Source organism: Phenylobacterium sp., assembly GCF_004297125.1.
Lineage (GTDB): Bacteria > Pseudomonadota > Alphaproteobacteria > Caulobacterales > Caulobacteraceae > Phenylobacterium.
In genome coordinates this window covers 166832-215060 of the sequence record NZ_SCVD01000012.1, presented here as the reverse complement: position 1 = coordinate 215060, position 48229 = coordinate 166832, and the positions used below count along the sequence as shown (strand labels likewise).

The window sequence follows — 48229 nt, the reverse complement described above, 5'->3', positions numbered from 1 at the left end:
GGGGAGAGGAGGATGACCCGCCCCCCGATCGAGTCCTACGTCGAACTGGATTCCACCAACGCCGAGGCGCGCCGCCGCGCCGAGGCGGGGGAGGCGGGACCGGTCTGGATCACCGCCGGCGTACAGACGGCCGGGCGTGGCCGCCGGGGGCGGGCCTGGTCGACCGAGACGGGCAACCTGGCGGCGACGCTGCTGACCCTCACCGACCGGCCGCCGGCCGAGGCCGCACAGCTTTCCTTCGTGGCGGCCCTGGCGGCCTGCGACCTGGCCGAGACCTGCCTGGGGCCCGGCGCGGCGCGGCTGAAGTGGCCGAACGACGTGCTGGTGCATGGCAGGAAGGCGGTTGGCATCCTGGTGGAGTCCGGTTCGCGCCCCGACGGGCGGCTGTGGCTGGCCGTGGGCGTGGGGATCAACCTGAAGCACGCGCCGCAGGACGTGGAGCGGCCGGCGACGGCCTTCGCCGACCACATGGCCAGGCCGCCGCCCGATCCCATGGTGGCGCTGGACGTCCTGGCGACGGCGTTCGAGCGCTGGCGGACGGCCTGGGCGACGCAGGGGTTTCCGCCCATCGCCGCCGGCTGGTCCGAGCGGGCCACCGGCCTGGGCCAGCGCTGCGAGGCCCGGCTGCCGAACCGCACGCTGAGCGGCGTGGCCGAGGGCCTGGACCTCGACGGCGCGCTCAGGCTCAGGCTGGACGACGGCGCCCTTGAGCGCATAACGGCGGGCGACGTATTCTTCGGAGGGGCGTGAATGCTGCTGGCCATCGAACAGGGCAACACCAACACTCTCTTCGCGGTGCACGACGGCCAGACGTGGATCGCCCAGTGGCGCGCCGCGACCCATTCCACCCGCACGGCCGACGAGTATGCCGTCTGGCTATCCCAGTTGCTGGGCATGGCCGGGCTCGCCATGGGCGCGTTCGACGGCTGCATCATCTCGAGCGTGGTGCCGCAGTCGATCTTCAATCTTCGCAATCTGGCCCGGCGATACCTACATGTGGAACCGCTGGTGATCGGCGAGAACGTCGAGCTGGGTATTCCCATCCGCATCGACAAGCCTTCCGAGGCCGGCGCGGACCGCCTGGTCAACGCCATCGGCGCGCACATCGTCTATCCGGGCGCGCTGATCGTCATCGACTCCGGCACCGCGACCACCTTCGACGTGATCGCCGCGGACGGGGGGTTCGAGGGCGGGGTGATCGCGCCGGGGATCAACCTGTCGATGGAGGCCTTGCACAACGCGGCGGCGAAACTGCCTCGCGTCGCGATCCAGAAGCCGCAGCGGATCATCGGCAAGGACACGGTCGGCGCCATGCAGTCCGGCGTCTTCTGGGGTTACATCGGCCTGATCGAAGGGCTGGTCGCGCGCATCAAATCGGAGTGGGACCGCCCGATGACCGTCATCGGCACGGGCGGGGTCGCTTCACTGTTCCACGGAGCGACGATGGCGATCGACCATTTCGACTCCGACCTCACCATTCGCGGCATGCTGGAAATCTGGCGCCGCCATTCAACGAAGGCCTGATGGCAAAAACCCAAAACGACGAACTCGTCTTCCTGCCGCTCGGCGGGTCGAACGAGATCGGCATGAACTTCAATCTGTACGGCTTCGGGCCGGCGCACGACCGCAAGTGGATCGTCGTCGACCTGGGCGTGACGTTCGGCGATCAGACGACGCCCGGCGTCGAGGTGATCCTGCCGGATCCCGCGTTCATGGAAGAGAACGCCCACCGCCTGCTGGGCATCGTGCTGACCCACGCTCACGAGGATCACATCGGCGCGGTGGCGCACCTGTGGCCGCGCTTCAAGGCGCCGATCTTCGCGACCCCCTTCACCGCCTTCATCCTGCGCGAGAAGCTGCGCGAGGCGGATCTGCTGGACGAGGCCCAGATCACCGAGGTGCCCCTGGGCGGGACCATCGAGCTGGGCCCGTTCAAGCTGGAGCTGATCACGCTCACCCACTCGATCCCCGAGCCGAACGGCCTGGCGATCCGCACCCCGCTGGGGACGATCCTCCACACCGGCGACTGGAAGATCGACCCCGACCCGCTGCTGGGCGGACCCACCGACATCGACGCCATCCGCAAGCTGGGCGACGAGGGCGTGCTGGCGATGGTCTGCGACAGCACCAACGTCTTCGTGGACGGGCACGCCGGCTCCGAGGCCGACGTCCGCAAGGCCATGATCAACCTGATCGGGAGCCTGAAGGGCAAGGTGGCCGTCGCGTGCTTCGCGTCGAATGTGGCGCGGATGGACAGCGTGATCCGGGCCGCCGAAGCCAACGGCCGGCGCGTCTGCCTGGCGGGCCGTTCTATGCACCGGATGGCGGCGGCGGCGAAGTCGGTCGGCCTGATGCAGGACATCAAGCCGTTCCTCGACGACACCGAGGCCAAGCACCTGCCCGAGAACGCGGTGCTGTACCTCTGCACCGGCAGCCAGGGCGAGGCGCGGGCGGCGTTGGCCCGGATCGCCGAGGGCACCCATCCGCATGTGAACCTGAACTCAGGCGACAGCGTCGTGTTCTCGTCCCGGGTGATCCCGGGCAATGAGATCCCGATCCGCAACGTGCAGAACAAGCTGACCGAGCGTGGCGTGCGGCTCTACACCGAGCGCGACCATCCGGGCATCCACGTCTCGGGCCACCCTTGCCGCGACGAACTGGCCGAGATGTACGCCTGGGCGCGGCCTACGATCGCGGTGCCGACGCACGGCGAGCGGCGCCACCTGATGGAGCACGCCGCCTTCGCCCGCGACCTGCAGGTGCCGCAGCAGGTGACGCCGCGCAACGGCGACATGGTTCGCCTGGCGCCCGGCCGCGCCGAGATCATCGACGAGGTCCAGGCGGGCCGCCTCTATGTCGACGCCGGCGTGGTCACGCCCGAGAACGGCGACGCGCTCCGGGAACGCCGGCACGCGGCCTTCAACGGCGTGCTGGCGGTGTCAGTGGTCCTGGACGAGCGCGGACGGATCGTCAGTGGGCCGCAGGTCCGCGCGCTGGGCCTGCCGACCGAGGACGAGGACCATCTGGACCAGGTGCTGAACGAGCTGGCCGACGAGGCCGAGCGCGCGCTGAAGCGCCTGAAGGGCGACGAAGCCGAATTCGACGAGAGCATCGAGAAGGCCATCTCCCGCGGCGTGAAGAAGGCCAGCCAGCGGATCTGGGGCCGCCGGCCGGTCGTCGAGACGACGGTGCTGCGAATCTAACGCTGGAGCCCTTCCCGACGTGATTCCTGACTACGATCAGCAGCTCTTGTCCCCCGTGACGGACCAGGTCGTGGTCTTTGTGAAGCGGCACGCCTCGGGCCCGATCATCGAGATTGGGGCGGGCGATGGCCGATGGGTCCGGGCGCTCCGGGACGCCGGCCTCACCATTCGGGGCTTTGATCCATGGTCGTCAGGCGACGGCGTTGAAACGGGCGACCACCTGGAAGCCGCCAAGGCCGATGGAACGACACTGCTCGCCATCTGGCCGCCGGACGGCCCGCTGGTCCAGGCGTGGATCGGTTCGAAGGTTTGGGACCGGATCATTCTGGGCTACCAGCGGGGCCGCTTGAATTTCGACCACGCGTTGGACAGCTACGAAATGGTCGACGACCTCCTGGAAGGTGGCGGCAAGAAGGGCCCATACCGTATCCAGGCCTGGCGCCGGGTCCCGAGTTAGGCTGCGACCCGGCTCGTTGCGGTGCGCCATCACCGCGGGGCCTTCGCCCCGGCGGGCGCAGTGTGGCCGTTCCTATGTCCGTCCCGCCCATTTTCAGCAGGCTGGCATGTTGCCGCGCGTCCGAACGCCGGGTTTGATGGACGGGAGCGAGACGCGGGAAGCGCGCCGCCGGCTCGGCTGGGAGGCCGCCTCACATGTCCGCATACCGGGGCGTTCGGATCGCCGATTTCAGCCAGGGCGTCGCCGGGCCGATGGCCGCCATGCTGCTGGCTGACCTCGAGGCCGAGGTGGTCAAGGTGGAGCCGCCGGGCGGCGACCGGCTGAAGGACCATCCCGGCTACCTGGCCTGGAACCGCAACAAGCAGGTCGTGACCCTGGACCTGGAGACGGCAGAGGGGCTCGCGGCCGCGAAGACGCTGGTCGCGGGCGCGGACGTGGCGCTGTTCGACCATGCGCCGGGGCGGCTCGAGGCCCTGGGGCTGGACGGACCGACGCTGACGGCGGCCCATCCCGGCCTGATCCACGCCTGGATGCCGCCGTACGGGACGACGGGCGCGTGGAGCGACCTGCCGCCGCAGCACAGCCTGCTGGCGGGCCTGACCGGCGTGGCGTTCCGGCAAGGGGCGTGGGGCGACCACCCCATCCACCTGGTGATCCCGATCGCCTGGTACGCGCAAGGCGTCCTGGGCGCCGGCGCGATCGGCGCGGCGCTGTACGAGCGGACCCGCAGCGGCCTGGGCCAGGCGCTGACCGTGAGCGGCCTGCATGGGTCTCTGGAGGCGGCTCCGCCGTCCTGGATCCTGGGCGAGCCGTCGCTGCCCCGTGGCACGCCGCCGGGGGCCAATCCGCGTTACCGGCTCTATCAGTGCGCCGACGGGGAGTGGTTCTTCCTGGGGACCCTGTTCACCAATTTCTATCGCAAGGTCTTCCAGGTGCTGGGGCTGGAGGACGCCTTCGACGCCCTGGAGGCCGACATGCTGGCGGCCCGTGACCTGCTGGAGGGCATGTTCCTCAGCCGCACCCGCGACGAGTGGCTGGAAGCCCTCAGGGCCAACGACGTGCCGTGCGCGCCGGTCGGCCGGCGGGAGGACTGGTTCGCCGGGGCCGCGGTGGCCGAGGGCGGACTTCGGGTCTCGTTGCAGCACCCCACGCTGGGCGAGGTGGCGATGCCGGGGCCATCGACCAAGTTCAGCCGCACGCCGGCCAGCGTCCGCGGCCTGCCACAGGCCGTCGCCGCGCCACCGGCCTGGACGGCCAAGGGGGCGGCGGGAACCCCCGCGGACGCGCCGCCGCTGGCCGGGGTGAAGGTGCTGAACCTGGGGACGGTGATCGCCGGGGCGTACGCCGGGACGATCCTGGCCCAGCTCGGCGCCGACGTCGCCAAGATCGAGTCGCGTGAAGCCGACCCGTTCCGCTCGGACGGCGCTCAGTTCCTGGCCTACAATCGCGGCGTCCGCGGCCTGGGCCTGGACCTCAAGCGACCGGAAGCCCGCGAGCTGTTCCTGGAGCTGGTGAGAAGCGCCGACGTGGTGATCGACAACTATCGCCTGGGCGTGCGCGGGCGGCTCGGCATAGCCTACGCGACGCTGAAGGCGGTGAACCCGAGGATCATCTCGTGCTCGATCAACGCCTATGGCGAGACGGGCGCGCGGGCGGCGCTGCCGGGGTTCGATCCCCTGCTGCAGGCCGAGGGCGGGATGATGGCCGCGCAGGGCGGCGAGGGCGATCCGATCCTGCACACCATCGCCGTCAACGATATCGCCACCGCGGCCACCGTGGCCGGGGCGGTGATCGCGGCGCTGAACGCCCGCGAGCGGACGGGCGAGGGGCAGGAGGTGCTGACCAGCCTGATGGCCCAGAGCCTGTTGTTCCAGCTGGGCGAGACGGTGACCTACGAGGGGCGGCCGGCGAACGACCTGGGCGGCGCGGACTGCCTCGGGACGGCGGCGTTGCATCGCTACTACGCCTGCGCGGACGGCTGGATCGGCCTCGTCGCGGAGACGGAGGTCCAGGCGCAGGCGCTCGCCCACCTGCTCGCCGTGGAGCTGGGCGCCTCGCCGCTGGCCGAGGCGCGCGACGGCGAGCTGGCCGGCCGGATCGAGGCGGCGCTGGCGGACTGGCGGCGGGACGAGGCGCTGTCGGCTCTGCGGGCCGCGGGCGTCGCGGCGGCGCCGGTGATGCGTGGCGACGAGGCGCTGGAAGACCCCTGGCTGGCCGAGAACGGCTTCGTCGAGGGCTGGCAGCACCCGCGCCTGGGGCCGATGGTGACGGCAAAGGCCTTCTCGCGGTTCTCGCGGACGCCGAGCGGATTCCTGTGGCCAACGCCCGAACTGGCGGAGCATTCGGCGGAGATCCTGGCCGAGTACGGGATCGCGCCCGAGCGGATCACGGCGCTGATGGCGGCGGGCGCCGTGTTCTAAGGTCGCACTTCGTGCCGCAAGGTGATCTCGCGCCCAGCGATCTCCCGGCGTATACCGCCCTCATGATCGGGAAACTGAACCACGTGGGCGTCGCGACGCCCTCCATCGAGCAGTCGGTCGCGATGTACCGTGACATGCTGGGGGCCACGAAGATCGGCGAGAAGTTCGCCATGCCGGAGCAGGGCGTGTGGGTCTGTTTCGTGGACCTGCCCAACAGCCAGATCGAACTGATCGAGCCGCACGGCGAGGCCTCGCCCCTGAAGGGCTTCCTGGAGAAGAACCCGGCCGGCGGCCAGCATCACATCTGCTTCGAGGTCGAGAACATCGAGGCGGCGCGGGACGACATGGTCGCCAAGGGCGCCACGGTGCTCAACGGCGGCAAGCCGCGGATCGGCGCGCACGGCACGCCGGTGATCTTCGTCCACCCGAAGAATATGGGCGGCGTCCTGGTCGAGCTGATGGAAACTCCGAAAGGCGGCCACTGATGGGTCCGTTCACGTCGGTCGCGATCTTCCTGACCATCTGGTGGACCGTGCTGTTCGCCGTCCTGCCGATCGGCGTGACCAGCCATGCCGAGGCCGGCATCGACAAGGGCGACGGCGGCGATCCCGGCGCCCCGGTGGATCCGAAATTGAAGAAGAAGTTCATCACCACGACCCTGATCGCGATCGTGCTGTTCGCCGTCCTGTGGCTGGTGATCAAGTTCGGCCTGATCAAGCTGCCGGACCTTCCCGCGACCTACTGAGGAACCGCCGGGTCCGCCTCATCGTTGCCAAGGTTCTCCCGGCAAGGCTATCAGGGCGCCTTCGCCTGATCTGACGGGATTCCAATGCGCCTATCGCGATACTTCATGCCGACCCTTCGCGAGGCGCCCGCCGACGCCCAGATCGTCTCGCACCAGCTGATGCTGCGCGCCGGCCTGATCCGCCAGGAGGCGGCGGGCATCTACGCCTGGCTGCCGCTGGGCCTGAAGGTGCTGAAGAAGATCGAGCAGGTGGTGCGCGAGGAGATGAACCGCGCCGGCGCGGTCGAGATCCTAATGCCGACCCTGCAGCTCGCCGACCTGTGGCGCGAGAGCGGCCGCTACGACGCCTATGGCGACGAGATGCTGCGCATCAAGGATCGGCACGACCGCGACCTGCTGTACGGGCCCACGGCCGAGGAGGTCGTGACCGACATCTTCCGCAGCTATATCAAGTCGTACAAGGACTTGCCGAAGAATCTTTACAACATCCAGTGGAAGTTCCGCGACGAGCGCCGGCCCCGGTTCGGGGTGATGCGCGGCCGCGAGTTCCTGATGAAGGACGCCTATTCCTTCGACGTCGATGAGGCGGCGGCGCGCAAGTCATACAACCGGATGTTCCTGGCCTACCTCAACGTCTATGCGCGGCTGGGGCTGAAGGCGATCCCGGTGAAGGCCGACCCCGGCCCGATCGGCGGCGACATGAGCCACGAGTTCATGATCCTGGCCGACACCGGGGAGAGCGAAGTGTTCGCCCACCGTGACCTGGTGGAGATGGGCGCGCCCGGCCCGGACGTGGACTGGGAGGGCGACCTGGAGCCCGAGGTCGCCCGGCGGACCAGCCTCTACTCGGCTTCGGACGAGATGCACGACGCCGCGCGCTTCGACGCGATGCCCGAGGACAAGCGGATGACCGCCCGCGGCATCGAGGTCGGCCACATCTTCTATTTCGGCGAGAAGTACTCGAAGCCCATGAAGGCCCACGTCACCGGGCCCGACGGCAAGGACGTGCCGGTGCATATGGGCTCGTACGGCGTCGGCGTCTCGCGCCTGGTGGCCGCGATCATCGAGGCCAGCCACGACGAGGCCGGGATCGTCTGGCCACAGGTGGTGGCCCCGTTCGGCGCGGCGGTGCTCAACCTGCGGGCCGGCGACGCCGGCTGCGACGCGGCGTGCGAGCAGGCCTACAAGGCGCTGGCCGACGCCGGGCTCGATCCCCTGTACGACGACCGCGACGAGCGGCCGGGCGCGAAGTTCGCGGCCATCGACCTGGTGGGCATCCCGCAGCAACTGATCATCGGGCCCAAGGGCCTGGCCGACGGGGTGGTCGAACTGAAGACCCGCGCGACGGGCGAACGCCAGACCCTGCCGCTGGACGCCGCGCTCAAGGCCGTCATCGGGTGAGCGAAAACCCCGCCGTCACCGGCGGCCGCGCGCCGCCGTTCGGCCTCTGGGAGCGGATGCTCGCCGGCCGCTACCTGCGCGCCAAGAAGCACCAGGGCGGCGTGGCGCTGATCTCGATCATCTCGTTCGTCGGCATCATGCTGGCGGTGGCGACGCTGATCATCGTGATGTCGGTGATGAACGGGTTCCGCAGCGAGCTGCTGGGCCGGATCCTGGGCTTCCAGGGCCATGTGTTCGTCACCGGCGGCGTGCTGGACGGCGCCGAGCGCGACCGCGCCGCCGCGCGGATCCTGAAGGTGCCCGGCGTGACCCAGGCCGCGCCGATCGTCGAGGCGCAGGCGATCGCCATCGGCCCCAGCCAGATCACGGGGGCCCTGGTGAGGGGCATCGGCCCGGCGGACCTGCGCACCACCAAACTGGTGGCGGACAACATCACCCACGGGTCGCTGAAGGGCTTCGGCGACGGCGAGTTCGGCGGCGACACGATCGTGGTCGGCGAGCGGCTGGCCCAGTCGCTGGGCGTGCGGCCGGGCGACACCCTGACCCTGATCTCGCCGTCTGGCGGGGCCACCGCGTTCGGCGGCACGCCGATGCAGAAGGCCTACACCGTGGGCGCCACCTTCAGCGTCGGCATGAGCCAGTACGACCAAGCCTACATCTACATGCCGCTGGCCCAGGCCCAGCTCTTCTTCGGGCGCGAGGACACCGCCGACGCCATCGAGGTGCGGGTCGTCGATCCGGACCATGCCGCGAAGATGAAGGCCGCGATTAGCAAGGCGGCCGGGCCGGGCGCCATCGTCAACGACTGGACCCAGCGCGACAGCTCGTTCTGGGGGGCGCTGAAGGTCGAGCGCAACGTGATGCGGCTGATCCTGATGCTGCTGGTGGCCATCGCGGCGATGAACATCATCTCGGGCCTTGTGATGCTGGTGAAGAACAAGGGCCGCGACATCGCCATCCTGCGCACCATGGGGGCGGGGCAGGGCTCCATCCTGCGGATCTTCTTCATGGCGGGCGCGGGCGTCGGCGCGCTGGGGACCCTGGCCGGCCTGGTGATCGGCACCCTGTTCTGCGTCTACATAGGGCCGATCCAGAGCCTCGTGGAATATGTGACGGGCCAGGCGGTGTTCGCCTCGGACGTCTACTACCTGTCGCGGATCCCCGCGAAGGTGGACTGGGCGGAGGTCACGCTGATCGCCTCCTGGTCGCTGGGGATGAGCTTCCTCGCCACCCTGCCGCCGTCGTGGCGGGCCTCGCGCCTCGATCCTGTGGAAGCGCTTCGCTATGAGTGAGCCCGTGCTGTCCATCCGCGGGCTGGAGCGGACCTATGTCACCGCGGCGGGGTCGCTGACCGTGCTGCGCGGCGTCGACCTGGATGTGCGGCCGGGCGAGATCGTCGGGCTGATCGGACCCTCGGGGTCGGGCAAGTCCAGCCTGCTGCACGCGGCCGGCCTGCTGGAGCACGCCAACGGCGGGCGTATCTCGATCCTGGGCCGCGACTGCACCGACCTGACCGACCGCGAGCGCAGCCGGGTGCGGCTGGCCACCGTGGGCTTCGTCTATCAGTTCCACCACCTGCTGCCGGAGTTCTCGGCGCTGGACAACGTGGCCCTGCCGATGATGATCGCCGGCGTCTCGCGCAAGGCGGCCACCGCGCGTGCAGCCGTTATCCTGGGCGACCTGGGCCTGAAGGACCGGGTCCAGCACCAGCCGGCCCAGCTCTCGGGCGGGGAACAGCAGCGGGTCGCCATCGCCCGGGCGCTCGCCAACTCGCCGCGCCTGCTGCTGGCCGACGAGCCCACCGGCAACCTCGACCCGACGACATCGGGCGCGGTGTTCGAGAACCTCTACGAGCTGGCGCGCAGCCAGGGGGTCGCGGCCGTCGTGGCCACCCACAACCTCGAACTCGCCAGCCACATGGACCGGGTGTTCGCCCTGAAGGACGGCCATCTGGAGGAACAGGCGCCGAGGACCGCGTGAGCTTGACAAGGGTGGGCCCGAACGGGCGTGCTCGCACCTTGGCCGCAACGCCGGGGATCGCGCGATGGATGTGACGGACGATCCGCCGGCGACCCCCGGCCGGCCGCGCCCGTTGCTGGTGATCGTCGCCGAGCTGATCTCGATCTTCACCCTGCTGGGTTTCCTGATCGCGCTGAATATCTGCATCGACGAGTTCGCAGGCTATGGCCTCGACTTCCTCAAGGTCGCGACGACCTCGGACGTGATCACCACGGCGCTGGCGCGGTCATGGTGGCTGATCACCGTTGGAACGCTGGCCAGCCTGATCTGCATGGCGGTCTCCCATTTCGCGGTCAGCGCGCGGCGCGACCTGGGCCTGTTGGCGGTCTCCCTGGCTTTCCTCGTGATCCCGCTCTTCTGGGTCGGCAGGATCGATATCCGCCTCAATCTTGCGATCATGCTGTCGGCCCTGGCCTGTGTGATCTCGCTGGCCGTGACGCTGGCGTTCCGGGTGGGCAAGTTCGAAGCGGGCGTGAGGATCGGGCGCCACCTGTCCATGCCGATCGTCATCCTGCTGATGGCGAGCGTCTATGCGTTCCTGCCGCACGTCTACGGGCGGATAAATCGGCTGCAGGACGCCAATCCGATGCATGCGGTCCAGGACACGCGGTGCGGTGAGGTCGAGATCATCTGGATCGGCGAGCGAGTCACGCTCGCCCGCTGCGGGGTCACGCGGGAGAATGTGATCATCCCCACCAGCCGCTTGCCGACGATCGTCCTGGGCTCGGACGAGCCCTACGAGGTCGTCACCAAGAACGGCCAGCCGTCCCTGCGTCGGAAGGCGCATGGGCTGCTCCAGGATCCGGCGCAGTCCTGGGTGATGGGCTCCGGCAAGGCTGAATGAGCTTCCGGCAACCCTCATGCGCCTGATCATCGACACAGACACCGCCGGCGACGACGTCTTCTCGCTGATGATCGCCCTGACGCGGCCGGGGGTGAGCGTCGAGGCCATCACCATAGCGCACGGCAACGTGGGCTTCGCGCAGCATGCCGAGAACGCGCTGAAGACGCTCGCGGTCTGCGGCCGGGCCGGCGAGGTCCCCGTCTACCTGGGCGCCCAACGGCCGCTGAGCCGCAGCCCCCTGGCGGCGAGCTATGTGTTCGGCGCGGACGGGATGAGCGACAGCGGGTTCGCGGCCACGGCGCAACGGCCTGCGCCGGGCGATGCGCCCGACGAGATCGTGCGGCGGATCATGGCCGCGCCCGGCGAGATCACCCTGCTGGCCCAGGCGCCGCTGACCAACCTGGCGCTGGCGGTGATGATGGAGCCGCGGATCGCCCGAGCGTGCCGCCACCTCTGGATCATGGGCGGGACGGACAACGGCGTGGGCAACGTCACCCCGGCGGCCGAGTACAACTTCTACGTCGATCCGGAGGCGGCGAAGATCGTGCTGGCGGCCGGCTTCGACGTCACCATCGTCACCTGGACGGCGACCCTGCGCGACGGGCTGTTCAGCCTGGAGCAACTGGCCGAACTGGCGGCGCTGGACACGCTGCGGTCGCGGTTCTTCACGGCGGTGAACCGCTCGTCCCTGGCCTTCGCGCAGGCGACCCAGGGCCTGGCCGGCAGTTTGCACCCCGACGCCTTGACCTGCGCCCTGGCGCTGGACGAGGACCTGATCCTGGACAGCGACCGCTGCGCCATCGACGTGGAGACCAAGGGCGAGCTGACCCGCGGCTACCTCAGCGTCTCCCACGAGATCCTGCCGGACGTCGCGCTGGCCGATCCGGACCTGGCTCAGAAAGCGCCCAACGCGCGGGTGATCAAGGCGATCGACCGGGCAGGGTTCTTCGCGGCGATGAAGGCGGCGCTGGCTTAGTCGCTCCCGAAGGTGGTCGAGCCGTCGGGGTGGATGACGCAGCCCGGGTTCCAGGCCACTTCCCAGGCGTGGCCGTCGGGGTCGGCGAAGTAGCCGGAATAGCCACCCCAGGGCGCGTCCTCGGCGGTCTTCGTCACCTGGCCGCCGGCGGCGACGGCCTGGGCGATGGTGCGATCGACGTCGGCCTTCGAACGCTGGTTGATGGCGATGGCGAGGCCGCTGAAGGCGCCGTCGATCGGCCGGCCGGCGTCGACCTCCAGGGCGCCTCTCTCGAACAGCGCAAAGCCGATCCCGGGCAGCTGGTAGAAGGCCACCTCGTCCAGGGCGCTGAGCGGCGTCCAGCCCAGGCCCTCCTCGTAGAACCGGCGTGCGCGGGCCAGGTCGGCGACGCCCAGGGTGATCAGCGAGATGCGTTGGTCCAAGCGGGGCCTCCTGTGGATGGTCGCCAAACTAGCGGCTTGACGATGAGAACAAAAGAAGAATAAGAACGAATACGGAACGCGCCAACAGGTTCTCCACAGGCGCTCAACAAGAGGATGCCGAAGATGGTTCGTCTGGCCCGGGAATCGCTGGCCTTTGCGTCGGTGGCGAGCTTTGTCTGGATGGTCTGTTCGGTGGCCGGTCTGATGGGCTGACCGCCATGCGAATGGGGGAGGCGGCTCAGGTGCAGGACGACGGTAACGGCTTCGTCCACCTCAGGGTTCGCTCGGCCTATTCGCTGCTGGAAGGCGCCATCAAGGCCGACAAGCTGGGCGGCCTGGCCAAGGCCGACGGCATGCCCGCGGTGGCGATCGCCGACCGCGCCAACCTGTTCGGAGCCCTGGAATTCTCGGTCGCCACCAAGGGCGACGGCGTGCAGCCGATCATCGGCTGCGCCCTGCCGGTCCAGGGGATCGGGGAGGCGCTTCCGGAGCGCTGGGCCAAGACGCCCACGGTCGTGCTGCTGGCCCAGAACGAGCAGGGCTACCTCAACCTCTGCGAACTCTCCTCGTTCGCCTATCTGGACATCGAGCCCACCGACGAGCCGCACGTGCCCTGGGCGCGGGTCTGCGAGCATGCCGAGGGGCTGATCCTGCTGTCCGGCGGGCCGGACGGGCCGGTCGACCACCTGTTCGCCGCGGGCAAGGTCAAGGAAGGGCGCGCCGCGCTGGCCGAGATGAAGCGCGCGTTCGGCGACCGCTTCTACGTGGAGCTGCAGCGCCACGGCGCGCCGGGCGAGGCCGCCGCCGAGGGCGAGCTGGTGGCCTTCGCCTACGACGAGGACGTCCCCCTCGTCGCCACCAACGACGTCTATTTCAAGCACGCGAAGGCCTACACGGCGCACGACGTTCTGCTGTGCATCGCCGACGGCAGCTTCGTAGGCCAGGACGAGCGGCGGCGGGTGACCGCGGAGCATTGCTTCAAGTCGCAGGCGGAGATGCGGGCGCTGTTCGCCGACCTGCCGGAGGCCTGCGACAACACCCTGGATATCGCCCGGCGCTGCGCCTTCATGGTGGCCAAGCGCGACCCGCTGCTGCCGCGTTTCCCCGGCAGCGACGGCCGCACCGAGGCCGAGGAACTGGCCCACCAGGCCCGCGAGGGCCTGAGGCTGCGGATGGCGGCGGGCCGGGCCAACGTCCACCCCGCCGCAGACTACGAGGCCCGCCTGGAGCGCGAGATCCAGGTGATCACCCAGATGGGGTTCCCGGGCTACTTCCTGATCGTGTCGGACTTCATCAAATGGGCGAAGGCCCGCGGCATCCCGGTGGGCCCAGGACGCGGTTCCGGCGCGGGGTCGCTGGTGGCCTATTCCCTGACCATCACCGACCTGGACCCGCTGCAGTACGGCCTGCTGTTCGAGCGCTTCCTCAACCCGGAGCGGGTGTCGATGCCCGACTTCGACATCGATTTCTGCCAGGAGCGGCGGGAGGAGGTGATCTCCTACGTCCAGCAGCGCTACGGCCGCGACAAGGTCGCCCAGATCATCACCTTCGGCACCCTGCAGGCCCGCGCCGTGCTGCGCGACGTGGGGCGCGTGCTGCAACTTCCGCTGGGCCAGGTGGATCGGCTGGCCAAGATGGTGCCGGCCAACCCCGCCAACCCGGTGACCCTGGCCCAGGCGATCGAGATCGAGCCCCGGCTGCAGGAGGAGCGCAAGCGCGACGAGGCGGTGGCGCGGCTGTTGGAAATCTCGCTGGAGCTGGAAGGCCTCTACCGCAACGCCTCGACCCACGCCGCCGGGGTGGTGATCGGCGACCGGCCGCTGACCCACCTGACCCCGCTCTACCGCGATCCGCGCTCGGACCTGCCGGCCACCCAGTTCAACATGAAGTGGGTCGAGAGCGCCGGCCTGGTGAAGTTCGACTTCCTGGGCCTGAAGACGCTCACCGTCATCGACCGGGCGGTGAAGTACCTGGAGAAGCGCGGGGCCGGCGTGGATATGGCGGCCCTGCCGCTGGACGACGGGCCGTCCTACGAACTGATGAGCAACGCCCAGACCATCGGCGTCTTCCAGCTTGAAGGGCAGGGGATGCGCGACACCCTGCGCCAGCTGCGGCCGGGGTCGATCGAGGACGTCACCGCCATCGTGTCGCTGTACCGGCCGGGCCCGATGGACAACATCCCGGCCTTCGTGGACTGCAAGTTCGGCCGCAAGCCGATCGACTACCTGCACCCGACGCTCGAGGGTGTGCTGAAGGAGACCTACGGCATCATCGTCTACCAGGAACAGGTGATGCAGATCGCCCAGATCCTGGCGGGCTACAGCCTGGGTGAAGCCGACCTGCTGCGCCGCGCCATGGGCAAGAAGAAGAAGGAGGAGATGGAGCTCCAGCGGGCGCGCTTCGTCTCGGGCGCCGAGGCCAAGGGCGTCAAGGGCGCCCAGGCCGGCTCGATCTTCGACCTCGTCGACAAGTTCGCCGGCTACGGCTTCAACAAGTCCCACGCCGCCGCCTACGCCGTGGTCAGTTACCAGACGGCCTGGCTGAAGGCGAACGCGCCGGTCGAGTTCTTCGCGGCCTCGATGAGCCTCGATATCGCCAATACCGACAAGCTTTCGGTCTTCTACCAGGACGCCAAACGCTTCGGCGTGAAGATCCGCCCGCCCTGCGTGAACCGCTCGATGGCCGACTACGACGTGCTGGACGGCGAGGTGCTCTATGCGCTGGGCGCCATCCGCAACGTCGGTATGCAGGCGATGGAGCATGTGGTGCGCGTTCGCGAGGAAGGCGGGAAGTTCCGGGACATCTTCGACTTCGTTGAGCGCATCGATCCCAAGCAGGTGAACAAGCGGACGTTCGAGACGCTGGTCCGCGCCGGCGCCTTCGACGAGATCCACGCCAACCGCGCCGAATTGCTGGCCTCGGCCGACGCCCTGGTGGGGCATGGCCAGGCGCTGGCCGCGGACCGCGCCGAGGGCAAGATCAGCCTGTTCGGCGACGACCTGAGCGGCGGCCACCGGCCCCGGATGACTCGGGCCGACCCCTGGACGCCGACCGAACGGCTGGACGAGGAGCTGGCGGCGGTGGGCTTCTACCTGTCGGGCCACCCACTGGACGACATGGTGGATGCGTTGCGCCGCAAGAGGACCGACCTCTTGACCGACGCCATCGCCAAGGCGAACGCCGGGGCCGAGGCGCTGCGGATGGCGGGCGTGATCCGCCGCAAGCAGGAGCGGCCGTCGCGCTCGGGCGAGAAGTTCGCCTTCGTCACCTTCTCGGACCCTACGGGCGAATACGAGGTGCTCTTCCCGCCGGAGTCGCTGAAGAAGTGCCGCGACCAGCTGGAGCCCGGCAAGGCGGTGTCGATCCGCGTGCGCTGCAAGGCCAGCGACGGCGAGGTGCGGTTCTTCGGCGAGAGCGTCGAGCCGGTGGAGAAGACGATCGAGAACGCGGCGGCGGGCCTGCGCGTCCACATCGCCCCGCAGAGCGCCGAGATCGAGGCGATCAAGAAGCGCCTGGGCGTGAGCAACGGCCGCGGCGGCGAGGTCGTGCTGACGGCGCAGCTGGGCGGCGGGCGCGAGGTGGAGCTGAAGCTGCCCGGCCGGTTCACCCTGGACGGGGCGGTGCGCGGCGCGATCAAGACCGCGCCCGGCGTGGTGTTCGTCGAGGACCTCTGATGACCGTGGTGGCTCGGGTCTTGCAACCTGGGCGATCTTTCAATGGACGCCACGGCCAAGCTTGGCCCAATGGCGCAAAGTCGAGGGGATGCGTGCGATGAAGCTGGCGATCGGAGTGATTGCGGTCCTGGCCCTGGCGGCGGGGCCGACCTGGGCCCAGCAGGCGAGCTGGGGCTCCAAGCCGCACAACAGCTGGACGCCCGGGGGCGCGCCGAAGCCCTCGGCGCCCAAGAGCTACGGTGTGCCTTCCGCCACGCCGGCGCCAGCCTACAGCGGCCGCACGACGGCGAAGATCTACGGGCCGCCTGCCACGCCGAAGGCGGAGCCCTTCAAGCCGTATCAGCCCTACAAGCCCTCCAGCGTCTTCGGGCCGGACGGCAAGAAGACGCGCTGAGGCGCGACGCCGCCTACGGGGCGCGGGCAGGCGGCTTGATTTTCCGGGCTTTTGGCCCTACATGCGCCGCTCCAATCCACACGCAGGTGTTCGGCTTGGTCGGGGAGACATCCCGTCCCAGTCCGTTCCGGTCCTCTTCGGAGGGTTTACCTGCGGCGGTCCAACCGGAAGAAAGACGAGACACAGACTATGGCTCTGCCCGAATTCTCCATGCGCCAGCTCCTGGAAGCCGGCGCCCACTTCGGCCACCAGACGCACCGGTGGAACCCGAAGATGGACAAGTACATCTTCGGCTCGCGTTCCAACATCCACATCATCGACCTGTCGCAGTCGATTCCGCTGTTGCACCAGGCCCTGGTGAAGGTGCGCGAAGTCGCCGCCGGCGGCGGCCGCATCCTGTTCGTCGGCACCAAGCGCCAGGCGTCGGATCCGATCGCCGTGGCCGCCAAGCGCTGCGCCCAGTACTATGTGAACCACCGTTGGCTGGGCGGCACGCTCACCAACTGGCGCACCGTGTCGGGCTCGATCGCGCGGCTGCGCGAAGTCGACGGCCTGCTGGCCGGCGAAGGCCAGGGCCGGACCAAGAAGGAACTGCTGCAGCTGACGCGCGAGCGCGATAAGCTGGAACTGTCCCTGGGCGGCATCAAGGACATGGGCGGCATCCCCGACCTGATGTTCGTGATCGACACCAACAAGGAAGCGATCGCGATCCAGGAAGCCCGCAAGCTGAACATCCCGGTGATCGCCATCCTGGACACCAACTCGAACCCGGACGGGATCACCTATCCGATCCCCGGCAACGACGACGCGGCCCGCGCGATCCAGCTGTACTGCGACCTGCTGGCCGACGCCGTGCTGGACGGCCTGGCCGCCGGCCAGTCGGCCTCGGGCATCGACCTGGGCGCCTCGGAAGCTCCGATGGAGCCGACGCTGGCCCGCGAGCTGACGCCGAAGGCCGTCGCCGAACCTGAAGTCTCCGCTCCCGAGGCCGCGGCCCTGGAAGCCGAGATGACCGGCGCGGCCGCCGAGCCCGAGACCACCGCCGCGGAGGCCAAAGTGGAGGCCCCTGGGGCCGAAGATGGCGCTGCCGCGGCGAGCGAAGAACAGGCCGGCTGAGGCGTTCCCACGCCTTCGCTGACACAAAACCCTGACGGCGGGCCCTCATATGGGGGTCCGTCGTGATTCAAAGACCTAAGAGGAGCTGACCATGGCGGAAATCACCGCTGCGCTGGTCAAAGACCTGCGCGAAAAATCCGGCGCCGGCATGATGGACTGCAAGAAGGCCCTGCAGGAGAACGGCGGCGATGTCGAAGCTTCGATGGACTGGCTGCGGACCAAGGGCATGGCGAAGGCGGCGAAGAAGGCCGACCGCGCCGCGGCCGAAGGCCTCGTCGCCGGCAAGATCTCGGCGGACGGCAAGACCGGCGCGCTGATCGAGTTCAACGCCGAAACCGACTTCGTCTCCAAGAACGAGACGTTCCAGACTGCGGCTCGCGACTTCGCGGACGTCGCGCTGACGATCGACGGCGACGTGGAAGCGATCCGCAACGCCAAGACGGCGAAGGGCGAAGTCGTCCAGGACACGGTCACCAACCTGATCGCGACCATCGGCGAGAACATGCAACTGCGCCGCGCGGTGAAGCTGACCGTGGGCCAGGGCGCCGTGGCGCTGTACCTGCACAATGCGCAGGGCGACGGCGTCGCCCGCATGGGCGTGCTGGTGGCCATGGAAGGCGGCGGCGACGCGGCCAAGCTGCAGGACGTCGGCAAGAAGATCGCGATGCACGTGGCGGCGACGGCGCCGCTGGCGCTGTCGACGGACGAGCTCGACCCGGCGGTCGTGGCGAAGGAACGCGAGATCCAGACCCAGACGGCGATGGAATCGGGCAAGCCCCGCGAGATCGCCGAGAAGATGGTCGAGGGCCGGATCCGCAAGTGGCAGGAAGAAGTCGTGCTGCTGAAGCAACCCTTCGTCATGAACCCGGACCAGACCATCGAGCAGCTGGTGGCCGAGACCGCCAAGGAAGCCGGCGCGCCGGTGTTCCTGAAGGCCTTCGTCCGCTTCGCGCTCGGCGAGGGCGTGGAGAAGAAGGCCGACGACTTCGCCGCCGAAGTCGCTTCGATGACCGGCCAGTCCTAAGTCGGACTCGCTGACTTTCAGGGGCGCGGCGCGTTCGACGCGCCGCGCCCCTACTGTATGTTCCTCCCGCCGCAGATCAGGACTCACCGATGGCTGACGCCGCTCCCCGCTACAAACGCATCCTCCTGAAGCTCTCGGGCGAGGCGGGTGTCGGGGGCGACAGCTTCGGGATCGACCCCAAGACGCTGGCCGCGGTCTCCGAGGAGATCGCCCAGGTCGTGAAGGCCGGCGTGCAGGTGTGCGTCGTGGTCGGCGGCGGCAATATCTTCCGCGGCGCGGCCCTGGCCGAGGCCGGTATGGAGCGCGCGAGCGCCGACTACATGGGCATGCTGGCCACGGTGATGAACGCCCTGGCCCTGCAGGCGTCGCTGGAGAAGGCGGGCGTCTACACCCGCGTGCAGTCGGCCATCCCGATGGAAGCGGTCTGCGAGCCCTACATCCGCCGCCGCGCCCTGCGGCACCTGGAAAAGGGCAGGGTGGTGATCTTCGCCGCCGGCCTGGGCGCGCCGTTCTTCACCACCGACACCCCCGCGGCCCTGCGCTCGGCCGAGATGGGCTGCGACGCGCTGTTCAAGGGCACCAGCGTCGACGGCGTCTATTCGGCGGACCCGAAGAAGGACGCCGACGCGAAGCGCTACGACACCCTGAGCTACCAGGAAGTGCTGGCGAAGAACCTGCGCGTCATGGACGCCTCGGCCGTCAGCCTGATGCGCGACAACCATATCCCCATCGTGGTGTTCAACATCCGCGAACGGGGCAACCTCCTGAAGGTGCTGAACGGCGAAGGGGTCTTCACGACCATCGCCTAAGCCTTACAGTCCCTCGCGAAAATACGAAGACGGAGACGCCGCCATGGCCACCACCGAGAAGCCCGTGCTTTCGAAGTACAAGGACCGTATGGAAAAGGCGGTCGCGGCGCTGCAGGAAGAGTTCGGCTCGCTGCGCACCGGCCGCGCCTCGGCCAGCCTGCTCGACCAGATCCGGGTCGACGCCTACGGGTCGATGACCCCGCTGAACCAGGTGGGGGCCATCAGCGTCCCGGAACCGCGGATGATCACCATCAACGTCTGGGATCGCGCCCTGGTCGTCTCCGTGGAAAAGGCGATCCGCTCGTCGGACCTGGGCCTGAACCCCGTGGTGGACGGCACGACGCTTCGTCTGCCGATCCCGCCGCTGACGGAAGATCGGCGCAAGGACCTGGTGAAGCTGGCCGGGAAGTATGCCGAACAGCAGCGGGTGGCTGTGCGCAACATTCGCCGCGACGCCAACGAAGACTGCCGCAAGGCGCAGAAGGATGGCGTGGTCAGCCAGGACGAAGAGAAGCGTTTCGAGGCGGATGTGCAGAAGATCACCGACGAAGCGATCAAGCGCGTGGACGAAGCCTTGAAAACAAAAGAACAAGAGATCATGCACGTTTGACGCCCGCGTAAGGACCCGCGTTCCCTCATGGCCGCCGCCGAGAAGCCACCGTCCGCGGACGCCCCAAGGGTCGACCAGCAGGGCGCGCCCGTGTTGCACGTGGCCATCGTCATGGATGGCAACGGCCGCTGGGCCAAGCAGCGCGGGTTGCCGCGCTCGCTGGGCCATCGGGCCGGCGTCGAGGCGCTGAAGCGCACGGTATCGGCGGCCGCGAAGCTGGGCGTGAATTCGCTGACCGTGTTCGGCTTCTCCACCGAGAACTGGAGCCGGCCAGCCGCCGAGGTGGCCGAGCTGATGGCGCTGCCGAAGCGCTATTTCGAGACCGACCTGGCCCGGCTGCATCGTGAGGGCGTGCGGGTGCGGGTGATCGGCCGCCGCGAGGGCCTCTCGTCCGAACTGTTGAAGCTGATCGACGACGCGCACGCGCGGACCGAGAACAACGACACCTTCAACCTGAATATCGCCTTCAACTACGGCGGCCAGGCCGACATCGCCGATGCGGCGCGCCGATTCGCGGAGGACGTGGCCGCCGGTCGCCGGAGGCCGGAGGACCTGGACGAGACCCTGTTCGCCGGCCTGCTGGCCACCGCCGGCGCTCCGCCGCCGGACCTGATCGTGCGCCCCTCCGGCGAGCAGCGGCTGTCGAATTTCCTGCTGTGGGAAGCGGCCTACGCGGAGCTGGTCTTCCAGGACGTGCTTTGGCCCGACTACGGCGAAGAGCACCTCAGAGCAGCGCTGGCGGAATTCGCCGCGCGGGATCGGCGCTATGGCGCAATCGTTGCCGATGACGTCCTCGCCGCAGGTTAAGCGGTTCGACTGGTCCAACCTCGGCCTGCGCGTTGCGTCGGCCGTGGTGCTGGTCCCGGCTGCCTTGGCCGCCGCATGGTTCGGCGGCTGGCCCTATCTGGTGCTGATCGCGATCGGCGTGGCGCTGCTGGCCATCGAGTGGGGCGGAATGAGCGCGCCCGTGTCGCCGACCCGGGTGGCGGCAGCCGTGGCGGCGGCGGTTTTAATCGCTGTTTTCGTGGGTTACCGCGGTGACTTCATCTGGGCCTGGGGCGCGATCCTGCTGACCGCCGCCGGCGCTGCGGTCGTCGCCCGTGGCGTTGCGGAGCGGCCGGCCGACGCGGCGTTCGGGGTGCTCTACATCGCGCCCGCGGCCCTGTGCCTGGTATGGCTGCGCTCGACCAACCAGGGGGCCTGGTGGACGATGATGCTGTTCGCGGCCACGTGGGCGGCCGACATCGGCGCATTCGCCGTGGGCAGCACGCTCAAGGGCCCGAAGCTGTGGCCCCGCTTCTCGCCCAACAAGACCTGGTCCGGCTTCATCGGCGGCCTGGCCGCGGCGATGGGGGCGGGCAGCCTGATGGCCTGGATCTCGGCCTTCGAGTTGAACATCTGGGCCGCGGCGCTGATCGGCCTGACCGTCGGCCTGGCGACCATGGCGGGCGACCTCTGGGAATCCGCCATCAAGCGCCGGTTCGGTGTAAAGGACTCCGGCGACCTGATCCCCGGGCATGGCGGATTGCTCGACCGGGTGGATGGCTTGATGTTTGCAGTTGTGGTGATGGCCGCGCTCCGGCTGGCCAACCATTGGGGATGGGGACATTGAGCCTGCCGCGAAAGGTCAGCGTCCTGGGTTCCACCGGCTCGATCGGTGTCTCGACCCTGGACCTCTTCGAACAGGCCGGCGTCGAGGTTGAGATCGTGGGCCTGACCGCCGGGCGCAACGTCGCGCGGCTGGCCGAGCAGGCGCTGCGCTGGCGGCCCGAGGTCGCGGTCATCGACGACGAGACGCTGCTGCCCGAGCTGCGCGAGCGGCTGAAGGGCTCCGGGATCGCCACGGCGGCCGGCGCCCAGGCGGTGATCGACGTGGCCGCGGCCGACGCCCAGTGGGTCATGTCGGCCATCGTGGGCTTCGCCGGCCTCGCGCCAACCCTGGCCGCGGCAAGGTCCGGGGCGGTGATCGCGCTCGCCAACAAGGAGAGCCTGGTCTGCGCGGGGCCTTCGCTGCTCCGCATCGCAAAGCTGGCCGGCGGGGCCGTGGTGCCGGTGGATTCCGAGCATTCCGCGATCTTCCAGGTGCTGGACCCGCTGGCCGCCGCCCAGGTGTCGCGGCTGATCCTGACGTCGTCGGGCGGCCCGTTCCGCGACGCGAGCCGCGAGCAAATGGCGGCCGCCACGCTGGAGCAGGCGCTGGCGCATCCCAATTTCTCGATGGGCGCCAAGATTTCGATCGATTCCGCGACCATGATGAACAAGGGCCTCGAGGTGATCGAGGCGGCCTACCTGTTCTCAATGCCGCCGGAGCGGATCGAAGTCCTGGTCCACCCGCAGCAGATCATCCACAGCCTCGTCGAATATGCCGACGGCTCGACGCTGGCCCAGCTTGGCCCGCCGGACATGCGGCCGCCGATCGCCTGCGCGTTCGCCTGGCCCGACCGGCTGCCGTGGCCTGCGCCGAAACTGGACCTGGTGACGGCCGGCCCGCTGACGTTCCAGCATCCCGATCCGCTGAAGTTCCCCGCGCTCTCCATCGCCAAGCAGGCGTTGGCCGCGGGCGGCCAGGCGCCGGCCGCGATGAATGCGGCGAACGAGCGCGCGGTCTCGGCGTTCCTTGACCGGCGCATCCGCTTTCTGGATATCCCGGACGTCGTGGCGGAAACTCTCGAGCGCATGGACCGGACCGAATCGGTCACCGCGCTGGATGGCGACGCCGTGGAACGCGCCCGCAACACCGACGCCGCGGCCCGGCGTGTCGCAGACGAGGTCGTTGGCGGCCTCGTCGCGGCCTGATGGAGTAGAAGCGCCTGATGCAGCTCCTGCAGACCCTGTTCCTGGCCATCATCCCGTTCCTGCTTGTGCTGGGCCTGGTGGTGACCGTCCACGAGCTGGGCCACTTCCTGGCCGCCAAGGCGCTGGGGACCAAGATCGACCGGTTCTCGATCGGCTTCGGCAAGGCCCTCACGTCGTGGACGGACAAGTCGGGCGTGGAATGGCGGCTCGGCTGGCTGCCGATCGGCGGCTATGTGCGCTTCGCGGGCGACGAGAACGCCGCCAGCATCCCGGACGCCGAGGATCTGGCGGCCATGCGGCGCGACCTGGTCTCCCAGGGTCGCGCGGGCGAGATCGGCCGGTATTTCCATTTCAAGCCGATCTGGCAGCGGGCGATCATCGTGGCCGCGGGGCCGTTCGCCAACTTCGCCCTGGCCATCACGATCTTTGCGGCGCTGCTGATGAGCTTCGGCGAGATGGTGCTGCCGTTCCGGGTGGCCGGCGTGTCGCCGGACAGCGCCGCGGCGGCGGCCGGCTTCCGGGTCGGCGACCGCGTCGTGGCCGTGAACGGGCGCGAGATGACCAGCTTCAACGAGGTCCAGCAGCTGATTCGCGTGCGCGGCGGCGTGCCGACGAGCTTCGTCGTCCTGCGCGACGGCCAGCGGACCGCGCTGACCGCCACGCCGCAGTGGCAGGTGCAGGACGACCCCGTCGCCGGCAAGCAGCGCGTGGGCGTGCTGGGCCTGCGCCCCGCCCAGTCGGCCAACGACTATATCCGCATCCGCTACGGCTTCTTCGAAGCGGTGGGCGAGGGGACCGCGCGGACCTGGGACGTACTGCGCACGACGGTCTACTACCTGGGCCGCATGCTGACCGGCCAGGTCAGCACCGACCAGCTCCGCGGGCCGCTGGGCATCGCCGACGTGACCAAGAACGTCACCAAGCTGGGCGTGCAGGGCGCCCCCGACTTCGGTGCGATGCTGATGGGCGCGGGCCTGAACCTGGCGCAGCTGGCCGCGCTGATCTCGGTCAGCATCGGTTTCATGAACCTGCTGCCGGTGCCCGTGCTAGATGGCGGCCACTTGATGTTCTACGCGTATGAAGCCATCACGCGGCGCCCTCTTGCCGCCAAGGTTCAGGCGGCAGGGTATCGAGTGGGTCTTGCGCTAGTCCTCGGTTTGATGTTGTTCGCCACCTGGAACGACTTGCAGCGCCTGCGTGTGTTCAATCTGTTCGGCGGCCTATTCTCTTAGGCCCGTTCGTCCCTCAACCGGCTGATTCGATGTTTAGAACCCGCGCCTCCCGCGCCGCGCTTGCCTCCGGCCTTGCCCTGCTCCTGGGCACGACCGCTCTCATTGCGCCCGGGGTGGCGGCCGCCCAGCAAACCCAGGGCGGCGTGATCCAACGCATCCTGGTTCAGGGCAATGAGCGGATCGAGCCGTCCACCGTGATCTCCTACCTGCCGGTCGCGCCGGGCGAGCCGGTCGATTCGGCCAAGATCGACCTGGCGCTGAAGGCGCTGTTCCGCACCGACCTGTTCTCGGACGTGAAGATCGACTTCCAGAACGGCGACCTGATCGTCACCGTCGTCGAGAACCCGATCATCAACCGGGTGATCTTCGAGGGAAACAAGGGCCTCAAGGAAGACAAGCTACGCGACGAGGTCACCGTCCGGCCGCGCGGCATCTTCACCCGCGCCAAGGTGCAGGGCGACGTGCAGCGGATCGTCGAGCTGTATCGGCGTTCAGGCCGGATCTCGGCCAACGTGACGCCGCAGATCGTCGAGTTGCCGCAGAAGCGCGTCGATCTGATCTTCAAGATCGAGGAGGGCCCGAAGAGCGGCATCCTCTCGGTCAACTTCCTGGGCAACAAGGCCTTCTCGGACAACGACCTGCGCGACGTGGTCGTCACCGAGGAGACACGCTGGTTCAAGTTCTTCTCGAACAACGCCAACTACGATCCCGACCGCCTCGAATACGACAAGGAGCAGCTTCGGAAGCACTACCGCAACCGCGGCTACTACGACTTCCGGGTGACCTCGGCCGTGGCGGAGCTGGCGCCGGACAAGAACGGCTTCGTGGTCACCTACAACGTCGACGAAGGGCCGCGGTACAAGTTCGGCAAGGTGACGGTCGAGACCGAGCTGCAGAAGCTGGACAAGGAAGTCCTGACCGCCCTGATCCCGATCCGTACGGGGCAGGAGTACCAGGACGAAGCCATCGAGACCTCGACCGACGCCCTGACCTTCGCCGCCGGTGCGGCGGGCTTCGCCTTCGTGGACGTGCGGCCGCGCTACACGCCCGATCGCGACAAGGGCGTCGTCGACGTGACCTTCCAGGTCCGTGAGGGGCCGCGGGTCTACGTCGACCGCATCGACATCGTCGGCAACACCCAGACCCTGGACTACGTCATCCGCCGCGAGATGAGCGTGGTGGAAGGCGACGCGTACAACCGCGCCCTGGTGGATCGTTCCAAGCGCCAGATCCGCGCCCTGGGCTACTTCAAGGACGTCGATATCCAGGAGGTCCCCGGATCGGCGCCCGACCGCACGGCCCTGCAGGTGAAGGTCGAGGAGCAGCCCACCGGCGAGCTCTCGTTCAGCGCCGGCTATTCGTCGGTGGACCAGCTGGTGCTGGACCTGGGCATCAGTCAGCGCAACTTCCGCGGCCGCGGCCAGGACGTCCGTGCGCGGGTGTCGGTGGGCTCGTACCGCCAGCAGCTGGACTTCTCGTTCACCGAGCCTCGGTTCCTGAACCGCGACGTCGCGGCGGGCGTCGATCTCTACGGCTACCGCATCGATTACTCGGACTTCCAGGCCTACAAGACCGCGACGTTCGGCACGACGTTCAGGGCGAACTTCCCCCTCAGCATCGATAGCCGCGGCGCGCTTCGCTATACGCTGCGCCAGGACAAGATCGACATCGACGCGTCGTACTGCGACCCGGCGTCGGGCGTGAACCTGTCGCGGGCGTTCTGCGACCAGGTCGGCACCTTCCTGACGTCGCTGATTGGCTACGGGGCGCGCGTGGACCGCCGGAACGATTACCTGAACCCCACGCGGGGCTGGTACGTCGATTTCAACCAGGACATTGCGGGCCTGGGCGGCGACGTCAACTTCGTCAAGACCGACTTGGAGACCGCCTGGTTCCACGGCTTCAACAAGGACTTCATCCTGTCGCTGACCGGCTCGGCCGGCTACGTCGTGGGCTGGGGCGGCGACAATGTCCGGATCAACGACCGCTACTATAAGGGCGGTCTGAATTTCCGCGGTTTCGAGACGGCCGGCATCGGGCCGCGCGACCTGACGCTGCAACAAGCCGACGCGCTGGGCGGCAAGATGTATGCGATCGGCACCGTCGAGCTGACCGTGCCCACCTTCCTGCCCGAGCAGTACGGCATCAAGGCGGCGCTGTTCAGCGACTTCGGCACGCTGGGCAAGCTCGACAAGTCCGACAAGGTCTATCAGGCTGGCGACGTGGACTGCCTGCAGTCGACGATCGCCAATCCCGCCGACCCGACGCAGCAGATCCCCAACTACGCCACCCCTGGCGCACGCAACACCTGCATCCGTGACGACCTGTCGCTCCGCGCCTCGGCGGGCATCAGCGTCTTCTGGAAGTCGCCGATGGGTCCGATCCGCTTCGACTTCAGCCGCGTTTTGGCCAAGGAAGACTACGACAAGGTAGAAACCTTCCGGTTCTCCACTTCAACCAGGTTCTAGAACACATGACTTTCAAGACACTCGCCGCGGCCGGTAGCGCCGTGGCCCTCGTGCTTACCAGCGCGGCTCCCGCCTTCGCACAACAGCCGGCCGCCGCGCCGGCCGCAGCCCCTGCCGCGGCGGCGCCCGCGGTGACCCATGGCGCGCCCGTGCCCGGCCTCTGCATCGTCTCGGTGGAGAACGCCATCGGCGCCTCGACCGTGGGCAAGTTCGTCAACACCCGCCTGCAACAGCTGGTGGCTCAGGTGAACGCCGAGCTGAACGCCGAGAAGACCGCGATCGACAACGACGCCAAGGCGCTCGACGGCCAGCGCGCCACCCTGGACCAGAACACCCTGGAACAGCGGGCGGCGGCCCTGCAGGTCCGCGCCAACTCGCTGCAGCGCAAGGCCCAGCAGCGCGACCGCGAGATCCAGGCGACCGAGCAGAAGGCGGTCAACCGCGTCGGCACCGAGATGGAGCCGCTGATCCGCCAAGCCTATCAGGCCAAGCAGTGCTCGATGCTCATCAACCGCAACTCGATCATCCTGGGCAACCCGGCTTCGGACATCACCCCCCAGGTGGTGACCGCGCTGAACGCCAAGATCACCCAGTTCACGTTTGATCGCGAGCGGCTCGACACGCCGACTCCGACCGCGGCGGCGCCCGCGGCCGCTGCGCCGCGCCGCTAAGGGCGACGCGCGGGCCGAGTCCGCCTAAAACGCGATTCATGCCCGACCCGCGCTTCTTCGAGGATCTCGGCCCAGCTTCCTTGGGCGAGCTTGCGACCCTGACCGGGGCCGTGCTCGCCGACGCGGGCGCGGCCGAGCGGCTGGTGAGCCGCGTCGCCGTCCTGGCGCACGCGGGACCCGAGACCGTCACTTTCCTGGCGGAGCGCAAGTACGCCCAGGCGTTGGCCGAAGCCCGGCCGGCGGCCTGCTTCCTGCCCCCGGGCCTGGAGGCGCTGGCCCCGGCGGACTGCGTGGTCCTGACCGTGGCCAATCCGCAGGGCGCGTATGCGCTGGCGGCCCAGCGGCTGCATCGGCCGCGGGGCGCCGGCGCGCAGGCCGTGGCGCCCGACGCGGTGCTGGAGGCGGGCGTCGTGCTGGGTCCTGGCGCCGTGATCGGGCCCGCGGCGCAGATCGGCCGAGGCACACGGATCGGCGCCAACACGACGATCGGCCCGGGGGTCGCTATCGGCCGCGACTGCGACATCGCCCCGAACGTCACCATCGGCTTCGCCCTTATCGGCGACCGGGTGAAGATCCTGGCCGGCGCCCGGATCGGCGAGCCGGGATTCGGGGCCACGGCCGGAGCCAAGGGCCTGATCGACATCCCCCAGCTGGGGCGGGTGATCATCCAGGACGGAGTCTCGATCGGCGCCAACACCACCATCGACCGGGGCGCCTTCGACGACACCGTGATCGGCGAGAACACCAAGATCGACAACCTAGTGCAGATCGCCCACAACGTCCGCGTGGGACGTAACTGCGTCATGGCCGCTCACACCGGCATCTCCGGCAGCGTGACGATCGGCGACGGCGCCCAGTTCGGCGGGCGCGCCGGGGTGGCCGACCATGTGACCATCGGAACGGGCGCCCGTGTCGGCGCGGCGGCCGGGGTGATGAAGGATATTCCGGCGGGCGAGACCTGGGGCGGCATGCCCGCGCGTCCGATCCGCCATTGGCTGAAAGAGACCGCCTGGCTGGCCCGCATGGCGAGCCGGAAGGGGTAGGGGAGAGGCATGACGCGCAAGGCGCCGGTGGAGAGCGATCCCACCGTCATCGACATCACCGAGGTGCTGGCGCGGATCCCGCACCGCTACCCCATGCTGCTCGTGGACCGCTGCGAGGAGTACAAGCAGAACGAGTCCATCGTCGGCATCAAATGCGTGACGGTGAACGAGCCGTTCTTCCAGGGGCACTTCCCGAACTATCCGGTGATGCCGGGCGTCCTGCTGATCGAGGCCATGGCCCAGACCGGCGCGGTGCTGATGTCCAAGTCGCTGGAAGTCGACACCACCGGAAAGGCGATCTTCTTCATGTCCGCCGACAACTGCCGGTTCCGCGCCCCGGTGCGGCCGGGCGACGTCGTACGGATGCCGGTGAGGGTGGTTCGCCACCGCGGCGACGTCTTCAAGTTCGCCGGCCAGGCGATCGTCGGGGACAAGGTCGCCGCCGAGTGCGAGTTCGCCGCCATGGTCGTGGAGACCTGAATCCCTTGAGCGTCGAGATCCATCCCACCGCGCTGGTGGCCAAGGGCGCAGAGCTGGCCGAGGGCGTCAGCGTCGGGGCTTATTCCATCATCGGCGAGCACGCCCGCATCGGCGCGCGCACCCAGATCCTGTCGCATGTGGTGATCGAGAACCGCGTGACGATCGGCGAGGACTGTTCGGTGCGCAACTTCGCCAACCTTGGCGGGCCGCCGCATCACACCGGCTACAAGGGCGAACCCACTGAACTGGTGATCGGCGACCGCAACAAGATGTGGGAGCACGTCACCATGCACATCGGCACGCCGGATGGTGGGGCCGTGACGCGGGTGGGCGACGACGGCATGTTCATGGCGACCAGCCACGTCGGCCACGACTGCACCGTGGGCGACAATGTGATCCTGGCCCACTCCGCCACCCTGGGCGGCCACGTCCAGGTCGGCGACTTCGTGATGGTGAGCGGCCTGGCGGCCGTGCACCAGTACTGCCGCGTCGGCCGCTATTCCTTCATCGGCGGCCTGGCCGCGGTGACCAAGGACGTGATCCCCTACGGCCTGGTCTGGGGCAACCACGCCCACCTCGAGGGCCTGAACCTGGTCGGCCTGAAGCGCCGCAGCTTCGGGCGCGAGACGATCGGCGAGCTGCGCTCGGCCTACCGGCTGCTGTTCGCCGAGGAAGGCACCTTCCAAGAGCGGATCGAAGACACCGCCAGCACCTTCGGCCACTCGGCCCCGGTGATGGAGATCATCGACTTCATCCGCGCCGACGCCAGCCGGCCGCTCTGCCTGCCGGAACGCGAAGTCTGATGAACAAGCTGGGCCTGATCGCCGGCGGCGGTGGCCTGCCGGTGGAGATCGCCCAGCATTGCGAGCGTTCGGGCCGGCCGCTGTTCGTGATCCGGCTGAAAGGGTTCGCCGGCACGGGCCTGTCGCCCTATGCCGGCGCCGAGGTCGGGTTGGCCGAGATCGGCAAGTGCATGAAGGCGCTGAAGCGGGCCGGCTGCCGCTCGATCTGCCTGGCGGGAAATGTGGCGCGGCCGGATTTCACCAGCCTCGTGCCCGACCTGCGCGGGCTCATGCTCCTGCCGAAGGTCATCGCCAGCGCGCGCAAGGGCGACGACGCCCTGCTGCGGGTGCTGGTGGACGAGTTCGAGAAGGAAGGCTTCGCGGTCGAAGGCGCGCACGACGTCATGGAAGACCTGTCGCTGCCCGCCGGTCTGCTGGGCCGCCATGCGCCCGGTGACGAAGACATGGCCGACGCCCGTCACGCCCTCAGGGTGGCGCGGGCCATCGGTGCGCTGGACGTGGGCCAGGCCAGCGTCGTCGCCAATGGCCTGGTGCTGGCCGTGGAGGCGCAGGAAGGGACCGACGCCCTCCTGGCGCGGGTGGCCGATCTGCCGGGGCACCTGAGGGGGCGGCCCGGCGCCGGCGTGGGCGTGCTCGCCAAGGCGCCGAAGCCGATCCAGGAAACCCGGGTGGACCTGCCGACCATCGGCCTCGCCACGGTGCAGGGCGTCGCGCGCGCGGGCCTGGCGGGGATCGCCGGCGAGGCGGGGCGGCTGCTGGTGCTGGACCGCGAGGCGACCATCGCGCTCGCCGATGAGCTGGGCGTGTTCATCCTGGGCGTCGAGCCGGATCCATCATGACTGGCCGGCCGCTCACCGTGATGCTGGTGGCGGCCGAGGCCTCGGGCGACGACCGGGGGGCGGGGCTGGCGCGGGCGCTGAAGCGACGGCTGGGCGAGGGTGTCCGGTTCGTGGGCGTCGGCGGGGCCCGGATGCGGGCCGAGGGTGTCGAGAGCCCGTTCGACATCTCCGACCTGTCGATCTTCGGGCTGCTGGAGGGCCTGCTGGCCTATCCGAAGGTGGTGCGCCGCGCCGACGAGACGGCGGCCTTGGCGGCGCGTGAGAAGCCCGACGTGGCGGTGCTGATCGATTCCTGGGGCTTCACCCTGCGCGTCGCCCAGCGGTTGCGGCGTCAGGATCCGAAGCTGCCGCTGGTCAAGTATGTCGCTCCGCAGGTCTGGGCGTCGCGGCCCGGGCGGGCGCGCACCGCCGCCCAGTGGTTCGACCTGCTGCTCACCATCCACGCCTTCGACGCGCCGGCCTTCGAGCGCGAGGGTCTGAGGACCGTGCTGGTCGGCGATTCCACCCTGGCGATCGCCTTCAGCGCGGCCGACCCGGCGCGGTTGCGGCGGGAGATCGGGGCGGGGCCGGACGAACCGATGCTGCTGGTGCTGCCCGGCAGCCGCCCGTCCGAGATCGAGCGCGTGCTGCCGGCGTTCGAAGACGCCGTGCGCCGGCTGAAGGCGGAACGGCCGGACCTCCATGTGGTCGTGCCCGCCGCGCCCACGGTGGCCGAACTGGTGAAGGCGCGGGTCGCCGGCTGGCCGCACCGCGCGCATGTGGTCGAAGGCGAGAGCGCCAAGCGAGACGCCATGAAAGCCGCCACCGTGGCGCTGGCCTGCTCCGGCACCGTGACGACCGAACTGGCCGTGGCCGGCGTGCCCATGGTGGTGGGCTACCGCTTGGCGCCCGTGACCTACGCCATCCTGAAGCGGCTGATCCGCACGAAGTGGGTGACGCTGTTCAACATCGCCGCGCAGGACTTCGTCGCCCCGGAACTGATCCAGGACGAGTGCAACGGCCCGAATCTGGCGCGCGAGGTCGCGCTCAGGCTCGACAACCACGATCTGCGCCAGCGCCAGGTCGAACGTCAGTCCGCGGCGCTGATCAAGATGGGTCGCGGCGGACCGGACCCGAACGAGGCCGCGGCCGACGCCGTGCTGGCCGCACTCGGCTCCTGACCGCCGTCAGGCAGGTTCCGCGACCTGCACGAAGGGAAGCCCGTAAGCGTTGGTGGCGGGCGTCACCACGAAGGTCTCGACCTCAACGATCTGGGGATCGACGAACGCGTGGCCCAGGGCCTCGGTCGCGGGCTTCAGGACGTCCTTGTTGAAGGCGGCCAGGGCTTCCGCGTCTTCCCAGACGTCGATGCTCACGAACTCGTCACCCAGGCGCGCATGGATGTGCGAGAGCGACCCCAGCGGCGCCGCCTCGAGGGGAACGGCCGCGCGGAACTTGTCGTACTCAGCAGCGGAGATGTCGTCGCGACGATAGATCGCCATGAACGGCATGACAGGCCTCCTTCAGATGGCCGAACCGGAGCGGTTCCGACGCCATCCTTAGGAGTCCTGCGGCGGGATGCAACTCCCGAGCGAACGTCGTTCGCTAGCGCTTGTCGACGCTCGTGTAGGTGCGCAACGGGGCGCCAGTGTAGATCTGGCGCGGACGGCCGATCTTCTGCGACGGATCCTCGATCATTTCCTTCCACTGGGCGATCCAGCCCACGGTGCGGGCCAGCGCGAACAGCACGGTGAACATCTCGGGCGGGAAGCCCAGGGCGCGCAGCGTGATGCCGGAGTAGAAGTCGACGTTCGGATAGAGCTTGCGCTCGATGAAGAAGGGGTCGTTGAGCGCGATCTTTTCGAGCTCCATGGCCACCTTCAGCAGCGGGTCGTCGCCGTGGCCCACCTCGTCCAGCACTTCGTGGCAGGTCTGCTGCATCACCTTGGCGCGCGGGTCGTAATTCTTGTAGACCCGGTGGCCGAAGCCCATCAGCAGGTAGCGCCGGTCCTTCACGCCTTGGACGAACTCGGGGATGCGATCGACGGTGCCGATCTCCTTGAGCATGTTCAGCGCTTCTTCGTTCGCGCCGCCGTGCTTGGGGCCCCAGAGCGAGGCGATGCCCGCCGCGATGCAGGCGAACGGATTGGCGCCCGACGAGCCGGCCAGGCGGACGGTCGAGGTCGATGCGTTCTGCTCGTGGTCGGCGTGCAGGATGAAGATGCGGTCCATGGCCTTGGTGAGGACCGGATTGGGCTTCCAGTCCTCGGCCGGGACCGAGAAGCACATGCGCAGGAAGTTCTCGGCGTAGGACAGGTCGTTGCGCGGGTATACGAACGGCTGCCCGCGCGAATACTTGAAGGCCCGCGCCGCGATGGTCGGCATCTTGGCGATCATCCGGTGCGCGGAGATCATCCGCTGCTCGGGATCATCGACGTTGGTGCTGTCGTGATAGAAGGCCGACAGCGCGCCGACAGCGCCCACCATGATCGCCATCGGGTGAGCATCCCGACGGAAGCCCTGGAAAAAGCGATCGAACTGCTCGTGCAGCATCGTGTGGTAGGTGATGTTCTTGTCGAACTCCGCGAATTCCGCGGCCTTCGGCAGCTCGCCGTGCAGCAGGAGGTAGCAGACCTCCAGGAAGCTGGACTGCTCGGCCAGCTCGTCGATCGGGTAGCCGCGGTGCAGCAGAACGCCCTTGTCGCCGTCGATGAAGGTGATCTTGCTTTCGCAGGATGCGGTCGAGGTGAACCCCGGGTCGTAGGTGAAGACGTCGGCTTCCGCGTAGAGCTTGCGGATATCGACGACCGCCGGGCCGTCCGTGCCGCGCTGCACCGGGAGCTCGACCGATTTGCCGTCGATTTCGAACTTCGCCGTATCGCCCATGGGACCCCTTTCGCGGCTGCGAGATGAAACAATCGTTGGGGCTTATACCCCTTTACGCGAGGAGCGAAAGCGCATCGTCGATACGCCCCAGACTCTCGTCGCGGCCGAGCGCCGTCATGGCGCCGGCGAGGTCCGGCGCGGGGGCGCCGCCCGAGAGGATGCCGCGTAGCGCGGGGCCGATCTTGCCGAGCCCGACGCCTTCGGATTCCGCGAAGGCGCGCAGGGCGTCTTCCAGGCCGGACACGCTCCAGTCGGCCACCTTCGCAAGCGCAGCGCGAAGACGAACGAAGCGAGCGCCAGTCTCCTCTTCGGCCAACTGGGCGCGGGTCTTCTCGGTCAGCTCCAGCGGCCGGGTCTTCAGCACGAACACCACGGCGTCGGCGAGCTCCAGGGTCGTCTTCGCCCCGTCGCGGACGAACGGGATGGTCCGCGCGATCAGGGTCTCGTCGCCTTGGCGCAGCTTCACGTCGCGGCTCCGCAGGATCCTGGCGACCAGGGCGGCCAGCCGGGCCGGGTCGGCCTGCCGGATATAGTGGTTGTTGAGGTGATTGAGCTTGGCCCAGTCCAGGCGGGCCGGGGCGCTGACCACGTCGATGATATCGAACCAGGCGATGGCCTGCTCGTCCGAGAAGATCTCGTCGTCCCCGTGGCCCCAGCCCAGCTTGGCCAGGTAGTTGCGCAGGGTTTCGGGCAGGTAGCCCATGTCGTCGAACTCGCTCACCGCCTGGGCGCCGTGCCGTTTCGACAGCTTCGCCCCGTCCGGACCGTGGATCAGCGGGAGGTGCGCCCAGACCGGGATCTCCCAGTCGAGGGCCTGGTAGATGATCGTCTGGCGGGCCGCGTTGTTCAGGTGGTCGTCGCCGCGGATCACGTGGGTGATGCCCATGTCGTGGTCGTCGACGACGACGGCGAGATTATAGGTGGGGTTGCCGTCCGAGCGCAGCAGGATCAGGTCGTCCAGGCTCGCGTTCTGGAACTTCACGTCGCCCTTCACCGCGTCGGCGACGATGGTCTCGCCGTCCAGCGGGCTCTTCAGGCGCACGGCGTAGGGACGGTCCGGCCAGGTCGACGGGTCGGCGTCGCGCCAGGGCGAACGGACGACGCGGCCCTCGGCGCGGGCGGCTTCCCGCTCGGCCTCCAGCTCCTCCGGCAGCATGTAGTCGCGATAGGCCTGGCCGCGTTCCAGCAGCTCGGCCACGGCTTCGCGATGCCGGTCGGCCCGGGCGAACTGGAACACGGGCGGTTCGTCGGCTTCCAGGCCCAGCCACTTCAGGCCCTCGAAGATCACTTCGACGTTGGCCTCGGTGGAGCGCTCGCGGTCGGTGTCCTCGATGCGCACCAGGAACTGGCCGCCAGTGTGCCGTGCGTAGAGGAAGTTGAAGAGGGCCGTCCGCGCCGTCCCGATATGCATCATGCCGGTAGGCGAGGGGGCGATGCGGGTGCGGACGGGTCGGCTGGTCATGGCGCTCAGGACATTGCTGCGGCGGGGAGACGCCCCCGCGAGGGGGCGCCTCTTAGCACAGCGATCCGAGCGGGTGTTAGGCCATGGCCACAGCAAGGCTGCGGCGACGGCGCAGGGCCGCGCCCGCCAGGCCGAAGCCGCCGATCATCAGGGCCCAGGTCGTGGGCTCCGGAACCGCGGTCACCGTCAGCGAATCGAGGCGGTAGCCGTCGGCCGCGTCGTTGTTGTTGCCGAACCAGAATTCCTTGTAGCCGGCGGTGTTCAGGTTGACCTGGTAGACCTGGTCGTCGCCCGTACCGCTGAGCCACGCGCCGCCGTTGGCGCCCGTGACGCCCATGCTGGTCCCGGCGCCATCGAAGATGCCGCCGTAGCCCAGGTGCTGCAGCTTGCCGTCCATGGTGACGCCGTAGAGCTTCAGGGTGTCGTTGTTGTCGACGCGGTCGAAGGTGGCGCTCAGCAGCGAGACGCCTTCCGAGACCACGATCCGCAGGATTTCGTTCGGGCCGTCGGCGTCGACCTGGTTGCACTGGTTGCCCGCCTCGCCGGACCAGCACACGCCAATCCCGGTGGCTTCGCGGCGGATGCTCTTGGCGGTCAGGCCCGACAGGACCGTGGCGGCGTCGGCGCCGCTCATCAGGTTCTGAAAGGTGATCGGCGACGAGGCGAAGGTGTAGCCCGTGGCGCTGATCGTGATCCCGTCCTTGGTCTGGGTCAGGGCGGCGCCGGTGGCCAAGGTGGTGTTGGAACCGCCGAGGTTGAAGGTGGTCGTGGCGGAAGCCGGCGCAGCCAGCGTAAGCGCAACGGCCGTCGCGGCCGCGAATGTAGCGAAACGGAACATCTGAACTATCCCCACGAGACCGACATGGCCTCTCCACGCCGATTGCTGCAATCTGTGGGCCGGTGCGGGGACGGGACGGCTTGAGCGCAAGGACTTCCGAGGCGTCGTTCGAGGACGCGGCGCCAGCGCCATCGTCGCGGCTGCGCGGCTGGCTGGCCGACCAGGTCGAGGCGCAGGCCGACCGCTGGACCCTCTGGACCCCCGTGGCGCTGGGCTGTGGCTGCGCGCTCTACTTCGGATTGCCGCGCGAGCCTCAGGCCTGGATGGCGTGGGCGCTGCTGTCTGTCGTGGCGGGCCTGCTGATCGCCCTGCGCTGGAGCGCCTGGCGGGCGACGACCATGACGCTCGCGCTCGGCGCCTGCGCGGTCGGAGGATTCGCGGTGGCCAAGCTCCGGACCGAGGCGGTGAAGGCACCGGTGGCGCAGGCTGGCGCGCGGCCGCAGGCGATCGAGGCCTGGGTGGTCGACATCGCCCAGCCCGGCGAGAGCGGCCAGCGGCTGCTGCTGGCGCCGATCCGGGTCGGCGACTGGCCGGCCGGGGCGACGCCGGTCCGGGCGCGCGTGACGCTGCGGCCCGACATGGCCCTGCCCAACCCGGGTGAAGCGGTCAGCCTGCTGGCCATCGTCAACCCACCGCCGCCGCCCGCCAGCCCGGGCTCCTACGACTTCGCGCGCGACGCCTATTTCGAAAGCGTGGGCGCCGTGGGTCTGGCGCTGCGGGCGCCGGAGGCCGTCTCGCCGGAGGTGAAGGCGCCGTGGCGGCTGCGGCTGACCATGGCCGTCAACGCCACGCGCTGGGCCCTGACCCGCCGCATCGTGGCCGCCCTGGGCCCGGAGACCGGCGGCCTGGCGGCCGCCATGACCACGGGACACGAGGCCTTCATCCCGCGCGAGCAGGTCGAGAACCTGCGGGCCGCGGGCCTGGCGCACATCATCTCGATCAGCGGGCTGCACATGGCCATCGTCGGGGGCTTCGCCTTCGCCGCGGCGCGGCTCGCGGTGGCGGCCTGGCCGTGGCTGGCGCTGCGCGTCCCGGGCAAGAAGGTCGCGGCCCTGGTCGGCCTCGCGGCGGTGGGCGGCTACCTGCTGCTCTCCGGCGCGCCGCCGCCGGCCGAGCGCGCCGCCATCACCGCGTCCGTGGCGTTCGCCGCCATACTGGTGGATCGCCAGGCGATCAGCCTGCATGCCCTGGCGCTCGCGGCGATGGGCGTCCTGCTGTTGCAGCCGGAGGCGGTGACCGAGCCCGGTTTCCAGATGTCGTTCGCCGCGACCGCGGCCCTGGTGGCGTTGGCCGAAATCTGGCCTCGGCCCGTGAAGGAGATCGAGGTCCCGTGGCCGATCCGCGCCGTGCAGGGCGCGGCGACCTGGACCGCCGCCAGCATCGCCGTCAGCTTCGTCGCGGGCCTCGCCACCGGCCCCTTCGCCATCCAGCACTTCAACCGGGTCTCGACCTGGGGCCTGTTCGCCAACCTGGCCGTGGCGCCGATCTCGTCGTTCCTGATGATGCCCGGCCTGGCGCTGGGGGCGGCGCTGACGCCCTTCGGGCTGGGCCAGGCCCCGCTGGAAGTGGCGGGCTGGTCGATCGGGCTGATGAACCGGATCGCGGCCTGGGCCGCAGGCGCCCCTGCAGCCCAGATCGTGGTGCCGAGCGCGCCGGACTGGGTGCTGCCGGTGAGCTTCCTGGGGCTGCTGTTCGTCTGCCTGTGGCGGGGGGCGCTGCGCTGGGCGGGCTTGCCGCTGGCGCTGGCGATCCTCTGGGCGCCACGGCCGGCGCCCCCGGATGTCTGGATTTCGGCGGACGGCGCGGCAGTGGCGGTGCGCGAGGGCCGCGAGGCCGTGCTGCTGCGGCCGGACGTGAAGCTGTTCGGGGCCGAGCTCTGGTCGCGACGGCGAGGCCTGACACCGCTGATCAGCGAGGCCGAGCGCGACAAGCGGTTCGCATGCGACGCCTGGAGCTGCGCGCCCGACAGCCAGGCGCCCGTCCGGCTGGCGGCGGCCTGGAACCTGAAGCGGCCGCTGAAGCCTGGGCGGCTGGAGGCGCTTTGCGCCAACGCCGATGTGGTGGTCCTGCGCAACGCGTTCCGGCCGGAGGCCTGCGGGGCGTCTCTCGTGCTCACCGGTGAGGACTTCGCCCGAGGCGGCTCGGCGGAACTCTATCGCGCCGGAACCGGCTGGCGCATCGTCTGGGCGCAGGACCTCCGCGGACGCCGGCCCTGGACCTGGGGCTACGATCCGCGATGATGTTCGCCAAGGCCCTGCGGGAACGGGTCCGTTCGGGCGAGATCACCACCAGCGTGCGCGTCTGGCTGGCTCCCCGCGTGAAGGTCGGCGGCCGCTATCCGCTGCTCGACGGACACATCGAGGTGGTCCGGCTGCAGGAGGTCGACCTGGACGACGTGACCGAGGCCATGGCGCTGGAGGGGGGCTTCGAGAGCCTGGAGGCGCTCATGAAAACCGCCCGCCACGGGCGTGGCGAGCGGGTCTTCATCGTGGATTTCGTATTCGTCGGGCCGGCGGACGGCTAGTGATACCGGCGGATGAGGCCGACCAGCTTGCCCTGCACCGCCACGCGGTCGGGACCGAAGATGCGGGTCTCGTACGCCGGATTGGCGGCCTCCAGGGCGATGGAGGCGCCCTTCTTCCGCAGGCGCTTCAGGGTGGCTTCCTCGCCGTCGACCAGGGCCACCACGATGTCTCCGGAGACCGCGCTGTCGGTGCGGCGGATGACCACGAAGTCGCCGTCCAGGATGCCGGCGTTGATCATCGAGTCGCCGGCGATCTCGAGGACGAAGTGCTCGCCGGCCCCCAGGATGCTTTCCGGCACCGGCATGCGGTCGCGCTCCTGTTGGATCGCCTCGATGGGCGTGCCGGCGGCGATCTTGCCGAGGATCGGCAGCTCGCGGCTGTCGTTGGCGGCGGCAGGCACGGCCGCGCCGGCCTCGACGAACTGGGGTTTGAAGGGCGCGCGGCCCTTGGGCGGGGCGGCGGGCGTAGCCTGCTGCGGCAGCTTCACCACCTCGAGAGCCCGGGCCCGGTGCGGCAGGCGGCGCAGGAACCCGCGTTCCTCAAGCGCCGTGATCAGCCGGTGGATGCCCGACTTGGAGGCCAGGTCCAGGGCTTCCTTCATCTCGTCGAAGGAAGGGGAGACGCCCGATTCCTTGATCCGCTCGTGGATGAACATGAGCAGTTCATGTTGTTTGCGGGTAAGCATTGCGGGACCTCGAAGAACAAAGCGCCAACTTCTGTCGATGTTCTCTAGGTGTTCCGCGTTAATGTCAAGTTACACCGGTATGCATTGAAAACGCTGCGAAATTTCCCGAGGTGAGGGCGACTCAGGCGAGCAGGGCGCGAGTCGCCGCCGCGACGTCGGCCTGACGCATCAGGCTCTCGCCCACCAGCATGGCGCGGGCCCCGGCGCGTTCCAGGCGCGCGGCGTCGGCGGCGGTGAAGAGGCCGCTCTCGGTGACCAGCAGCGCGTGGGGTGGCGCGTAGGCGGCCAGCCGCTCGGTGATCGCGAGATCGACGGTGAAGGTGCGCAGGTCGCGGTTGTTGACGCCGACGACGTCGGCGCCCAGGGCTCGGGCGCGGGCCATCTCGGCCTCGTCGTGAACCTCCACCAGGGCGTCCATGCCCAGCCGGCGCGCCTCGGACATCAGCTCGCCGGCGAGCACGTCATCGACCATGGCGAGGATCACCAGGATGGCGTCGGCGCCCAGGGCGCGGCTCTCGGCCACCTGCCAGGGATCGACCAGGAAGTCCTTGCGGATGCAGGGCAGGGAGACGGCGTCGCGCGCGGCGGTGAGGAAATCGTCGGCGCCCTGGAAGCTGGGCGCGTCGGTGAGCACCGACAGGCAGGCCGCGCCGCCGACCTCGTAGGCGCGGGCCAGGGCCGGCGGGTCGAAGTCCTCGCGGATCAGGCCCTTGGACGGCGAGGCCTTCTTGATCTCGGCGATCAGGGCCAGGCGGCCGGGTCCGTGGGCGCGTTCCAGGGCGGCGCGGAAGCCGCGGGGCGGGGAGGCGCCGGCGGTCGAGACGGTCGGTCGCGCAGCACGGCGCTCGGCCACCTCCTCGCGCTTGTAGGCGGCGATCTTCTCCAGGATATCGGTCATGCGCCGGCGATCTCGACCAGCTTGTCCAGCGCGCGCTGGGCGCGGCCGTCGTCGATGACCTGGCCGGCCAGCTCCACGCCCTCGCGCAGGGTCTCGACCTTCTCGCCCACCAGGAAGGCGGCGGCGGCGTTCAGCAGGACGATGTCGCGATAGGCGCCTTGCTCGCCCTCCAGGAGGCGGCGCAGGGCCTCGGCGTTCTGGGCCGGTGTGCCGCCGGTCAGGTCGGCCAGGGCGGCGCGCTTCAGGCCCACGGCCTCGGGCGTCACCGTGAACAGCCGGACCTGGCCTTCGCGGAACTCCGCGACGCTGCTCTCGCCCGTGGTGGACATCTCGTCCAGGCCGCCGCCGTGGACGACCCAGGCGCGCTCGGCGCCCAATGCGCCCAGCACCTGGGCCAGCGGGGCCACCCAGCGTTCGGCGAACACGCCGACGACCTGGCGCTTGGCGCCCGCCGGGTTGGTCAGCGGGCCCAGCAGGTTGAAGATCGTCCGGAAGCCGAGCTCCTGGCGGATCGGCGAGACGTGCCGCATCGCTCCGTGATGGGCGGGCGCGTAGAGGAAACAGATCCCCGCCTCGTCCAGCGCCTTGAGCTGGCGCTCCGCGCCCGCATCGATCGCCACGCCCAGCTCCGAGAGCACGTCGGCGCCGCCCGACTTGGACGACAGCGCGCGGTTGCCGTGCTTGGCGACCTTCAGGCCCCCGCCCGCGGCCACGAAGCCCACGGCGGTGGAGATGTTCAGGGTGTGCAGGCCGTCGCCGCCCGTGCCGCAGACGTCGATGGTGGGGTAGGGCGGGTCGAGGTGGACGGCGGCCTTGCGCATGGCCCGGGCGCAGGCGGTGATCTCCCCCAGGGTCTCGCCGCGCATGCGCATGGCGGTGAGCGCGGCGCCCACCTGGGCCGGAGTCGGCTCGCCCCGCAGGCAGGCGGCGAAGAACTCGCCGGCGTCGTCCTCCGACAGGGTGCCGCCGTCGGCGAGGCGCGAGAGAAGCGGCTTGAATGCGTCGGACATGGCTAAGGTTCGGTCAGACCTGGCTGAGCCGCTTCACGCCGGCGAGGTCCAGGAAATTGCCCAGGAGCTCGTGACCGCATTCCGTGGCGATGGATTCCGGGTGGAACTGCACGCCGTGGATCGGGCGGGTTCTGTGGCGCAGCCCCATGATCTCGCCGTCCTCGGTGCGGGCCGTGACCTCCAGCACCTGCGGCAGATCGTCCTTTTCGACGGAAAGGCTGTGGTAGCGCGTGGCGGTGAAAGGGTTCTTCAACCCCGCGAAGACACCGGTACCCGTGTGATGGATAAGACTGGTCTTCCCATGCATGAGGGCGCGGGCGCGGATGACTTCGCCGCCGAACGCCTGTCCGATCGCCTGATGGCCGAGGCAGACGCCGAGGATTGGCAGGGATTCCGGCGCCTGGCCGATGATACCGAGACAGATTCCGGCTTCATTTGGCGTACAAGGCCCGGGCGACAGCAGGACGGCTTCGGGCCGCAGACCGAACGCCTCTTCGACGGTGATCGCATCGTTGCGATGGACAACCGTCTCCGCCCCCAGCTCGTTCAGATAGTGGACGAGGTTGTAGGTGAAGCTGTCGTAGTTATCGATCACCAGGATCATGACGGTTCCATAGGCTTTGCCGCGGCGCGCGCCAAGCGGGATGCTGGGCGAATGGAATTGCGCGATTCGGCTTTGGACGTGGCGGAAGTGGAGAGGGCGCGGGCGCTTCTCAAGACGCCGGTGCGACAGGACCCGATGTGGCCCGCGCTGATGGCGGCCACGGCCCTGGCGGTGACCTCCGTGGTGTTCGCCACCGTGATGGTGCTGGCCCCGCCGCTGCAGACCGAGCACGTCACGCGGGGCGCGCCCAGCTAGCGTCTAGTTTGTAGGCGCGGGCCCAACAGGCGCGCACCAGCAAGCGCCGCGTGTTGAATTACGCATAAGGACAGGCAAAGCGTCGCCCGGGGTGTGGGGCGCTGAATGTACGGTCAGGTCGGAACTCGCCGGCGGCGGGGCGTGATTTCGGGGCGGGCGCGGAAGGCCTGGCTGGGGTTGGCGGCGGCCCTTGGCTGCGGCGGACCGGTCCTGGCCGGAGACATCTTCGAGGCGCCCGTCGGCTGGAACGGCGTGGTTCCGGAGTTCCAGAGCGCCGACGGCGCGGTCCGGCTTCGCCCGCGCGCGCGGCTGCAGTTCGATGGGGCGTTCACGGACGACTCGGCGTTCCCCGCCCGCAACCGGTCGGGAACCGAGTTGCGCTCGGTGCTGGTGGGCGTGGAAGGTGCGGTGGAGAGCACGAGCTATGCCGTCAACGTCGATTTCGCGAACCACCAGTCCAATATCCGGAGCGCCTACCTTGCCTGGCGCGGACGGGTTCCGGCGGGGGAATGGGAGGTGATCCTCGGCAACCGGCTGAGCGAGCGGTCGCTCGAAGGTTCGAGCTCCAGCGAGGCGGTCCCCTTCCTCGAGCGCAACGTCGTCGCCCAGGCCATCGTCCCACTCAAGGGGGCCTACGGGTTAGGCCTGATGACCCGGTTCTACGGACCGAACTGGCACCTGGCCGCCCAGGTCGCCGGCGATGACATCAACAACCCCGAGGTCACGCGGGGCACGGTGACGACGTCGGTGAGAGGCCACTGGAATCCGGTGATCTCGAAGGCCTTCGTGGTCCATGTGGGCGGGTGGGCGTTCCATGAAGACTTCTCGGATCGGGTGACGCGTCTGAACCGCGACACCTATTGGGGCGGGCAGCATTTCAACGACGACCTGCAGGTCTCGCTGGGGACCATCGCGGCGCCCCGGAACGGCGCCGGGTACGGAATCGAGCTTGGCGCCCTGGTCGGGGCCGGCTGGTCGTTCCTCGAGTTCGGACAACGTGAGATCTCGGCGCATTCCACGCATGTGACGGTTCGCGCCTGGTCGGCGGAGGCGGGATGGTTCCTTACGGGAGAGCGACCGCCCTATGCGGCGCGCACCGGCGCATTCGTGCGGATGAGCCCGCGCGAGCCGGTGTCGCGCGGGGGGCTCGGCGCGATCGAACTGTCCGGTCGGTTCGAGCGGCTGGACAACACCGACGCGCCGCGGGGCGGGCTGGGCGATGCGGCGACGCTAGGCCTGTCCTGGCGGCTCGAGGACTGGCTGCGGCTGACCTTGAACGCCAGCCGCTGGTCCACGGAAAGCCATGCGGGAGCCTTCGCCGGCTCGGACCATGGCGAAAGCCTGACCACGCGGCTTCAGCTCGCGTTCTAAGCTGTCGCCTAGTGGCCGAACAGCCGCGCGAAGGACGCCTTGAACACCGCCGACAACCCGCTCGATGGCGCCGCCATCGCCTGGAGGAAGGCCAGGGTGCGACCCGCGGCGTCCTGGAATTCGAACGAGGTCTGGACGAAGGAGCAGTTGGCGATGCGAGGCGGCACGCCCCCCGCGTAGATCAACACCGCCCCTTTGAACTCGCACCGCTCGAAGGAAGCGCCATCCAGGAGGACTCTTCCGGTGAAGGTCTTCCCCTCGTACCGATTGGAGGGGCCGGCGGCCGACTTCGACCAGTCGGCGGGAAGGTGGATTTCAGATCGACCCAAGGATGGCGCTCCGCGTGCGAGCCTCGGTCAACGCTCAAGGTTGGGTTTCGATCCGAAACGGCGGGCGCTAGATGAAGCGCCAGCTCTCCTCCGCGGCGCTTCGCAGGGCGCGGGCCTTGTGGAGGGTCTCGTCGTACTCGGCGTCGGGGTCGGAATCGGCCACCACGCCGCCGCCCGCCTGGACGTACATGACGCCGTCCTTGAACAGCGCCGTGCGCAGGATGATGCAGGTGTCCACCGAGCCGTCCGAGCCGAAGTAGCCGGCGGCGCCGGCGTAGCCGATGCCGCGCTTCTCGATCTCCAGTTCGTCGATGATCTCCATGGCCCGCACCTTGGGCGCGCCCGACAACGTGCCGGCGGGCAGGGCCGCCATCACCACGTCAACCGGGTCCAGGCCTTCGGGGGCGTCGCCCTCGACGTTGGAGACCAGGTGCATCACGTGGCTGTAGCGCTCGACGAAGAAGCTGTCAGTGACCCGCACCCGGGGCGCCCGCGAGGGCGGGGCGGGCTCGTTGGCGCCGGCCTGCTTCAGCATGGCCACGCGGCCCACGTCGTTGCGGCCGAGGTCCAGCAGCATCAGGTGTTCGGCCCGCTCCTTGGGGTCGGCGATCAGTTCCTCCTCGAGGCGACGGTCCTCCTCGGGCGTAGCGCCGCGGGGGCGGGTCCCGGCGATGGGCCGGATGGTGATCTTGCCGTCCCGCAGGCGGACCAGGATCTCGGGGGACGAGCCCGCCAGGTGGAAGTCGCCGAAGTCGAGGAAGAACAGGAACGGCGAGGGGTTGGTCCGCCGCAGCGACCGGTACAGCGCGAACGGGTCGTGCTCGAAGGGCGCGCGGAAGCGATGGCTGGGCACGACCTGGAAGATGTCGCCGGCCCGAATGTAGGCCTTCGCCTTCTCGACGATCTCGGCGTAGGCCTCGCGGCTGACCGGGGTCGTGAAGCGGTCGGGCTGCGGCCGGGCGGCGCCGGTGAGCGGCGGGGCCGGCTTCTTCAGGTCGTCGGCCACGGCCCGCAGGCGACCTTGAGCCGCCGCATAGGCGTCCTGGGCCGATGCGCCATCCGGGCGGACCGCGGTCACCAGCAGGATCTCCTGGGCGATGGCGTCGAAGATCGCGACGATGGACGGCCGCGCCAGCACCCCGTCGGGCAGGTCCAGCGGGTCGGGATTGACGTTCGGCAGCTTCTCGACCAGCCGGATGGTGTCGTAGCCCAGCGCGCCGAACACGCCGGCGGCCATGGGGGGCAGGCCCTCCGGAAGCTGGATGCGCGAGGCGGCCAGCAGGTCGCGCAGGCTGTCCAGCGCCCCGCCATCCTGGGCCACGAAGCGGCCCGCGGCGATGTCGGCGGGTCCCCTGGCGATCTCGGCCACGTCGCCCCGGCAGCGCCAGACGAGGTCGGGGTTCAGGGTGATGATCGAATAGCGTGCGCGGAAGGCGCCGCCCTCCACCGACTCGAAGAGGAAGGCGTACGGCTTGCCGTGGCCGATCTTCAGGAAGGCGGAGACCGGGGTCTCCAGATCGTCGACCAGGCGCGTCCAGACGACCTGGGGGGCGCCGCCGTCGTAGGTCGAACGAAAGGCCTCGAACGGCGGCTCGGACGTCACTTCTTCTTCTCCGCGGCGCCCTTCTTCTCGACCACCGGCTCGAAGCCGACCGCATTGCGGGCGCGGGCCGGGTCGACCTTGGCCTTCAGCTTGGTGCGGGCATAGAGCTGCGCCGCCTCGCCCATCTCGCGGAAGATCGCCTGGGCCAGGGCGCCGCGGTTCTCCTCGGCCAGCCGCGCGGCGGTCGGACCGGCGTCGGTGCGCACGTTCTCGACGCGGCCGACGACGATCCCGTTGGGCGCGCGGGCGACCCAGACCTCGCCCTGCTTGGCGGCGAAGGTGCGGCCCAGGACTTCGCGGCCGAGGTCCTGATGGGTGTTGGCGGTCTGGCGGGTCACGCCAGGCAGGCGTGAGACCGGCAGGCCCGAGGCGGCCTCCAGGGACTCGCCCTTGGCGACGCGGGCCCGGATCGCTTCGGCGCGGGCTTCCAGCGCCTTGACGATCTCGCGCTGCATCCAGACCTGGGTGACCATCGGCCGGATCTCGGCCAGGGGCGGCACGTGGGCCGGAATGATCCGTTCCACGCGGACGGCGAAGTAGGCGCCGTCGCCGAGTTCGGTGACCTCGCTCTCGCCACCGGCCGGCAGGTTGAAGGCGGTCTCGAGGATCTTCGGCGGGAAACCCTGGAGCTGGCCGCCCTGCTGGTTGACCCCCTGGGCGGTGATCGGGCCGACGGTCGTGGCCGTCACTCCGGCCTTCTGGGCGGACTCGGCCAAGCTGGCGCCGCCCTGGTGGGCGTCGTCATAGGCCTGAGTCTGGGCGTAGACCTTCTCGGCGACCATGTCCTTGCGGATCTCGGCCTCGAGCATGGGGCGCGCCTCTTCGAGGGTGACCTCGCGGCCGGGAACGACGCTGACCACCTTCACGACAGCCAGGCCCAGGTCGCCCTGGACGGTGGCGACCTCGCCGGCCTGCATCTTGAACGCGGCCTGGCCGACCTTGCGGTCCGAGATCGCGGTGAGCGGGCGGTCCTGGAAGGTGATGGCGTCGACGCCCACGGACTTGGCGACGGCCTCGGGGGCCTGACCGGTGCGCAGGGCGGCGGTGACCTTCTGGGCGGTGGCGGCGTCCTTGGCCGGGATCTGCACGATGCTGCGGGTCTCGGGCTTGGACAGCGTGTCCTTGCGGAACTGGTAGCGCTTCTGCAGTTCGGCGGGATCGACCGGCGCCGTCGCCGCGCCCGACGCCTGGGGCGTGAAGGGAACGACGGTGAGGATGCGCATCTCGGGCAGGCTGAGCTGGGTCTTGTTCTCGTTGATGAAGGCCTGCAGCTGGGCTTCGGTGGGCTCGGCCGGCTTCGGCACGGCGTTCGGGCCCAGGGTCACGTAGGCGAGGTCGCGGGATTCCAGTGCAAACACCGACGCCAGGGCGCCGTAGGCGCGGGGCGCGGTCAGGCCGTTCTGGACAGCGACCGCCCAGTGCTGGGTCGCCATTTCGTCGCGCAGCACGGCGTCGAAGCGTTCCGGCGTCATGCCGTTCTCGCCCAGGCGCTGCTGAAAGGTTTTCTTGTCGAAACGGCCCGAGATCGGGTCGAAGAAGGCCGGGATCTTTTCGATCTGGGCCAGGACCAGCTTGTCGCCCGGCTTGATGCCGATGCGCGACATCAGTTCCGCCAGCGACTCGCGGGTCGCCACGCCGTTCAGCACCACGGCGTCGAGGTTGCCCTGCTGGGCCTGCTCGACGGTGATCGGCTGACCCTGCTGCTGCTCCAGGCGCTTCTTGTAGTTGTCGTACTCGTTGCGGAACTCGGCGGAATTGATGGTCCGGGAGCCGACCTTGACGACGCTGTCGCCGGCGACGACGCCAGCGCCACCCTGGTTCACCCCCCAGCCGATGAAGCTCACCGCGAGCAAGGCCATGAGGATCTTGGCGGGCCAGGACTTCGCAAAGTTGCGGACGGCGGCGAGCATTCGGGTCCTTTCCCGGGAGAGGCGTGGGCGCCGGTATAGTGGAGCGGGCTTCCGTCCGGCAAGCGCGTGACAGCAGCGGCGGCATGCCTTAACCGCCGGGGCGACCATTTCACGGAGGACCGATGACCGCGCCGCAGCCCCTGATCGCCGGAAACTGGAAGATGAACGGCCTGGGTCCGTCCCTCGTGGAGGCGCGGGCGGTGGCCGCCGGGCTTCAGGCGACGATGGCGCGCGTGGCGATCTGCCCGCCGGCCACTCTGATCCACCGGATGGCGGAGGCGCTCGCAGGGACCCCCCTGCTCATCGGCGGGCAGGACAACCACTGGGACGACGCCGGCGCCTTCACCGGGGACCTGTCCGCCGCCATGCTCGCCGACGCGGGCGCGAGCCTGGTGATCCTGGGTCACTCCGAGCGGCGCGCGGGCTATCGCGAAACCGACGAAGTGGTGGCGGCGAAGGTCCGGGCGGCGTTGCGGGCCGGGCTGGAGCCCATCGTCTGCGTCGGCGAGACGCTGGAGCAGCGTAAGGCCGGCGATGCGCTGGCGGTCGTGACGGGGCAGGTCCGGGGTTCTCTCCCTGCCGAGCTGGCCGGCGGCGCGTTCTCGGTCGCCTACGAGCCCGTCTGGGCCATTGGCACGGGACTGACGCCCACGACGATCGAGATCGAGGAAGTCCACCGGGCGATCCGCGCGACCCTGGTCGAGATGTTCGGTGAGGCGGGCAAGGCCGTGGCGATCCTGTACGGGGGGTCGGTGAAGCCCTCGAACGCCGCCGAGATCCTGCACGCGGACGAAGTCGGTGGGGCGCTGGTCGGCGGAGCGTCGTTGAAGGCCGAGGACTTCCTGGGGATCATCCGCGGACTCTAGGCGACCGCGGGCTGGCCCAGATCGGCGATGAGCAGGCGGACCAGCTCCGCCTGGCGGTGCGCGCCGGTCTTCTCGAAGATCCGCGAGAGGTGGGTCCGCGCCGTCGAGAACGAAATGCCCCGGCGCTCGGCCGCTGCCCGCTTGCCGTCGCCCTTGGCGATCTCCAGGGCGAAGGCCGCCTCGGCGGGGGTGAGACCATACTTCGCGCGCAGGCGTTCGCCCGGATCGCTTGGCGGGCGCCGACCGGCCTCGAAGACGATGGCGACCGGCAGGCTGGCGCTGAGGAGGGGGATTTCGCGGCGGATCGGCACGAATTGGAGCAGCAGGTCCGGCTCCTGCCCCTGGGCCAGCCGGAGATCCCCACCACCGCCGTCGACGCCTTCGGCGCAGCGACGGATCAGGGCCTGGAGACGGTCGGCGTCCTCCAGCCGCGCCGTGGTCAGCTTGCCTTGCGCCCGCCGCACGCCGCGCCCGCTGCAGAGGAGCTGTTCCGCGGCCGGATTGGCGAACAGCACCTGTCCATTGGAATCCAGGATGAAGGCGGCGGTGGGCATCTGCTCCA

General features: G+C 69.4%; 48 protein-coding genes (1 of these 48 only partly in view). 35 read left to right on the top strand and 13 right to left on the bottom strand.

The window, feature by feature from the left end:
• Nucleotides 1-12 precede the first annotated feature (12 nt).
• The 12 genes from EPO51_RS06805 (at nucleotide 13) to EPO51_RS06750 (ending at nucleotide 12065) form a co-directional block, all read left to right on the top strand.
• Entirely contained in the window at nucleotides 13-750 is a 738-nt protein-coding gene (locus EPO51_RS06805) for a biotin--[acetyl-CoA-carboxylase] ligase (RefSeq protein WP_293347692.1), read from the top strand.
• Nucleotides 751-1524: a type III pantothenate kinase gene (locus EPO51_RS06800; RefSeq protein WP_293347689.1), complete on the top strand. Its 774-nt coding sequence runs from the start codon at nucleotides 751-753 to the stop codon at nucleotides 1522-1524.
• On the top strand, nucleotides 1524-3203 hold the full coding sequence (locus EPO51_RS06795; protein WP_293347686.1) for a ribonuclease J: 1680 nt from the start codon (nucleotides 1524-1526) through the stop codon (nucleotides 3201-3203). Before EPO51_RS06800 ends, EPO51_RS06795 begins: the two co-directional genes overlap by 1 nt.
• Before the next feature lie 19 nt (nucleotides 3204-3222).
• Nucleotides 3223-3660: a class I SAM-dependent methyltransferase gene (locus EPO51_RS06790; protein WP_293347683.1), complete on the top strand. Its 438-nt coding sequence runs from the start codon at nucleotides 3223-3225 to the stop codon at nucleotides 3658-3660.
• 194 nt (nucleotides 3661-3854) lie between these two features.
• Nucleotides 3855-6080, top strand: a complete 2226-nt coding sequence (locus tag EPO51_RS06785) for a CaiB/BaiF CoA transferase family protein (protein ID WP_293347680.1) — start codon at nucleotides 3855-3857, stop codon at nucleotides 6078-6080.
• Nucleotides 6081-6142: 62 nt separating this feature from the next.
• Entirely contained in the window at nucleotides 6143-6565 is a 423-nt protein-coding gene (mce, locus tag EPO51_RS06780; RefSeq protein WP_293347677.1) for a methylmalonyl-CoA epimerase, read from the top strand.
• Entirely contained in the window at nucleotides 6565-6825 is a 261-nt protein-coding gene (locus tag EPO51_RS06775; protein ID WP_293347674.1) for a DUF1467 family protein, read from the top strand. The genes mce and EPO51_RS06775 overlap by 1 nt, the downstream gene beginning before the upstream one ends.
• A gap of 84 nt (nucleotides 6826-6909) precedes the next feature.
• A complete protein-coding gene (proS, locus tag EPO51_RS06770; RefSeq protein ID WP_293347671.1) occupies nucleotides 6910-8226 on the top strand; it encodes a proline--tRNA ligase in 1317 nt (438 codons plus the stop codon).
• Nucleotides 8227-8282: 56 nt separating this feature from the next.
• Nucleotides 8283-9518, top strand: coding sequence for a lipoprotein-releasing ABC transporter permease subunit (locus EPO51_RS06765; RefSeq protein ID WP_293347737.1), 1236 nt, complete (start codon nucleotides 8283-8285; stop codon nucleotides 9516-9518).
• Nucleotides 9511-10206 carry an ABC transporter ATP-binding protein gene (locus EPO51_RS06760; protein WP_293347668.1) on the top strand — a complete coding sequence of 232 codons (696 nt, stop codon included), beginning with the start codon at nucleotides 9511-9513 and terminating at the stop codon, nucleotides 10204-10206. The genes EPO51_RS06765 and EPO51_RS06760 overlap by 8 nt, the downstream gene beginning before the upstream one ends.
• A gap of 64 nt (nucleotides 10207-10270) precedes the next feature.
• Entirely contained in the window at nucleotides 10271-11089 is an 819-nt protein-coding gene (locus EPO51_RS06755; RefSeq protein WP_293347665.1) for a hypothetical protein, read from the top strand.
• Nucleotides 11090-11105: 16 nt separating this feature from the next.
• Complete coding sequence (locus EPO51_RS06750) at nucleotides 11106-12065, top strand: nucleoside hydrolase (protein WP_293347663.1); 960 nt, start codon at nucleotides 11106-11108, stop codon at nucleotides 12063-12065.
• Here EPO51_RS06750 and EPO51_RS06745 read toward each other — a convergent pair.
• The gene (locus tag EPO51_RS06745; RefSeq protein ID WP_293347661.1) at nucleotides 12062-12487 is read right to left on the bottom strand and encodes a VOC family protein; all 426 of its coding nucleotides are present in this window, start codon (nucleotides 12485-12487) and stop codon (nucleotides 12062-12064) included. The two genes, EPO51_RS06750 and EPO51_RS06745, sit on opposite strands and share 4 nt — an antisense overlap.
• A 123-nt stretch (nucleotides 12488-12610) precedes the next feature.
• Between EPO51_RS06745 and sidA the strand changes: the two genes are divergently transcribed.
• The 18 genes from sidA to lpxB all read left to right on the top strand — a co-directional run bounded on the left by sidA (nucleotide 12611) and on the right by lpxB (nucleotide 31606).
• A complete protein-coding gene (sidA, locus tag EPO51_RS06740; RefSeq protein WP_068878982.1) occupies nucleotides 12611-12700 on the top strand; it encodes a cell division inhibitor SidA in 90 nt (29 codons plus the stop codon).
• A gap of 29 nt (nucleotides 12701-12729) precedes the next feature.
• Complete coding sequence (dnaE, locus tag EPO51_RS06735; protein WP_293347657.1) at nucleotides 12730-16161, top strand: DNA polymerase III subunit alpha; 3432 nt, start codon at nucleotides 12730-12732, stop codon at nucleotides 16159-16161.
• Nucleotides 16162-16258: 97 nt separating this feature from the next.
• Nucleotides 16259-16555, top strand: coding sequence for a hypothetical protein (locus EPO51_RS06730; protein ID WP_293347654.1), 297 nt, complete (start codon nucleotides 16259-16261; stop codon nucleotides 16553-16555).
• A 189-nt stretch (nucleotides 16556-16744) separates the two neighbouring features.
• Entirely contained in the window at nucleotides 16745-17671 is a 927-nt protein-coding gene (gene rpsB, locus EPO51_RS06725; RefSeq protein ID WP_293347651.1) for a 30S ribosomal protein S2, read from the top strand.
• Nucleotides 17672-17762: 91 nt separating this feature from the next.
• On the top strand, nucleotides 17763-18695 hold the full coding sequence (gene tsf / locus EPO51_RS06720) for a translation elongation factor Ts (RefSeq protein WP_293347648.1): 933 nt from the start codon (nucleotides 17763-17765) through the stop codon (nucleotides 18693-18695).
• Between the two features lie 89 nt (nucleotides 18696-18784).
• Nucleotides 18785-19504: a UMP kinase gene (gene pyrH / locus EPO51_RS06715; protein WP_293347645.1), complete on the top strand. Its 720-nt coding sequence runs from the start codon at nucleotides 18785-18787 to the stop codon at nucleotides 19502-19504.
• 43 nt (nucleotides 19505-19547) lie between these two features.
• Nucleotides 19548-20114: a ribosome recycling factor gene (gene frr / locus EPO51_RS06710; RefSeq protein WP_293347642.1), complete on the top strand. Its 567-nt coding sequence runs from the start codon at nucleotides 19548-19550 to the stop codon at nucleotides 20112-20114.
• A gap of 27 nt (nucleotides 20115-20141) precedes the next feature.
• A complete protein-coding gene (uppS, locus tag EPO51_RS06705; RefSeq protein ID WP_293347639.1) occupies nucleotides 20142-20921 on the top strand; it encodes a polyprenyl diphosphate synthase in 780 nt (259 codons plus the stop codon).
• Nucleotides 20881-21726, top strand: coding sequence for a phosphatidate cytidylyltransferase (locus EPO51_RS06700; protein ID WP_293347636.1), 846 nt, complete (start codon nucleotides 20881-20883; stop codon nucleotides 21724-21726). Before uppS ends, EPO51_RS06700 begins: the two co-directional genes overlap by 41 nt.
• The gene (dxr, locus tag EPO51_RS06695; protein ID WP_293347633.1) at nucleotides 21714-22910 is read left to right on the top strand and encodes a 1-deoxy-D-xylulose-5-phosphate reductoisomerase; all 1197 of its coding nucleotides are present in this window, start codon (nucleotides 21714-21716) and stop codon (nucleotides 22908-22910) included. Before EPO51_RS06700 ends, dxr begins: the two co-directional genes overlap by 13 nt.
• Before the next feature lie 17 nt (nucleotides 22911-22927).
• Complete coding sequence (gene rseP, locus EPO51_RS06690) at nucleotides 22928-24142, top strand: RIP metalloprotease RseP (protein ID WP_293347630.1); 1215 nt, start codon at nucleotides 22928-22930, stop codon at nucleotides 24140-24142.
• Between the two features lie 29 nt (nucleotides 24143-24171).
• The gene (bamA, locus tag EPO51_RS06685; RefSeq protein ID WP_293347627.1) at nucleotides 24172-26610 is read left to right on the top strand and encodes an outer membrane protein assembly factor BamA; all 2439 of its coding nucleotides are present in this window, start codon (nucleotides 24172-24174) and stop codon (nucleotides 26608-26610) included.
• A gap of 5 nt (nucleotides 26611-26615) precedes the next feature.
• The gene (locus EPO51_RS06680; protein ID WP_293347624.1) at nucleotides 26616-27281 is read left to right on the top strand and encodes an OmpH family outer membrane protein; all 666 of its coding nucleotides are present in this window, start codon (nucleotides 26616-26618) and stop codon (nucleotides 27279-27281) included.
• A gap of 38 nt (nucleotides 27282-27319) precedes the next feature.
• The gene (gene lpxD / locus EPO51_RS06675) at nucleotides 27320-28324 is read left to right on the top strand and encodes a UDP-3-O-(3-hydroxymyristoyl)glucosamine N-acyltransferase (RefSeq protein ID WP_293347621.1); all 1005 of its coding nucleotides are present in this window, start codon (nucleotides 27320-27322) and stop codon (nucleotides 28322-28324) included.
• A gap of 9 nt (nucleotides 28325-28333) precedes the next feature.
• The gene (fabZ, locus tag EPO51_RS06670; RefSeq protein ID WP_293347618.1) at nucleotides 28334-28804 is read left to right on the top strand and encodes a 3-hydroxyacyl-ACP dehydratase FabZ; all 471 of its coding nucleotides are present in this window, start codon (nucleotides 28334-28336) and stop codon (nucleotides 28802-28804) included.
• A 5-nt stretch (nucleotides 28805-28809) separates the two neighbouring features.
• A complete protein-coding gene (lpxA, locus tag EPO51_RS06665) occupies nucleotides 28810-29607 on the top strand; it encodes an acyl-ACP--UDP-N-acetylglucosamine O-acyltransferase (protein WP_293347615.1) in 798 nt (265 codons plus the stop codon).
• Nucleotides 29607-30446: a UDP-2,3-diacylglucosamine diphosphatase gene (gene lpxI / locus EPO51_RS06660; RefSeq protein WP_293347612.1), complete on the top strand. Its 840-nt coding sequence runs from the start codon at nucleotides 29607-29609 to the stop codon at nucleotides 30444-30446. Before lpxA ends, lpxI begins: the two co-directional genes overlap by 1 nt.
• Entirely contained in the window at nucleotides 30443-31606 is a 1164-nt protein-coding gene (lpxB, locus tag EPO51_RS06655) for a lipid-A-disaccharide synthase (protein ID WP_293347609.1), read from the top strand. Before lpxI ends, lpxB begins: the two co-directional genes overlap by 4 nt.
• A 6-nt stretch (nucleotides 31607-31612) precedes the next feature.
• Here the strand turns inward: lpxB and EPO51_RS06650 are convergent, their stop codons facing one another.
• The 4 genes from EPO51_RS06650 to EPO51_RS06635 form a co-directional block, all read right to left on the bottom strand.
• The gene (locus tag EPO51_RS06650; protein ID WP_293347606.1) at nucleotides 31613-31936 is read right to left on the bottom strand and encodes a hypothetical protein; all 324 of its coding nucleotides are present in this window, start codon (nucleotides 31934-31936) and stop codon (nucleotides 31613-31615) included.
• A gap of 94 nt (nucleotides 31937-32030) precedes the next feature.
• The gene (gene gltA / locus EPO51_RS06645) at nucleotides 32031-33311 is read right to left on the bottom strand and encodes a citrate synthase (protein ID WP_293347603.1); all 1281 of its coding nucleotides are present in this window, start codon (nucleotides 33309-33311) and stop codon (nucleotides 32031-32033) included.
• Between the two features lie 52 nt (nucleotides 33312-33363).
• Nucleotides 33364-34782, bottom strand: coding sequence for a glutamate--tRNA ligase (gene gltX / locus EPO51_RS06640; protein WP_465246592.1), 1419 nt, complete (start codon nucleotides 34780-34782; stop codon nucleotides 33364-33366).
• A 67-nt stretch (nucleotides 34783-34849) separates the two neighbouring features.
• Entirely contained in the window at nucleotides 34850-35611 is a 762-nt protein-coding gene (locus EPO51_RS06635) for a PEPxxWA-CTERM sorting domain-containing protein (protein WP_293347597.1), read from the bottom strand.
• Nucleotides 35612-35691: 80 nt separating this feature from the next.
• Between EPO51_RS06635 and EPO51_RS06630 the strand changes: the two genes are divergently transcribed.
• Together EPO51_RS06630 and EPO51_RS06625 are read left to right on the top strand one after the other, a co-directional pair.
• A complete protein-coding gene (locus tag EPO51_RS06630; protein ID WP_293347594.1) occupies nucleotides 35692-37851 on the top strand; it encodes a ComEC/Rec2 family competence protein in 2160 nt (719 codons plus the stop codon).
• Nucleotides 37848-38135, top strand: a complete 288-nt coding sequence (locus tag EPO51_RS06625) for an ASCH domain-containing protein (RefSeq protein WP_293347591.1) — start codon at nucleotides 37848-37850, stop codon at nucleotides 38133-38135. Before EPO51_RS06630 ends, EPO51_RS06625 begins: the two co-directional genes overlap by 4 nt.
• Here the strand turns inward: EPO51_RS06625 and lexA are convergent.
• From lexA to EPO51_RS06605, 4 genes are all read right to left on the bottom strand, one after another.
• Entirely contained in the window at nucleotides 38132-38821 is a 690-nt protein-coding gene (lexA, locus tag EPO51_RS06620; protein ID WP_293347588.1) for a transcriptional repressor LexA, read from the bottom strand. The genes EPO51_RS06625 and lexA overlap by 4 nt on opposite strands.
• Before the next feature lie 121 nt (nucleotides 38822-38942).
• On the bottom strand, nucleotides 38943-39719 hold the full coding sequence (trpC, locus tag EPO51_RS06615) for an indole-3-glycerol phosphate synthase TrpC (RefSeq protein WP_293347585.1): 777 nt from the start codon (nucleotides 39717-39719) through the stop codon (nucleotides 38943-38945).
• A complete protein-coding gene (gene trpD, locus EPO51_RS06610) occupies nucleotides 39716-40729 on the bottom strand; it encodes an anthranilate phosphoribosyltransferase (protein WP_293347582.1) in 1014 nt (337 codons plus the stop codon). The genes trpC and trpD overlap by 4 nt, the downstream gene beginning before the upstream one ends.
• A 13-nt stretch (nucleotides 40730-40742) precedes the next feature.
• Nucleotides 40743-41333, bottom strand: coding sequence for an anthranilate synthase component II (locus tag EPO51_RS06605; RefSeq protein WP_293347579.1), 591 nt, complete (start codon nucleotides 41331-41333; stop codon nucleotides 40743-40745).
• A 51-nt stretch (nucleotides 41334-41384) separates the two neighbouring features.
• Here EPO51_RS06605 and EPO51_RS06600 point away from each other — a divergent pair, with 51 nt between their 5' ends.
• Both EPO51_RS06600 and EPO51_RS06595 read left to right on the top strand, forming a co-directional pair.
• Nucleotides 41385-41588 (top strand): hypothetical protein, encoded by a 204-nt coding sequence (locus tag EPO51_RS06600; protein ID WP_293347576.1) that lies wholly within the window; start codon nucleotides 41385-41387, stop codon nucleotides 41586-41588.
• Between the two features lie 141 nt (nucleotides 41589-41729).
• On the top strand, nucleotides 41730-42959 hold the full coding sequence (locus EPO51_RS06595; RefSeq protein WP_293347573.1) for an OprO/OprP family phosphate-selective porin: 1230 nt from the start codon (nucleotides 41730-41732) through the stop codon (nucleotides 42957-42959).
• A gap of 8 nt (nucleotides 42960-42967) precedes the next feature.
• On the opposite strand, the gene EPO51_RS06590 is transcribed toward EPO51_RS06595, so the two are convergent.
• From EPO51_RS06590 to EPO51_RS06580, 3 genes are all read right to left on the bottom strand, one after another.
• Entirely contained in the window at nucleotides 42968-43288 is a 321-nt protein-coding gene (locus tag EPO51_RS06590; RefSeq protein WP_293347570.1) for a hypothetical protein, read from the bottom strand.
• Nucleotides 43289-43355: 67 nt separating this feature from the next.
• Nucleotides 43356-44891, bottom strand: a complete 1536-nt coding sequence (gene trpE / locus EPO51_RS06585; protein ID WP_293347567.1) for an anthranilate synthase component I — start codon at nucleotides 44889-44891, stop codon at nucleotides 43356-43358.
• A complete protein-coding gene (locus tag EPO51_RS06580; RefSeq protein ID WP_293347564.1) occupies nucleotides 44888-46801 on the bottom strand; it encodes a peptidylprolyl isomerase in 1914 nt (637 codons plus the stop codon). Before EPO51_RS06580 ends, trpE begins: the two co-directional genes overlap by 4 nt.
• A gap of 122 nt (nucleotides 46802-46923) precedes the next feature.
• On the opposite strand from EPO51_RS06580, the gene tpiA reads away from it, so the two are divergent.
• Nucleotides 46924-47667 (top strand): triose-phosphate isomerase, encoded by a 744-nt coding sequence (gene tpiA / locus EPO51_RS06575; protein ID WP_293347561.1) that lies wholly within the window; start codon nucleotides 46924-46926, stop codon nucleotides 47665-47667.
• Here tpiA and EPO51_RS06570 read toward each other — a convergent pair.
• A protein-coding gene (locus tag EPO51_RS06570) for a helix-turn-helix transcriptional regulator (protein WP_293347558.1) crosses the window boundary here: on the bottom strand, nucleotides 47664-48229 show its 3' portion. Its footprint extends 544 nt past the window's final position; only the last 566 of its 1110 coding nucleotides appear in the window; the start codon falls outside the window, past its right edge; it ends in the stop codon at nucleotides 47664-47666. The genes tpiA and EPO51_RS06570 overlap by 4 nt on opposite strands.

What these genes read in the sequence shown, in the direction of transcription:
- mce (WP_293347677.1), top strand. Translation starts at nt 6,143, where the DNA reads ATGATCGGGAAACTGAACCACGTGGGCGTCGCGACGCCCTCCATCGAG.
- EPO51_RS06605 (WP_293347579.1), bottom strand. Translation starts at nt 41,333, where the DNA reads ATGATCCTGGTGATCGATAACTACGACAGCTTCACCTACAACCTCGTC.
- dxr (WP_293347633.1), top strand. Translation starts at nt 21,714, where the DNA reads ATGGGGACATTGAGCCTGCCGCGAAAGGTCAGCGTCCTGGGTTCCACC.
- uppS (WP_293347639.1), top strand. Translation starts at nt 20,142, where the DNA reads ATGGCCGCCGCCGAGAAGCCACCGTCCGCGGACGCCCCAAGGGTCGAC.
- EPO51_RS06730 (WP_293347654.1), top strand. Translation starts at nt 16,259, where the DNA reads ATGAAGCTGGCGATCGGAGTGATTGCGGTCCTGGCCCTGGCGGCGGGG.
- EPO51_RS06750 (WP_293347663.1), top strand. Translation starts at nt 11,106, where the DNA reads ATGCGCCTGATCATCGACACAGACACCGCCGGCGACGACGTCTTCTCG.
- EPO51_RS06680 (WP_293347624.1), top strand. Translation starts at nt 26,616, where the DNA reads ATGACTTTCAAGACACTCGCCGCGGCCGGTAGCGCCGTGGCCCTCGTG.
- frr (WP_293347642.1), top strand. Translation starts at nt 19,548, where the DNA reads ATGGCCACCACCGAGAAGCCCGTGCTTTCGAAGTACAAGGACCGTATG.
- EPO51_RS06800 (WP_293347689.1), top strand. Translation starts at nt 751, where the DNA reads ATGCTGCTGGCCATCGAACAGGGCAACACCAACACTCTCTTCGCGGTG.
- proS (WP_293347671.1), top strand. Translation starts at nt 6,910, where the DNA reads ATGCGCCTATCGCGATACTTCATGCCGACCCTTCGCGAGGCGCCCGCC.
- EPO51_RS06795 (WP_293347686.1), top strand. Translation starts at nt 1,524, where the DNA reads ATGGCAAAAACCCAAAACGACGAACTCGTCTTCCTGCCGCTCGGCGGG.
- EPO51_RS06775 (WP_293347674.1), top strand. Translation starts at nt 6,565, where the DNA reads ATGGGTCCGTTCACGTCGGTCGCGATCTTCCTGACCATCTGGTGGACC.
- EPO51_RS06650 (WP_293347606.1), bottom strand. Translation starts at nt 31,936, where the DNA reads ATGCCGTTCATGGCGATCTATCGTCGCGACGACATCTCCGCTGCTGAG.
- EPO51_RS06785 (WP_293347680.1), top strand. Translation starts at nt 3,855, where the DNA reads ATGTCCGCATACCGGGGCGTTCGGATCGCCGATTTCAGCCAGGGCGTC.
- EPO51_RS06625 (WP_293347591.1), top strand. Translation starts at nt 37,848, where the DNA reads ATGATGTTCGCCAAGGCCCTGCGGGAACGGGTCCGTTCGGGCGAGATC.
- tpiA (WP_293347561.1), top strand. Translation starts at nt 46,924, where the DNA reads ATGACCGCGCCGCAGCCCCTGATCGCCGGAAACTGGAAGATGAACGGC.
- trpD (WP_293347582.1), bottom strand. Translation starts at nt 40,729, where the DNA reads ATGTCCGACGCATTCAAGCCGCTTCTCTCGCGCCTCGCCGACGGCGGC.
- lpxB (WP_293347609.1), top strand. Translation starts at nt 30,443, where the DNA reads ATGACTGGCCGGCCGCTCACCGTGATGCTGGTGGCGGCCGAGGCCTCG.
- lpxD (WP_293347621.1), top strand. Translation starts at nt 27,320, where the DNA reads ATGCCCGACCCGCGCTTCTTCGAGGATCTCGGCCCAGCTTCCTTGGGC.
- EPO51_RS06580 (WP_293347564.1), bottom strand. Translation starts at nt 46,801, where the DNA reads ATGCTCGCCGCCGTCCGCAACTTTGCGAAGTCCTGGCCCGCCAAGATC.
- EPO51_RS06755 (WP_293347665.1), top strand. Translation starts at nt 10,271, where the DNA reads ATGGATGTGACGGACGATCCGCCGGCGACCCCCGGCCGGCCGCGCCCG.
- gltA (WP_293347603.1), bottom strand. Translation starts at nt 33,311, where the DNA reads ATGGGCGATACGGCGAAGTTCGAAATCGACGGCAAATCGGTCGAGCTC.
- EPO51_RS06805 (WP_293347692.1), top strand. Translation starts at nt 13, where the DNA reads ATGACCCGCCCCCCGATCGAGTCCTACGTCGAACTGGATTCCACCAAC.
- lpxI (WP_293347612.1), top strand. Translation starts at nt 29,607, where the DNA reads ATGAACAAGCTGGGCCTGATCGCCGGCGGCGGTGGCCTGCCGGTGGAG.
- EPO51_RS06600 (WP_293347576.1), top strand. Translation starts at nt 41,385, where the DNA reads ATGGAATTGCGCGATTCGGCTTTGGACGTGGCGGAAGTGGAGAGGGCG.
- rpsB (WP_293347651.1), top strand. Translation starts at nt 16,745, where the DNA reads ATGGCTCTGCCCGAATTCTCCATGCGCCAGCTCCTGGAAGCCGGCGCC.
- bamA (WP_293347627.1), top strand. Translation starts at nt 24,172, where the DNA reads ATGTTTAGAACCCGCGCCTCCCGCGCCGCGCTTGCCTCCGGCCTTGCC.
- fabZ (WP_293347618.1), top strand. Translation starts at nt 28,334, where the DNA reads ATGACGCGCAAGGCGCCGGTGGAGAGCGATCCCACCGTCATCGACATC.
- trpC (WP_293347585.1), bottom strand. Translation starts at nt 39,719, where the DNA reads ATGACCGATATCCTGGAGAAGATCGCCGCCTACAAGCGCGAGGAGGTG.
- EPO51_RS06760 (WP_293347668.1), top strand. Translation starts at nt 9,511, where the DNA reads ATGAGTGAGCCCGTGCTGTCCATCCGCGGGCTGGAGCGGACCTATGTC.
- EPO51_RS06635 (WP_293347597.1), bottom strand. Translation starts at nt 35,611, where the DNA reads ATGTTCCGTTTCGCTACATTCGCGGCCGCGACGGCCGTTGCGCTTACG.
- lexA (WP_293347588.1), bottom strand. Translation starts at nt 38,821, where the DNA reads ATGCTTACCCGCAAACAACATGAACTGCTCATGTTCATCCACGAGCGG.
- EPO51_RS06765 (WP_293347737.1), top strand. Translation starts at nt 8,283, where the DNA reads ATGCTCGCCGGCCGCTACCTGCGCGCCAAGAAGCACCAGGGCGGCGTG.
- EPO51_RS06700 (WP_293347636.1), top strand. Translation starts at nt 20,881, where the DNA reads ATGGCGCAATCGTTGCCGATGACGTCCTCGCCGCAGGTTAAGCGGTTC.
- tsf (WP_293347648.1), top strand. Translation starts at nt 17,763, where the DNA reads ATGGCGGAAATCACCGCTGCGCTGGTCAAAGACCTGCGCGAAAAATCC.
- rseP (WP_293347630.1), top strand. Translation starts at nt 22,928, where the DNA reads ATGCAGCTCCTGCAGACCCTGTTCCTGGCCATCATCCCGTTCCTGCTT.
- pyrH (WP_293347645.1), top strand. Translation starts at nt 18,785, where the DNA reads ATGGCTGACGCCGCTCCCCGCTACAAACGCATCCTCCTGAAGCTCTCG.
- sidA (WP_068878982.1), top strand. Translation starts at nt 12,611, where the DNA reads ATGGTTCGTCTGGCCCGGGAATCGCTGGCCTTTGCGTCGGTGGCGAGC.